This window comes from Streptomyces sp. NPDC089799 (assembly GCF_040684755.1).
GTDB lineage: Bacteria > Actinomycetota > Actinomycetes > Streptomycetales > Streptomycetaceae > Streptomyces.
The window spans coordinates 1-57671 of record NZ_JBFBGR010000037.1; the positions used below are offsets into that span (position 1 = coordinate 1).

The 57671-nt window shown below is 73.8% G+C and carries 46 protein-coding genes and 1 tRNA gene (1 of these 47 running past the window's edge); 28 read left to right on the forward strand and 19 right to left on the reverse strand.

Features of this window, described 5'->3' with window-relative positions:
• Positions 1-558: 558 nt before the first annotated feature.
• A complete protein-coding gene (locus AB0O36_RS30510) occupies positions 559-1212 on the reverse strand; it encodes an FMN-binding negative transcriptional regulator (protein ID WP_365115763.1) in 654 nt (217 codons plus the stop codon).
• Between the two features lie 247 nt (positions 1213-1459).
• On the opposite strand from AB0O36_RS30510, the gene AB0O36_RS30515 reads away from it, so the two are divergent.
• The 8 genes from AB0O36_RS30515 to AB0O36_RS30550 all read left to right on the forward strand — a co-directional run bounded on the left by AB0O36_RS30515 (position 1460) and on the right by AB0O36_RS30550 (position 10040).
• A complete protein-coding gene (locus AB0O36_RS30515; protein ID WP_365115765.1) occupies positions 1460-2698 on the forward strand; it encodes an arginine deiminase in 1239 nt (412 codons plus the stop codon).
• 295 nt (positions 2699-2993) lie between these two features.
• A complete protein-coding gene (gene ddaH / locus AB0O36_RS30520) occupies positions 2994-3836 on the forward strand; it encodes a dimethylargininase (protein ID WP_365115767.1) in 843 nt (280 codons plus the stop codon).
• A gap of 93 nt (positions 3837-3929) precedes the next feature.
• Complete coding sequence (locus AB0O36_RS30525; RefSeq protein WP_365115768.1) at positions 3930-5267, forward strand: SidA/IucD/PvdA family monooxygenase; 1338 nt, start codon at positions 3930-3932, stop codon at positions 5265-5267.
• 224 nt (positions 5268-5491) lie between these two features.
• Positions 5492-5713: a hypothetical protein gene (locus AB0O36_RS30530; protein ID WP_365115769.1), complete on the forward strand. Its 222-nt coding sequence runs from the start codon at positions 5492-5494 to the stop codon at positions 5711-5713.
• A gap of 264 nt (positions 5714-5977) precedes the next feature.
• Positions 5978-6280: a phosphopantetheine-binding protein gene (locus AB0O36_RS30535; RefSeq protein WP_365115770.1), complete on the forward strand. Its 303-nt coding sequence runs from the start codon at positions 5978-5980 to the stop codon at positions 6278-6280.
• Positions 6281-6326: 46 nt separating this feature from the next.
• Positions 6327-7817, forward strand: coding sequence for a class II 3-deoxy-7-phosphoheptulonate synthase (locus AB0O36_RS30540; protein WP_365115771.1), 1491 nt, complete (start codon positions 6327-6329; stop codon positions 7815-7817).
• A gap of 48 nt (positions 7818-7865) precedes the next feature.
• A complete protein-coding gene (locus tag AB0O36_RS30545; RefSeq protein ID WP_365115772.1) occupies positions 7866-8645 on the forward strand; it encodes a response regulator transcription factor in 780 nt (259 codons plus the stop codon).
• A 273-nt stretch (positions 8646-8918) separates the two neighbouring features.
• Entirely contained in the window at positions 8919-10040 is a 1122-nt protein-coding gene (locus tag AB0O36_RS30550) for an LmbU family transcriptional regulator (RefSeq protein WP_365115774.1), read from the forward strand.
• 114 nt (positions 10041-10154) lie between these two features.
• On the opposite strand, the gene AB0O36_RS30555 is transcribed toward AB0O36_RS30550, so the two are convergent.
• Positions 10155-10227: transfer RNA gene (locus AB0O36_RS30555), tRNA-Arg, on the reverse strand.
• A 293-nt stretch (positions 10228-10520) separates the two neighbouring features.
• Between AB0O36_RS30555 and AB0O36_RS30560 the strand changes: the two genes are divergently transcribed.
• The 4 genes from AB0O36_RS30560 (at position 10521) to AB0O36_RS30575 (ending at position 15787) form a co-directional block, all read left to right on the forward strand.
• A complete protein-coding gene (locus AB0O36_RS30560; protein ID WP_365115775.1) occupies positions 10521-12173 on the forward strand; it encodes a dynamin family protein in 1653 nt (550 codons plus the stop codon).
• Positions 12170-14014, forward strand: a complete 1845-nt coding sequence (locus AB0O36_RS30565; protein WP_365115776.1) for a GTPase — start codon at positions 12170-12172, stop codon at positions 14012-14014. Before AB0O36_RS30560 ends, AB0O36_RS30565 begins: the two co-directional genes overlap by 4 nt.
• A 103-nt stretch (positions 14015-14117) precedes the next feature.
• Positions 14118-14519 (forward strand): single-stranded DNA-binding protein, encoded by a 402-nt coding sequence (locus AB0O36_RS30570; RefSeq protein WP_365115778.1) that lies wholly within the window; start codon positions 14118-14120, stop codon positions 14517-14519.
• A 68-nt stretch (positions 14520-14587) separates the two neighbouring features.
• Positions 14588-15787: a thioester domain-containing protein gene (locus AB0O36_RS30575; protein WP_365115779.1), complete on the forward strand. Its 1200-nt coding sequence runs from the start codon at positions 14588-14590 to the stop codon at positions 15785-15787.
• Between the two features lie 58 nt (positions 15788-15845).
• On the opposite strand, the gene AB0O36_RS30580 is transcribed toward AB0O36_RS30575, so the two are convergent.
• The gene (locus AB0O36_RS30580) at positions 15846-17309 is read right to left on the reverse strand and encodes a protein kinase (protein WP_365115781.1); all 1464 of its coding nucleotides are present in this window, start codon (positions 17307-17309) and stop codon (positions 15846-15848) included.
• A 109-nt stretch (positions 17310-17418) separates the two neighbouring features.
• On the opposite strand from AB0O36_RS30580, the gene AB0O36_RS30585 reads away from it, so the two are divergent.
• The 8 genes from AB0O36_RS30585 to AB0O36_RS30620 all read left to right on the forward strand — a co-directional run bounded on the left by AB0O36_RS30585 (position 17419) and on the right by AB0O36_RS30620 (position 24895).
• Positions 17419-19122 (forward strand): phosphatase PAP2 family protein, encoded by a 1704-nt coding sequence (locus AB0O36_RS30585; RefSeq protein ID WP_365115783.1) that lies wholly within the window; start codon positions 17419-17421, stop codon positions 19120-19122.
• 135 nt (positions 19123-19257) lie between these two features.
• A complete protein-coding gene (locus AB0O36_RS30590; RefSeq protein WP_365115785.1) occupies positions 19258-19389 on the forward strand; it encodes a hypothetical protein in 132 nt (43 codons plus the stop codon).
• 81 nt (positions 19390-19470) lie between these two features.
• Positions 19471-21135 carry an energy-dependent translational throttle protein EttA gene (gene ettA / locus AB0O36_RS30595; protein WP_365115787.1) on the forward strand — a complete coding sequence of 555 codons (1665 nt, stop codon included), beginning with the start codon at positions 19471-19473 and terminating at the stop codon, positions 21133-21135.
• Between the two features lie 2 nt (positions 21136-21137).
• Positions 21138-21584: a thioesterase family protein gene (locus tag AB0O36_RS30600; RefSeq protein ID WP_365115789.1), complete on the forward strand. Its 447-nt coding sequence runs from the start codon at positions 21138-21140 to the stop codon at positions 21582-21584.
• A complete protein-coding gene (locus tag AB0O36_RS30605; protein ID WP_365115791.1) occupies positions 21581-22282 on the forward strand; it encodes a hypothetical protein in 702 nt (233 codons plus the stop codon). The genes AB0O36_RS30600 and AB0O36_RS30605 overlap by 4 nt, the downstream gene beginning before the upstream one ends.
• A 330-nt stretch (positions 22283-22612) precedes the next feature.
• Positions 22613-23062, forward strand: a complete 450-nt coding sequence (locus AB0O36_RS30610; RefSeq protein WP_365115793.1) for a helix-turn-helix domain-containing protein — start codon at positions 22613-22615, stop codon at positions 23060-23062.
• A 43-nt stretch (positions 23063-23105) separates the two neighbouring features.
• On the forward strand, positions 23106-23711 hold the full coding sequence (locus AB0O36_RS30615; protein WP_365115794.1) for a hypothetical protein: 606 nt from the start codon (positions 23106-23108) through the stop codon (positions 23709-23711).
• Entirely contained in the window at positions 23708-24895 is a 1188-nt protein-coding gene (locus tag AB0O36_RS30620) for an MAB_1171c family putative transporter (protein WP_365115796.1), read from the forward strand. Before AB0O36_RS30615 ends, AB0O36_RS30620 begins: the two co-directional genes overlap by 4 nt.
• On the opposite strand, the gene AB0O36_RS30625 is transcribed toward AB0O36_RS30620, so the two are convergent.
• A complete protein-coding gene (locus AB0O36_RS30625) occupies positions 24879-25283 on the reverse strand; it encodes a globin (protein ID WP_365115797.1) in 405 nt (134 codons plus the stop codon). The genes AB0O36_RS30620 and AB0O36_RS30625 overlap by 17 nt on opposite strands.
• A gap of 101 nt (positions 25284-25384) precedes the next feature.
• Here AB0O36_RS30625 and AB0O36_RS30630 point away from each other — a divergent pair, with 101 nt between their 5' ends.
• On the forward strand, positions 25385-26368 hold the full coding sequence (locus AB0O36_RS30630; protein ID WP_365115799.1) for a methyltransferase domain-containing protein: 984 nt from the start codon (positions 25385-25387) through the stop codon (positions 26366-26368).
• 18 nt (positions 26369-26386) lie between these two features.
• Here the strand turns inward: AB0O36_RS30630 and AB0O36_RS30635 are convergent, their stop codons facing one another.
• From AB0O36_RS30635 to AB0O36_RS30685, 11 genes are all read right to left on the reverse strand, one after another.
• Entirely contained in the window at positions 26387-27409 is a 1023-nt protein-coding gene (locus tag AB0O36_RS30635) for an FHA domain-containing protein (RefSeq protein WP_365115801.1), read from the reverse strand.
• Positions 27410-27440: 31 nt separating this feature from the next.
• Positions 27441-28763 (reverse strand): VWA domain-containing protein, encoded by a 1323-nt coding sequence (locus AB0O36_RS30640; protein ID WP_365115803.1) that lies wholly within the window; start codon positions 28761-28763, stop codon positions 27441-27443.
• Positions 28764-28781: 18 nt separating this feature from the next.
• Positions 28782-30428, reverse strand: a complete 1647-nt coding sequence (locus AB0O36_RS30645) for a protein phosphatase 2C domain-containing protein (protein WP_365115805.1) — start codon at positions 30426-30428, stop codon at positions 28782-28784.
• A 3-nt stretch (positions 30429-30431) separates the two neighbouring features.
• Entirely contained in the window at positions 30432-33254 is a 2823-nt protein-coding gene (locus tag AB0O36_RS30650; RefSeq protein ID WP_365115807.1) for a tetratricopeptide repeat protein, read from the reverse strand.
• Positions 33251-34495 (reverse strand): hypothetical protein, encoded by a 1245-nt coding sequence (locus AB0O36_RS30655; RefSeq protein WP_365115843.1) that lies wholly within the window; start codon positions 34493-34495, stop codon positions 33251-33253. The genes AB0O36_RS30650 and AB0O36_RS30655 overlap by 4 nt, the downstream gene beginning before the upstream one ends.
• A 26-nt stretch (positions 34496-34521) precedes the next feature.
• The gene (locus tag AB0O36_RS30660) at positions 34522-35469 is read right to left on the reverse strand and encodes a glutamate ABC transporter substrate-binding protein (RefSeq protein WP_365115845.1); all 948 of its coding nucleotides are present in this window, start codon (positions 35467-35469) and stop codon (positions 34522-34524) included.
• A gap of 115 nt (positions 35470-35584) precedes the next feature.
• Entirely contained in the window at positions 35585-36934 is a 1350-nt protein-coding gene (locus AB0O36_RS30665) for a hypothetical protein (protein ID WP_365115847.1), read from the reverse strand.
• A 229-nt stretch (positions 36935-37163) separates the two neighbouring features.
• Complete coding sequence (locus AB0O36_RS30670; RefSeq protein ID WP_365115808.1) at positions 37164-38384, reverse strand: BadF/BadG/BcrA/BcrD ATPase family protein; 1221 nt, start codon at positions 38382-38384, stop codon at positions 37164-37166.
• A complete protein-coding gene (locus tag AB0O36_RS30675; protein ID WP_365115810.1) occupies positions 38375-39640 on the reverse strand; it encodes a 6-phospho-beta-glucosidase in 1266 nt (421 codons plus the stop codon). Before AB0O36_RS30675 ends, AB0O36_RS30670 begins: the two co-directional genes overlap by 10 nt.
• A gap of 104 nt (positions 39641-39744) precedes the next feature.
• Entirely contained in the window at positions 39745-40998 is a 1254-nt protein-coding gene (locus tag AB0O36_RS30680; RefSeq protein WP_365115848.1) for an ROK family transcriptional regulator, read from the reverse strand.
• A gap of 256 nt (positions 40999-41254) precedes the next feature.
• A complete protein-coding gene (locus AB0O36_RS30685; RefSeq protein WP_365115850.1) occupies positions 41255-42331 on the reverse strand; it encodes a mechanosensitive ion channel family protein in 1077 nt (358 codons plus the stop codon).
• A gap of 283 nt (positions 42332-42614) precedes the next feature.
• On the opposite strand from AB0O36_RS30685, the gene AB0O36_RS30690 reads away from it, so the two are divergent.
• Positions 42615-43157, forward strand: coding sequence for an HNH endonuclease (locus AB0O36_RS30690; RefSeq protein ID WP_365115812.1), 543 nt, complete (start codon positions 42615-42617; stop codon positions 43155-43157).
• Positions 43158-43516: 359 nt separating this feature from the next.
• Here the strand turns inward: AB0O36_RS30690 and AB0O36_RS30695 are convergent, their stop codons facing one another.
• Positions 43517-46627 carry a beta-N-acetylglucosaminidase domain-containing protein gene (locus AB0O36_RS30695; protein ID WP_365115813.1) on the reverse strand — a complete coding sequence of 1037 codons (3111 nt, stop codon included), beginning with the start codon at positions 46625-46627 and terminating at the stop codon, positions 43517-43519.
• Positions 46628-47025: 398 nt separating this feature from the next.
• On the opposite strand from AB0O36_RS30695, the gene malQ reads away from it, so the two are divergent.
• Together malQ and AB0O36_RS30705 are read left to right on the forward strand one after the other, a co-directional pair.
• Positions 47026-49227, forward strand: a complete 2202-nt coding sequence (gene malQ / locus AB0O36_RS30700; protein ID WP_365115815.1) for a 4-alpha-glucanotransferase — start codon at positions 47026-47028, stop codon at positions 49225-49227.
• 20 nt (positions 49228-49247) lie between these two features.
• A complete protein-coding gene (locus AB0O36_RS30705; RefSeq protein WP_365115817.1) occupies positions 49248-49493 on the forward strand; it encodes a hypothetical protein in 246 nt (81 codons plus the stop codon).
• 103 nt (positions 49494-49596) lie between these two features.
• Here AB0O36_RS30705 and AB0O36_RS30710 read toward each other — a convergent pair whose 3' ends face one another.
• Positions 49597-50136 carry a MarR family transcriptional regulator gene (locus AB0O36_RS30710; protein WP_365115819.1) on the reverse strand — a complete coding sequence of 180 codons (540 nt, stop codon included), beginning with the start codon at positions 50134-50136 and terminating at the stop codon, positions 49597-49599.
• A gap of 96 nt (positions 50137-50232) precedes the next feature.
• On the opposite strand from AB0O36_RS30710, the gene AB0O36_RS30715 reads away from it, so the two are divergent.
• Genes AB0O36_RS30715 through AB0O36_RS30730 form a run of 4 tightly spaced genes read left to right on the forward strand, consistent with a single transcriptional unit; the run spans position 50233 to position 54546 of the window.
• Positions 50233-51591 carry an MFS transporter gene (locus AB0O36_RS30715; RefSeq protein WP_365115821.1) on the forward strand — a complete coding sequence of 453 codons (1359 nt, stop codon included), beginning with the start codon at positions 50233-50235 and terminating at the stop codon, positions 51589-51591.
• A 26-nt stretch (positions 51592-51617) separates the two neighbouring features.
• Entirely contained in the window at positions 51618-52619 is a 1002-nt protein-coding gene (locus AB0O36_RS30720) for an EamA family transporter (protein WP_365115822.1), read from the forward strand.
• Between the two features lie 50 nt (positions 52620-52669).
• Positions 52670-53605, forward strand: coding sequence for an EamA family transporter (locus AB0O36_RS30725; RefSeq protein ID WP_365115852.1), 936 nt, complete (start codon positions 52670-52672; stop codon positions 53603-53605).
• 41 nt (positions 53606-53646) lie between these two features.
• Positions 53647-54546 (forward strand): LysR family transcriptional regulator, encoded by a 900-nt coding sequence (locus tag AB0O36_RS30730; RefSeq protein WP_365115853.1) that lies wholly within the window; start codon positions 53647-53649, stop codon positions 54544-54546.
• A 208-nt stretch (positions 54547-54754) separates the two neighbouring features.
• Here AB0O36_RS30730 and pepN read toward each other — a convergent pair whose 3' ends face one another.
• Positions 54755-57337, reverse strand: coding sequence for an aminopeptidase N (gene pepN, locus AB0O36_RS30735; RefSeq protein ID WP_365115824.1), 2583 nt, complete (start codon positions 57335-57337; stop codon positions 54755-54757).
• Between the two features lie 106 nt (positions 57338-57443).
• On the reverse strand, positions 57444-57671 hold the 3' end of the coding sequence (locus AB0O36_RS30740; RefSeq protein ID WP_365115825.1) for an aspartate-semialdehyde dehydrogenase. The gene runs 804 nt beyond the window's last position; 228 of the gene's 1032 nt are visible here — the last part of the coding sequence; its start codon lies beyond the right edge, outside the window; it ends in the stop codon at positions 57444-57446.

The window sequence follows — 57671 nt, forward strand, 5'->3', positions numbered from 1 at the left end:
GCGGGATGTGCAGATCCACCCCGTCGAGCACCTTGTGCTCCCCGTACGCCTTGCGCAGACCGGTAGCCGAAATGGCCGTCATGACATTCCTCCTCTTGGTGAACTGAATGAAGCGAGTTGCGCAAGGGGCGCATCGCCGTCGGAGCGGGGAGCGGGAATGCTTCGCCCGCCCCGTGCGGACGTCGAGGGTTGATGCGATGAATAGGGGGATCCGCGCATTCGGTCGGTAAGACGGAAGGCGAGTTTGCGGTTCTTGCAGAAGACCGCATGGGCGGAGTGCGTGAAACTCTCGACGAAATTCCCAGGCTTCATTGTGTCCTACGGGGTCGGGGCGGTCAACGCGCTGACGGGCGGCTCGGCAGCGTCCCGGCGGTGTCCTGGCGGCGTCCTGTCGGCGGGACGAAGAAGGCCGGGCGCGAAGGTTTTACCGACGTATCCGACTCAACAATGCGGGCAGTTGGACCGCGAGCATCCTGGACAGTGCCATGGCGGCGCAACGGACGCCCAGGTCGAAATTCGGGAAGAACTGCCGCTCTTCGGCGCCGGCTTGTGCGGAACTCACGGCAACTGCGCCATCAGTGAGGCGGTTGCGCGGTGCCGGGCGCAGTCGCGGTCGCTGAACGACACCCGCACGCGCTCGCGGACCTCGGGCCGCTGCTCCTGGCTGAGCTTGAACATGCCGTCCGCCCCGCCGACGGTGAACCGGAAGGCACCGACCTCCGGCAGGATCTGGCGGAAGTAGTCGATCGACTCGGTCATGTCCCACCGGTCGCCGAAATCGGCCTCGAAGGCCCGCACCGTGGCCTTGACGACCTCCAGCGATTCCTCGGAGGACTTCGGGGAATCGATCTTCTCGATCGTGCCGCGCAGGTGCACCGAGGTGAAGTTCCAGGTCGGAGCGGCCGGCGTCTTCCCATAGACGGTGGGGGACACGTAGCCGTGCGGACCGGTGAAGGTCAGCAGGCCGGTTCCGCCCTTCTCCACGACGGCCCAGTGCGGGTTGTTGCGGTTCATGTGGCCGAGCAGTACGGCCCCGGACAGGTCCTCCGCCCAGTCGCCCGTCATCTCCGGATCCGGAATCACCGGGAGATGGGTGGCGAACGGCCCTGCGGCATCGGTGCCGTTGTGCACCAGCAGGGCCAGCGGATTGTTGCGGATCAGATCGACCATCCACGAGCCGGACGGCTCTTTGTAGAACGGCGGCACGAACATCGGGAATTCGCCCTCTCTCGGCAGGTGGCTTGCGAGGTGTCTGCCGAGAAAGTTACGGGGGCCGAATTTTGGATCGTTATCGGCTCGTTTACCGCTGGTGACGGACTGCCTCCGCAGGTCGTGACGGGTACCCCGGACAGTCACGCCGCCAGACTTTGGCCGAAAAGCATTCGATACCGAAAGTTAAACCCCCGGGCCTAGCTTCGGAAGCAGTCGACACCGCTCCGGATCGAAGTCAGGAGAGAACATGTTCCATGTGGATTCCGAGGTCGGCGTCCTGAAACAGGTCATTCTTCACGAGCCGGGCCTGGCCTTCGAGCGGCTGACCCCGGGCAACAAGGACGAATTGCTCTTCGACGACGTCGTATGGGTGTCCCGGGCCCAGGAGGAGCACCGGGAGTTCCAGCAGGTCATGCGCGACCGCGGGGTCACTGTCCATCTGCTGCACGATCTGCTCGCCGAAACGGTGAAGTACGAGCAGGCGGTCGGCTTCATCCTGGACCGCATCCTCGACGCCCGGCAACCCCACATGGGTCCGGCGCTCACCCGGGTCACGGCCGGCGTGCTGGCCGACATGGGTCCGGACGAGCTCGCCACGCACCTGCTGGGCGGCCTCAACAAGCGCGAACTCCTCGACTCGCTGGGCGAACACCGCACCCGCGGTGCCCGCTCCCTGGGTCTGGAGCTGATGGCGGACGACGACTTCGTCCTGGCCCCGCTGCCCAACGCCCTCTTCACCCGCGACACCAGCTGCTGGGTCTACGACGGGGTGTCGGTCAACCCGATGATGATGGCCGGCCGCAAGCGGGAGACCGTCAACTACGAGGCCATCTACACCTTCCACCCGATGTTCGCCGAGTCCGGCGCACAGCGCTGGATCGACGGCGAGGCCATGGCCCCGGCTGCGATCGAGGGCGGCGACGTGGAGGTCATCGGCAACGGCACCGTCCTCATCGGACTGGGAGAGCGCACCACTCCGGCCGGCGTGGAGATCCTGGCCCGCCGCCTCTTCCGCACCGGCTCCGCGCGGCGGGTCATCGCCGTCCAGCTGCCCAAGGCGCGTGCGTACATGCACCTCGACACCGTGCTGACCATGGTGGACCGGGACGCCTTCACCCTCTTCACCGGACTGGACCGGCACCACCTGCGGTCTTGGACGCTCGCCCCGGGCGCCCACCGGGCCCCCGAGATCACCGAGAACAAGGACTTCTTCGGAGCCATCGCCGAGGCCCTCGACCTGGACCGGGTGCGGGTGCTGCAGACCCGTCAGAGTTCCTACGCTGCCGAGCGCGAGCAGTGGAACGACGGCAGCAACCTGCTCGCGCTGTCCCCGGGCACGGTCGTCGCGTACGAGGTCAACGAGGCGAGCAACCGCATGCTCGAGGACAACGGCATCGAGGTGCTGCGGATCCGCGGCGACCAGCTCGGCCGCGGCCGCGGCGGCCCGCGCTGCATGAGCTGCCCCATCGAGCGGGAGGCCGCCTGAGGGCGGAACCCGGGGTGAGGGCCGGGCGCAAAGCCGAAGCCCCCACCGAAAAGCGATCAATAACGAAAGCGAAACCCGCCCCGATACCTTCGTTGCAGAGATCGCGTTCCGGCCACTTCAGGTCAGCAGAGCAGAAACAAGCGCAAGCGCGAGCAATCAGGCGCAAACGCGCTCAAAAGCGCTCAATCACGGTCCAATACGGCCCACCATGGCCCCACCCCGTACACCCGGCCGATCCGGCCCACAGGCCACCCGGCCGTCCGGGAATCCCCACCGACCGAGAGGAAGAGATCCCTTGTCCGAGCCCACGCCCGTCCGCGAGGCCACACCCCGCCACTACCTGATGTGCCGGCCGACCCACTTCGACGTCACCTACGCGATCAACCCCTGGATGGACCCGGGGAAGCCGGTCGACGCCGACCTGGCGGTCGAACAGTGGGAGGGCCTGCGCAGGCTGTACGTCGAACACGGCCACACCGTCGACCTGGTGGAGCCGGTCGAGGGCCTGCCGGACATGGTGTTCTCCGCCAACGGCGCCACCGTGGTCGACGACCGGGTGCTCGTCGCGAAGTTCCGCCACCCCGAGCGGACCGCCGAAGCCCCCTCGTACCACGAGTGGTTCACCTCCCGGGACTACCCCCAGGTCACCTCCGCCGAGTACGTCAACGAGGCCGAGGGCGACTACATCGTGGTCGGCCGGACCGTCCTGGCCGGCACGGGCTTCCGGACCGACCCGCGGGCCCACGCGGAGGCCCAGGAGGCGCTCGGCGTCCCCGTGGTCAGCCTCCAGCTGGTCGACCCGCGCTACTACCACCTCGACGTGGCCCTGGCCGCGCTCTCGGACACCGAGGTCATGTACCACCCGGGCGCCTTCTCCGAGGAGAGCCGGGCCGTGCTGCGCGAGCTCTACCCGGACGCGCTGCTCGTCGACGCGGCGGACGCCGAGGTCTTCGGCCTGAACGCGGTCTCCGACGGCAAGCACGTGTTCCTGCCGGAGACCGCGACGGGCCTGGCGGAACAGCTGCGTGCCCGCGGCTTCGAACCTATCGGTGTCGACCTCTCCGAACTGTTCAAGGCGGGCGGCAGCGTCAAGTGCTGCACGTTGGAGATCCGCCACCGGGTCCCGGCAGGCGCCTGACCCGATGCGCACCACCGTCGCGTGCCGCCTCCGGCACGCACCGCCGGCGGTACGTACCACCCATCACCCCTACCCAAGCGGGAGAGAATTTCCATGATTGCTCGCGAACACCAGATCTACGACGTGGTCGGCATCGGCTTCGGCCCGTCCAACCTGTCCCTCGCCATCTCCCTGGAAGAGCACCGTGCGAACGTCCTGACGAACCCGATCACCTCGGCGTTCTTCGAGAAGCAGCCCCGCTTCGGCTGGCACCGCAACATGCTGCTGCCGGACGCCACCATGCAGATCTCGTTCCTCAAGGACCTGGTCACCTTCCGCAACCCGGTGTCCCGCTACAGCTTCGTCTCCTTCCTGCACTCCAAGGGCCGGCTCGCCCGCTTCGTCAACCGCCAGGACTTCTTCCCGACCCGGGCCGAGTTCCACCAGTACCTGGAGTGGGCCGAGTCCAGCCTCAGCAACGTGGTCACCTACAGCTCGGCGGTCACCGCGGTCCGGCTCCCCCCGGAGGCCGTCCACGGAACGCCCGAGTACGTCGAGGTCGACGTACGCACCGCCAACGGGGAGACCCGCACGGTCAACGCGAGGAACGTGGTCGTCTCGACCGGGCTCGTCCCACGCATGCCCGACGGCATCAAACGGGACGACCGGGTCTGGCACAGCTCGGAGTTCCTGGCGCGGTTCGCGGAGGTGGACCCGGCCCGGCTCAAGAGGGTCGCGGTCGTCGGTGCCGGCCAGAGCGCCGCCGAGATCACCAAGTTCTTCCACGACCGCCTCCCCGACGCGCAGGTCACCGCGATCATGCCGTCGTACGGGTACTCCGTCGCCGACGACACCCCGTTCGCCAACCAGATCTTCGACGCGGCGGCCGTGGACGAGTACCACTTCGGCACCGACGGCGCCCGCGACGCCTTCTGGCGCTACCACAAGAACACCAACTACGGCGTGGCCGACGCCGCGATCATCCGCGAACTGTTCCAGACCCAGTACGACGAGGAGGTGCGCGGCGCCAAACGGCTGCACTACCGAAACCTGACCAAGGTCCGGGCCGTCGAGCAGGCCGGGGACGAGCGGATCGTGCACCTGGTCTCGCAGCTGGAGGGCGAGCCGCAGCAGCTCGACGTCGACGCCATCGTCTTCGCCACGGGATACGACTCCCTGGACCCGAGCACGCTGCTCGGCGACCTCGACCGCTACTGCCTGCGCGACGAGTCGGGCCGCCACCGGGTCGAGCGCGACTACCGGCTCGTCACCACGCCGGACCTGCCGGTCGGCATCTACCTCCAGGGCGGCACCGAGCACACCCACGGGCTGAGCTCGTCCCTGCTGTCGAACATCGCCGTCCGCAGCGGTGAGATCGCCGACTCCATCATCCAGCGGCGGGCCGAGCGCGAACTGGCGCCGGCCGCCGCCCTCCAGGCGGCCGACAGCTGATCGTCCCCGTCGCCGCCCGCCCCCCGCGACGACCCGTTTCCGCCACGGGTCGTCGCGGGGGGCATTCTGCTGGCCAGGGGAACCGGAAGACGGAGGAAACACGGAGGTTTTCCTCCATGGTGCTCGCGCGCGCGTGCGCGTAACTTCGGATATACCCCTCCCGCGTTCACCCGCATTGACCCGCACTCATTCGCATCCGCCCCGAAAGAGAAAGAGGTTCCGTCATGGATTCCACCGCAGGCGCCGTCATCGCCAGCTCGGCGATGCTGAGCAGCACGGCCGTGGTCGTCACCGGACTGGTCTGGCTGGCCACCGGCCGGGCGCGGGAGCGCCGGCACGCGGACCTGGCCGCAGCCGCCGTACAGCAGCGTGAACTGCGCGCCGAAGTCGCTGAGTTGACGCGAAGCGTGGGTGCCATGCAGCGGCTGCTGGAGGGCGCCGACTAGGCACCCGGCACACCCCTGGCTCCCGTACGAAAACCCTCTTCTCCCCTTTTCGAACGTTCTTCTTCCTCCCTCCCGATGTGCTGGTGAAGGTGTCACCGCCGGTTTCTTCCGGCGGGCCTTCCAGGGCCTTTTCGAGCCCCCCGCATCCGCCGTAAGCAGGCTGATATTGGCCTGATAACGCCCCTCCCTAATGTTGTCCCCATGAAGACGTGACGCCGACCCCGGCGCACGCGGAGGCGCAGATCCCCGGTGGAGGCGACGCACATGACTGACGACACGGACGAGTACGGCATCGCGGCGCGAGAGCGGCACAGCGGCCTCGGATCCCACAACGAGCGCAAGCTGGCCGGTCTCTGGGCCGACGTGCTCGGCGTGCCGGCCGAACGCATCCAGCGCACCGACAACTTCTTCGAGATCGGCGGCACCTCACGGGCCGCCGCACGTCTGGTGATCGCGCTGGACCAGGGCCTCTCCCTGGGCGAGTTCGCGCGCTGCTCCACCCTCGGCGATCTGGCGGCCCTGCTCGACGAGAGGCAAGGCGCCCGACCCGTACCGGCCCTCGGCTGACGCCTGCCCGGCATCCACTCGAATCGTTCATGGGAGACAGCGGAAGATGACGACCGTAATCGAAGCCACGACGACGGAGCAGGTCACGGAGCAGGTCGCGGAGCGGGTCACGGACGCGTCCCCGGAGGGGATGCCCGTGGAGGGGCCGTCCGCGGGAGGCGCGGTCGTGGGAGGGCCGTCCGTGACGGGTCCCGTCGCCGACCGGTTCGACCCCCGGCACTGGACCCCGGAGCTGCGCGCCGCAGCCCAGCAGCCCGACTGGCCGGTCCCCGCCGCCGTCGACGTGGTCCGGGCCCAGCTGGAGGCCGCGCTGCCGCTGGTCTCCGCCAACGAGTGCGCGACCCTGAAGCAGCGCATGGCCGCGGTCGCCCGCGGCGAGGCGTTCCTGCTGCAGGGCGGCGACTGCGCCGAGACCTTCGCCGACGCCTCGGCCCCCGCCGTACGGGCGAAGATGCGGACCCTGCTGCAGATGGCCCTGGTCCTCACGTACGCGGGCAGCGTCCCGGTCGTCAAGATCGGCCGGATCGCCGGGCAGTACGCCAAGCCGCGCTCCCAGCCGACCGAGACCCGCGACGGCATCACCCTGCCGGCCTACCGGGGCGACGCCGTCAACGGCTTCGACTTCACCCGGACCCAGCGCATCCCGGACCCGGGCCGCATGCTGCGCATGTACCAGGCGGCCGCGTCCACCCTGAACCTGGTGCGCGCCTTCACCACGGGCGGCGACGCCGATCTCCACCAGGCGCACAGCTGGAACCAGGACTTCGTGCAGAACTCCCCGATCGGTTCGCGCTACGCCCGGCTGGTCGACCAGATCGACCAGGCGCTCTCCTTCATGCGGGCCTGCGGCAGCGACGAGGCGGCGATGCGCGCCGTGGAGTTCTTCGTCAGCCACGAGGGCCTGCTGCTGGAGTACGAGCGCTCGCTGACCCGGATCGACGAGGCCACCGGCCGGCCCTACGCCGCCAGCGGGCACATGCTCTGGATCGGGGAGCGGACCAGGGACATCGACGGCCCGCACATCGACTGGTTCTCCCGGATCGCCAACCCGATCGCGGTGAAGCTGGGGCCCACCACCACCCCGGACGCGGCCATGCGGCTGATCGACCGGCTCGACCCGGAGCGGGAGGCCGGCCGGCTCACCTTCGTGGTGCGGATGGGTGCGGGCACGGTCCGCGACCGGCTGCCCGCGCTGGTGGAGCGGGTGACGATGGAGGGTGCCCGGGTCGCGTGGGTCTGCGACCCCATGCACGGAAATACCTTCCAGGCCCCTTCCGGTCACAAGACGCGGCATTTCGACGACATCATCGACGAAGTCACCGGATTCTTCGAGGTGCACCGGAGCCTTGGTACTCACCCCGGCGGAATCCACCTTGAGTTCACCGGAGACGACGTAACGGAGTGCGTCGGCGGTGGCGCCCGGGTGCGTTTCGGCGACCTGACGGATCGCTACGAATCTGCTTGCGATCCCCGGCTGAACCGAACTCAGTCCCTCGAACTCGCTTTTCTCACCGCCGAAATGTACCGGCGTCGTTGACCCCCGATCGACCACGATCCCGGCCGAGGCCGAAGGAAGTGATCCAGCATGCGTCTTGTCATTGCCGAAGGCTCCGCGATCCTGCGGGCGGGCCTGGCCCACGTGCTCGGCGACCAGGGCCATGAACTGGTCGCGGCGGTCCACGACGTCCGGGTGCTGCCCGCCCTCGTCGACACGCACCGCCCGGACGTCCTCATCTCCAACGTCCGGCTCGCACCGACCTGGAACGACGAGGGCGTGGGTGCGGCGCTCGCCGCGCGCGGCAGCCACCCGGGCACCGGTGTCCTGCTCTTCTCCGCGGCTCCCGAACCGCAGCACGTCGCCCGGCTGTTCGGGAGCGACGGCGCCGGACTGGGCTATCTGCTGCAGGACCGGATGACCGACGCCGACGAGGTGGTGGGCGCGTTGTCGCAGGTCGCGAGCGGTGGCACGGTGGTCGACCCGCGTATGGTCGGGGCCCTGGCGGCACGGGCCACGGGCCGCGGCGCGGCCGAGGAGGCCACTCCGGACGCCCTCGCCTCGCTCAGCGAGCGGGAGCTGGAGGTCCTGTCGCTGATGGCACAGGGCCGCACCAACAGCGCCATCGCGGAGCGCCTGATCGTCTCGGCCGGCACGGTGGAGAAGAGGGTCGCCGCGGTCTTCGACAAGCTGGCCATACCGGGCAGCCCGGCCGACAACCGCCGGGTGCTGGCGGTGCTCCGCTACCTGGCCGCGCACCAGGGCAGGATCGGTGGGAATCCCCTGGTCAAGCCGGTCACCGGACGTGCTCCCGCCACCGTGGACATCGCCCGGGAGCGGCGCCGCCGGATGCTGTCCCGCGCGGCCTAGTGGGGCCCTGTGCGGAATTCAAGATTCATTTGAGGGGACTTGACAAGGTCTCAATCCCGCCCTTCTCCAGGAGGCGTTGGCGGAAAATCATGGGCTCATAGCGCGCACTTAGTCGGCTGAAATGAGGTCGTGCACGTGAACCTGGCCAACAACACCGGTGTCGGAACGCACGCCGCCCCCCACCGTCCCGGTCCGCAGGTGTCGAGGCTGATTCCCCCGCAGCGGGCCACGCGCAAAGGGCAGCCCGGGGCGGAACAAGTACTGACGACGCGAGTGGGCCTGCAACTCCCCGTCGTCTTCACCTTCGAGGACTGGCAACGCGCCGGCCGCCAGCTGGCCGGGGTCGTGGACTCCTCCGCGTGGTGGATGGGCGACTGGCTGGCCTATGGCAAGGACCACTACGGGGACCGTTACCAACAGGGCATCCAGGCGGCGGGCCTCCGGTACCAGACCCTGCGCAACTACGCCTGGGTCGCCCGCCGGTTCGACCACTCCCGGCGGCACGGGAAGCTGACCTTCCAGCACCACGCCGAGGTGGCGTCCCTGCCGACGGAGGAGGCGGACCAGTGGCTCGGCCGTGCCGAGGAGCTGACGTGGACGACCAAGCAGCTCCGGGCCGCCCTGCGCGAGGCCCGCGAGGGCGACGGCGTCATCCGTGACCGTCCGGCGCCGCGACGCCAGCTCGCCGTACCGGCGGAGCGGTTCGAGCACTGGGTGAAGGCCGCCGAGCAGCTGGGCACCGACCTGGACGAGTGGGTTCTGGCGACCCTCGACCGGGCCGCCGAGAGCGTCTTCGAGGCCCTGGGCCCGGCCGGCCGGCGGGCCGCCCTGGAGCCGGCGGGACCGTCGGCAGCGGCGGAGCCGGTCCGGCCCGGGCCGGTGGCCCCGGCCCGCCCGGCGGCCATCGCACCGGCCGAGCCGGCCGACACGCTCGTACCGGCGCAGGAACCGGTGCCGCCGGCGCAGTCGGTCCCCTCGCTCCTCCCCTCCCCGCAGCCCTTCGAGCGTTACGCGGCCGAGGAGCCGTACGGGGAAGCGGAGGCATACGGGGAAGCCGAGGCGTACGGGGCCGCGGATCCGTACGGCGCGGCAGACCCGTACGGAGCCATCGAGGCGTACGAGGACCTGGACCCCTTCGAAGCCGAGGCGGACTCCTTCGAGGTCGAGGCGGACTCCTACGAGGCCGAGGCGGACTCCTTCGAGGTCGAGGCGGACTCCTACGAGGCCGGCGCGGAGCCGTACGAGGCCGCGACCCCGTACGAGGTCATCGAGCCCGCCGCGGTGATCGATCCGGCCGCGTCCGCCGGGGCGGACGACGCGGCGGCCCGGGCGGCGGCCCGGGAAGCCAGACTGGAGGCACTGCTCGCCGGATGGACGACCGAGACGGACGGCTGAGCCGCCACCACTGAACCACCACAACAGAACCGCCGCCGCACATCGAAAGAGCGCCGGCCCGTGGACACGAAACCACGGGTCGGCGCTCTTTCGGCATGTACGGACGGGCGCGAGTGCCCCCGGCAGGACTCGAACCTGCGGCCAAGTGCTTAGAAGGCACCTGCTCTATCCACTGAGCTACGGGGGCCGGAAGGTGACCGTGAGCCGGGTCAAGGATAGGGCTCCGGTCGGCTCGTCCCGGTTGCTTCACCCGCGTGCCACGATGTGGAGGTTCGGTGAAGCGGTCCCGATAATCGCAGGCAGGTGCGATTCGCGCATCGGTTTTGCGCCGCCGCGCGCGGGCCGTTGTGCAGTCGTTATGCCTGTGCCCCAGTCCTCCCTGTTGTCCCTGTGTGTCCGTCCGGGGTGGCGATCGGCGCGCAGAGGGTCTATAAGCTTCAAAAATGGTCCCAAATTGGGCATTCTTCGCATGTGGTGACCTTGGATGTTCGGCCTCAGCTGCTCGATGCCCTCTCCGCCCTGCGCGACCGGGTCGCCTCCGTGCGTCTGCCGCTGCCCCTGCCCGGCGCCCCGCGCGCCCGCCAGACCAGAGCCGAGCTGCTCGCGCAGCTCGACGACTACCTGGTGCCGCGGCTCAAGGCCCCCGAGGCGCCGCTCCTCGCCGTCGTCGGGGGCTCCACCGGCGCGGGCAAGTCCACGCTGGTCAACTCCCTGGTCGGGAGGCAGGTCAGCGAGGCCGGCGTGCTGCGCCCGACCACCCGAACGCCCGTGCTCGTCTGCCATCCGGATGACCACCACTGGTTCGCCGGGATGCGCGTACTGCCCGACCTGATGCGGGTCTGGGCGGACAAGGGCGAGGAGGGCGACCGCGACCGCGGTCCGGTGGGCCGCGACGGCGGGTCGCGCGGCTCGGGCGGGCGGGGCGGGGCCGCCGCCCGGCGGACCTCCGGCGGGCCCATCCGCGAACTGCGCGTCGAGACCGTCGGCAGCCTGCCCCGCGGCCTGGCCCTGCTCGACGCCCCCGACATCGACTCCCTGGTGGTCGAGAACCGGACACTGGCCGCCGAACTGATCTGCGCCGCCGACGTGTGGGTCATGGTCACCACCGCCTCCCGGTACGCCGACGCCGTGCCGTGGCACCTGCTGCGCACCGCCAAGGAGTACAAGGCCGCCCTGATCATCGTGCTGGACCGGGTCCCGCACCAGGTGCTGGCGGAGGTGTCGCGCCAGTACGGCGCCCTGCTCACCCGCGCCGGACTGGGCGACGTGGCCCGCTTCACCGTGCCCGAGCTGCCCGAGTCCGCGGGCGGCGGCGGACTGCTGCCCGCCTCGGCCGTCGCCCCGCTGGCGGCCTGGCTGATCCACCACGCGCAGGACCCGGCCGCCCGCCAGCACGCCGTGGGCAGGACCGCGCTCGGCGCCCTCGATTCACTGCGCCGCCGGCTGCCCGAGCTGGCCTCCGCCGTCGCGTCCCAGCACGCCGCCGCCGTACGGCTGACCGCCGCGGTGGAGGACGCGTACCGGAAGGAGGGTCGCCGGGTCCGCAACCGGCTCGACCAGGGCGCCGTGCTCGCCGGTGACGCCCTCACCCGCTGGCGCGGCTACCCGCTCGACACCACCGCCGACGAACTCCTCGACTCGCTGGCCGAAAGCCTCACCGCGCTCATCCAGTGCGCCGTTGCCGCCGCCGACGAGCGGATCGCCGCCGCCTGGCGCAGGGAACCCGCCTCCGGCGCCCTCCCGGCACCCGTCACCGACCGGGAGTCGGGCGAACGGATCGGGGTGGCCGTCCGCCGCTGGCGCCGCGTACTGGAGGAACTCGCCGAGGAGGAGGTCGCCGGGCTGGACCGGCAGCCCGCGCCGGACCCCGAGAGCGTGGCCGCGCTGCTGGTCTCCGCGCTGCTCGGCGGGAAGCGCGCCCGGGTGGCCGGGGAGAAACTCGCCGAACGGATCGGCGCCCAGGCCGCCCTGCGGCTGCGCGACCGCGGCGGCGAACTCGTCGGAGAACACCTGGACGAGGTGCTGCGGGCCGAACGCGACCGCCGCCTGGCCCCCCTCGACGCACTGGAAGTCACCCCGGAGCCGCAGGCCGAGCTGATCGCCGCGCTCTCCGTACTGCAGAAGGAGAGGTGACCGCGGTGACCGCCCTCACCGACCGTACCGACGACCGATGGGACGACGGGCTGATCGCCCGGCGCATCGCCGTCGGCGACGAAGACGAAGAGGACGACGGCACGGACGACGAACTGGTCCGGGCCGTGTCCGGCACCGTCTCGGGGGCCGGCAGCGACGGCGGCAAGACCCCCGCGCCGCCGCCCCTGAGCCCGGAGGCACGGGCCCTGCGCACCCGCCTGGACGCGCTCCGGCAGCTGATCGGCCTCTCCCGCACACGGCTGGACGGCGCGACCCTCGCCGAGGCCGGCCGGATCCTGGACGAAGCCGCTGCCCGCCGCGGCCTGTCCGCTCAGCACACGGTCGTCGCCATCGCCGGAGCCACCGGAAGCGGCAAGTCCACGCTCTTCAATTCACTCGCCGGGGTGCAGATCTCGGAGACCGGGCTGCGCCGTCCGACCACCGCGGCACCCATCGCGTGCACCTGGACGGACGGCGCGGCGGGGCTGCTGGACCGGCTGGAGATCCCCGGCCGGCTGCGCCGCCGCCCCCGCGAGGGATCGGTCGCGGCCGAATCCCTCCAGGGGGTCGTCCTGGTGGACCTGCCCGACCTCGACTCGGCGGTCCGCGAGCACCGCGCGCACGTGGACCGGGTCCTGGCCCTGGTCGACGCCGTGGTGTGGGTGGTGGACCCGGAGAAGTACGCCGACGCCGTGCTCCACGAGCGCTACCTGCGCCCGCTCGCCGGACACGCCGAGGTCACCTTCGTCGTGCTCAACCAGGTGGACCGGCTGCCCGGCGACGCCGCCGACCAGGTCCTCGACGACCTGCGGCGGCTGCTCGACGAGGACGGCATCGCACTCGGCGAACACGGCGAACCGGGTGCCACGGTGCTCGGCCTGTCCGCCCTCACGGGCGAGGGCGTCGGGGAACTGCGCGAGCTGCTGAGCCAGTTCGCCCAGGAGCGGGGCGCCGCCACCCGGCGGATCTCCGCTGACGTGGACCGGGCGGCGGGCCGGCTGCGCCCCCTGTACGTGGCGGACCGCCGCGCCGGGGCGGAGATCGGCGAGGCCGTGCGGGCCGAGTTCGAGGACCGGCTCGCCGAGGCCGTCGGCGCCTACGCCGCCGGACTCGCGGCCGAACGGGCCTGGCGGCGCAACGCCGGAAAGGCGTGCGGCACGCCCTGGCTGCGGCTGTGGCGCTGGTACGAGAACCGGCGGACCCCGCGCGGGCTCAGCGGGCTCGCGGCACTGGCCGCGATCGGCGGCCGCACCTTCGGAGGCGATCCGGAGCCGCCGCCGGAGGCGGAGGTCACGGCCAGGCAGCGGGTGGAGCAGGCGGTGCGGACGGTCGCCGAGGAGGCGTCCGCCGGGCTGCCCGACCCGTGGGCCCAGGCGGTCCGGGAGGCCGCGGTGCGCGGCGCGGACGAACTGCCCGAGGCGCTGGACGAGCTGGCCGTCACGGTCGGCGTGCCCACCGGCAAGCCGCCGCGGCCGGCCTGGTGGCCGGCGGCGGTGCTCACCCAGGCGTCCATGACCCTGCTGCAGATCTTCGGCGGCCTGTGGCTGGTGGGGCAGATCGCCGGGGTGCTGGAGCCGGGCCTGCTGCCACCCGTCCTGCTGATGGTGGCGGGGATCGTGGGCGGGCCGCTGGTGGAGTGGGCCTGCTCGATGGCGGCCCGCGGGCCCGCCCGGCGCTACGGGCAGGACGCCGAGCGGCGGCTGCGGCAGGCCGCGGCCGGCTGCGGCCGGGCCAGGGTGCTGGAGCCGGTGGCGGCCGAACTCCTGAGGTACCGGGAGGTGCGGGAGCAGTACGCCACCGTCGCGGCAGGGGGGAACCGGTTGTCCACAACCCGTCAGTAATCCACAGGCTCGGGCGGGGTGGGGGCCGCGGGGCGCAGCATGTTCGTACGTGACCGCGGACGGCGGTGCGTACGGGTGATGTGGAGCGGGAGGGGTGACGGGGATGAACGAGACCCTGGTGACGCTGGTGGGCCACGTGGCGACACAGGTCGACTACCGGGAGACTGTGAACGGGCCGTCGGCGAGATTCCGTTTCGCCGTGCGGCCGCGGTTCGTGGACCGGCAGAAGCAGGCCTGGACGGACGGGCCGACCAGCTTCTACACGGTGTGGGTGCGGCGCTCCCTCGCCGCCAACGTGGCCGGGTCGGTCGCGGTCGGCGAGCCGCTGGTGGTGCACGGCCGGCTGCGGGTCCGGGACGAGGAGCGGGACGGCCAGAGGTGGTTCTCGGCCGATGTGGACGCGGTGGCCGTCGGGCACGACCTGAGCCGGGGCACCGCGGCCTTCCGTCGGGTGGCCAGGGCGGAACCCATGCTGACGGAAGCTCAGAAGGGGGCGGTGGTCTAGGTGTTCGAGACCGCTAGGATTCCCCGGTACTCACGGACGCCTGGGGCTTCGGCCCGAAGGGGAAGACTGTGTCCATTGCCGTTCCCGCACGTTCCGTTTCTGTCGGCGTACGACGGCCGCTGGCCGTCGCGCTGCTCGCCGCCGCCCTCGCGGCGGCGCCGGGTCCCGCCCTGGCCGCCGAGGCCGAGGGGCCGCCCGTGTCCCGGCCGCCGGAAGGCGCGAGCGCCGTGCTCGACGGGCTGAAGACCTTCGGCCAGGCCGTGCTGCGCGGGCAGGACGGAATGGTTCGCCAGGTACCGGCCGGGCTGTACGAGATGCGCGTCGACGGCGGCGGAATGCTGCAGACCTACGGGGTGGGCCTGGCCGGCTTCGCCCAGCCGGAGGAGCGGTACACCGAGACGGCGTGGAGCGGCAGCCCGCTCGGCGGGAACGGCGAGGCCGGCCGGATCCGCTGGGTGCTGGAGCACTCCTACCCCCAGCTGAACGACCTGGCCGGGCTGGCGAAGGCGGCCGGGGCCGGTGCGCTCACCGCGGAGAGCGCGGCGGCCGGCACCCAGGTCGCGATCTGGCGGCTGACCGAGGGCGCCGACGTACAGGCGGCCGATCCGGCGGCGGAGAAGCTGGCCGGCTACCTCCAGCGTGCGGCACAGCGGCTGCCCGAGCCGCCCGCCTCGCTGAGCCTGGAGCCCGCCGACGTGTCGGGACCGGCCGGGACCAGAGTGGGGCCGGTCACCGTCCGGACGCGCGCGCAGGTGGTGACGGTCCTGCCCGACGCGGCCGCCCAGCGGATGGGGGTGCGGGTGGTGGACGCCGACGGACAGCCGGTGACCAGCGCGGCGAACGGCACCCGGCTGTACTTCGAGGTGCCGGCGGGCACCCCGGACGGCACCGCCTCGGTGACGATCCACGGCGCCACGAAGGTCCCGGTCGGCCGGGTCTTCACCAGCGGCGGGCACAGCCAGGCCCAGATCGTGGCGGGGTCCAGCGATTCCGCGGCCACGGCCACGGGCACGGCCGTCTGGCCCGCGGCCCGCACCCTGACGGTCCACGGCGCGCCGGGGGCGCCGGGCACGGCGGTCGGGGTGGCCGCGGCATCGGCCGCCTCGGACCTGTCCACGGAGGAGGAGGGCGACGACCGCCTGGCCACCAGCGGCAGCTCCGCCGCCACCCCGGTGATCGCCTCGCTGGCGGTCGGCCTGGTCGTCCTCGGCGGCCTGGTCGTCGTCCTGCTGCGCAAGCGCCCGCTGGACGAGGAGGAAGGGGCGTAGCGCCAGGACGAGGCGTAGCGCCGCCGCCCGCCAGGACCGGGCCGGCCCGGTTCCGGTCCTAGCGGACCGCGTCCTGGAAGCGCGCGCACGTGCTGCCGTAGTTCGGTACGCAGTCCTCCAGCTCGGCGCCGACCTTCACCGCCGTCACCAGGCCACCCACCACGCAGTACAGGTTGGCGAGGAGCAGGATCCAGGAGAGCACCCGGTACCGGGAGGTGTGCGGGGAGGCAGGTGTCCCCCTGCCGGGACGCCATACCGGCAGGGAGCCGATCGCACCGGTCATCCCTGCGGCCAGCCCGACGAGCGCGGCCCAGAGCAGGTTGTCCTGCTCTCCCCAGACTCCGAAGGACCAGGCCGTCACCGCCAGGACGGCGCACACGGCCAGCCGGCCGTCGTGGAGGAGGCGCGTCCGCCGCGGCAGCGGCAGGGCGGGCGCGAGCACCCCCGCCTGACCCCGCGGCGCCGGTCCGGTGGGCACGGGCCTGGTGGGCGCCGGTCCGGGCGGGGGCGGGAGGGGCGGGAACAGGGCGTGCGCCGCGGGTGCGGTGTAGCCCGCGGTCGGACTCCGGGGGGCGGCCCACGCACCGCCCGCCGCCCCCGTTGCCGCCCCTGCCGACGCTCCGGCCGACGCATCGGTCGCGCGCGGCGGGCGGGGACGGGACGGTTCGTCGGCGGTGACGGCTTCCCGCAGGGCGCCGCGCATCGCGGCCGCGTCCGGGTAGCGGTCCTCCGGCTGCTTGGCGAGCGCCCGGGCCACCACCGCCTCCAGCCGCGGGTGGCCGGGCAGCCCGGAGGCCGCCAGCGTCGGCGGCGGAGCGGTGAGGTGCTGCACGGCGAGGGCGATCGCGTCGTCCCCGTCGAAGGGCCTGCGGCCCGTCAGCATCTCGAAGAGCAGCAGTCCGACCGCGTACAGGTCGGACCGCCCGTCGAGGTCCGCCGCGCCCCGCACCTGTTCCGGCGACATGTAGTGGGGCGTGCCGATCCCCGCCCGGGTCCCCGTCCCCGCGGTCCGGGTGAGGGCCCGGGCGATCCCGAAGTCCGCCACCTTCGCGATGCCGCCCGGGGCCAGCAGGATGTTCCCCGGTTTGATGTCGCGGTGCACGAGCCCCTGCCCGTGGCCCTGACCGAGTGCGGAGAGGACCTGGTCCGCGAGGGGCACCGCGTCGGACACGGGGAGCGCGCCCCGCGTCTGCAGGCGCTCGGCCAGCGAGGGGCCGTTCACCAGCTCCATCACGAAGTACGGCACCGGCGGTCCGTCCGGCCGCGGCTCCTCGCCGGTGGCGTGCACGGTCACCACGTGCGGATGGTCGAGGGCGGCCATGGCGCGCGCCTCGTCGCGGAAGCGGGCCGCCGCCCCGTCGTCGAGGTCGAGTCCCGGCCGCATCGTCTTGACCGCGACCGGGCGCGCGAGCCCGAGGTCGTAGGCCCGGTACACCTGCGCCATCCCGCCGCTGCCGAGCAGTCCGTCGATGCGGTACTTGCTCCCGGCCAGAACCGTCCCCGGTGCGAACACGTCCCCCATGCGGCCGATCGTAGGAACAACCAGGCCGCGGTGGTCGGGAAGCGCGGGGCCTACACAAGCGGAGTGACCCCTTGTTAGTGGACCGGGTGGATCCGGGTAGTCGAACGGAATGAACGCCGGACTGGAGACGAGTACGACGGGGCCCGTGGCGGCCGCCCACGGCGGCCCGGTCACCTGGCGGGGAGCGGTCGCCCGATGGGACCGGGCGCTGTTCGACGTGGTTGCGCGGCGCCACTGGCCGGGCGGCGACCGGGTGCTGCCCCGGCTGAGCCGGGCCGCGAACCACGGCCTGCTGTGGGGTGGGGTGGCGGCGGGGCTCGCCCTCTTCGGGCAGGCTCCGGCACGCCGGGCGGCCCTGCACGGGGCGGCCTCGCTGGCGCTGGCCTCCGCCACCGTCAACACCGTGGGCAAGTGGACCGTACGGCGGGCCCGTCCGCTGACCGAGGGCGTTCCGGCGGCGCGCCTGCCCGCCCGGCAGCCGTGGACCACCTCCTTCCCGTCCGGGCACTCCGCGTCGGCCTTCGCCTTCCTCACGGGGGTCGCGACGGCGGCGCCCGGCTGGGGCGCGGTGGTCGCGCCGCTGGCGGCCTCGGTGGCCTTCTCCCGGGTCTACACCGGGGTGCACTACCCGACCGACGTGGTGGCGGGCGCGGCCCTCGGGGTCGGCGCGGGACTGGTCGTACGGCGGCTGTCCCGGAAGGCCGAGGAGGCGCGGAAGGCACCCGGCGAGGAGCAGCCCGCCGAGGCGCCGGCGCTGGCGGACGGGGCCGGGCTGACCGTCGTGGTCAACACCGCGTCGGGCGGCTCCGTGGACGCGGCGGCGCTGCGGGAGGCGCTGCCGGCGGCGGAGGTGGTCGAGTGCACGGGTGAGGAGCTGCCCGCCACGCTGGCCCGGGCCGCGGCCGGGTCGGCCGCGCTGGGGGTGTGCGGGGGCGACGGCACCGTGGTCGCGGCCGCCACCGCGGCGCTGCACGCGGGGATCCCGCTCGCGGTGTTCCCGGGCGGGACCCTGAACCACTTCGCCGCCGACCTGGGCCTGGGCGCGCCCGAGGACACCTGCCGGGCCGTGAACGCCGGGGAGGCCGTCCGGGTCAGCGTGGGCCGCATCACCCCGCACCCGCAGCCGGGACCCGCCCCGGCCGGGAGCGGCGACGGGAGCGGCGACGCCGCCCGCGGCGGAGAGGCTGCCCGGGGCGGCGACCCTGCCGGGGGAGGCGTTGCCGGGGGCGGCGGCCCCGCCGGGCACGCCGGCGCCGGGGCCGCGCACGGCGCCGGGGCCGCGCACGGCGACGGGCCCGGAGCGGACGTCGTCACCGGACCGCGCTACTTCCTCAACACGTTCAGCATCGGCGTGTACCCGGACCTGCTGCGGTACCGGCTGCACTGGGCGCCCCGGATCGGGCCCGGCCCGGCGGCGTTGCTGGCCGCCCGGCGGGTCCTCAAGGACCGGCGCCCGGTCCGGCTGCGGGTGGCCGGCCGTACGGTGCCGGTCTGGCTGCTGTTCGCCGGCAACGGGACGTACCACGGCACCGGGCCCGCCCCGCGGCGCCGCCTGGGCCTGGACGAACCGCAGCTCGACCTCCGCCTCGTGCTGGGCGGCGGCCACCCCGGGGCCAGGCTGCTCGCCGCCGCCCTCACCGGCCCGCTCACCCGCTCCCCGGTGCACTTCGCGACCCACGCGCGCTCGCTGCGGGTCACCGACATCCCGCCGGGCACCGCCCTCGCCTGCGACGGCGAGTACGCCCTGGCCCCCGGGGGCCTGGTCCTGGACAAGCTCCCGGGCGCCCTCACGGTCTACCGCCCCAGGACCTGAGCCGGGACCCGGCACCCCGTCCGCACTCGGCACCCGGTCCGCACCCGGCATCCGGCCCTGCACCCGGCACCCGGCCCGAGTCCCGGGGCGCGGCCCGGGTGCCGTACCGGGCGGCCCGGCCTATGCTGACCGGCCATGCGAGACGCTCCGCTCCACGACACCGCATGGCACCAGGGGCGCAATCCCCACCGGCGCAGGATCGGGGTGCTCGGCTGGTCACTGCTCGGTCTGCTGCTGTTGGCGCTGCTCACCCTGTGGCCGCGCTGACCATACGGGTTTCCGCCCCGGGGGCGACGGCTGGCAAGATGGGTGTATCTGCCCATCCCTCGATCTGCCGGACGGTTTCTCTTGGCTGAGTTCATCTACACCATGCGCAAGGCGCGCAAGGCGCACGGCGACAAGGTGATCCTCGACGACGTCTTCCTGAACTTCCTGCCCGGAGCGAAGATCGGCGTCGTCGGCCCGAACGGCGCCGGCAAGTCCACCGTCCTGAAGATCATGGCGGGCATCGAGCAGCCGTCCAACGGTGACGCCTTCCTGTCGCCCGGCTACTCCGTCGGCATCCTCATGCAGGAGCCCAAGCTCGACGAGTCCAAGACCGTCCTGGAGAACGTCCAGAACGGCGTCGCGGAGATCAAGGGCAAGCTCGACCGGTTCAACGCGATCGCCGAGGAAATGGCGACGAACTACACCGACGAGCTGATGGAGGAGATGGGCAAGCTCCAGGAGGACCTGGACCACGCCAACGCCTGGGACCTCGACGCCCAGCTGGAGCAGGCCATGGACGCGCTGGGCTGCCCGCCCGGAGACTGGCCGGTCACCACCCTCTCCGGTGGCGAGAAGCGCCGCGTCGCGCTCTGCAAGCTGCTGCTGGAGGCCCCCGACCTGCTGCTCCTCGACGAGCCCACCAACCACCTCGACGCCGAGTCGGTGAACTGGCTGGAGCAGCACCTCGCCCAGTACAAGGGCTGTGTCGTGGCCGTCACCCACGACCGGTACTTCCTCGACAATGTCGCCGAGTGGATCCTGGAGCTCGACCGCGGCCGCGCCCACCCCTACGAGGGCAACTACTCCACCTACCTGGAGAAGAAGGCCGAGCGCCTCAAGGTCGAGGGCAAGAAGGACGAGAAGCGCGCCAAGCGCCTCAAGGAAGAGCTGGAGTGGGTCCGCTCCAACGCCAAGGGCCGCCAGGCCAAGTCCAAGGCGCGTCTGGCCCGCTACGAGGAGATGGCCGCCGAGGCCGAGAAGATGCGGAAGCTGGACTTCGAGGAGATCCAGATCCCGCCGGGCCCGCGCCTGGGCTCGATCGTCGTCGAGGTCAACAACCTCTCCAAGGCCTTCGGCGAGAAGGTCCTGATCGACGACCTGTCCTTCACCCTGCCGCGCAACGGCATCGTCGGCATCATCGGCCCGAACGGCGCCGGCAAGACCACGCTGTTCAAGATGATCCAGGGCCTGGAGGCCCCGGACTCCGGCGAGATCAAGGTCGGCGAGACCGTCAAGATCTCGTACGTCGACCAGGGCCGCGCCAACATCGACCCCAAGAAGACCCTCTGGGCGGTCGTCTCGGACGAGCTGGACTACATCAACGTCGGCCAGGTCGAGATGCCGTCCCGCGCCTACGTCTCCGCGTTCGGCTTCAAGGGCCCGGACCAGCAGAAGCCGGCCGGCGTGCTCTCCGGCGGTGAGCGCAACCGCCTGAACCTGGCGCTCACCCTCAAGCAGGGCGGCAACCTGCTGCTCCTCGACGAGCCGACCAACGACCTCGACGTCGAGACCCTGGGCTCCCTGGAGAACGCGCTGCTGGACTTCCCCGGCTGCGCCGTGGTCGTCTCCCACGACCGCTGGTTCCTGGACCGGGTCGCCACGCACATCCTGGCGTACGAGGGCGAATCCAAGTGGTTCTGGTTCGAGGGCAACTTCGAGTCGTACGAGAAGAACAAGGTCGAGCGCCTCGGCCCGGACGCCACCCGTCCGCACCGGGCGACCTACAAGAAGCTGACCCGGGGCTGAGCATGGCCCGTCACATCTACCGCTGCCCGCTGCGCTGGTCGGACATGGACGCCTTCGGGCACGTCAACAACGTGGTCTTCCTCCGCTACCTGGAGGAAGCCCGGATCGACTTCATGTTCCGGCTGGCGCCGGGCAACGGGTCCGCCTCCTTCCAGGGCGGATCCGTCGTGGCCCGGCACGAGATCGACTACAAGCGGCCGCTCGTGCACCGGCACGAGCCGGTCGTCATCGAGTCGTGGGTGACGAAGATAGGCGCGGCGTCGCTGACCATCGCCTACGAGGTCAAGGACGCCGAGGACTCGGACCTGGTGTACGTCGCCGCGTCCACCGTCGTCGTGCCCTTCGACCTGGAGAGCCAGCGCCCGCGCCGGATCACCGAGGAGGAGCGCCACTTCCTCCAGGAGTACGTCGACGACTCCGCCCGGCAGCGCGGCGGCGCGGCGGCATGACGGGGCACCTGCTGCTGGCCGACTCCGGGGAGGCGGCGGACCTCGCCGCCTTCCTGGGCCGGCTCGTGCACTACGACCGTGCCGCCGCGGTCCGCCTCCAGGCGGGCGGCGGCGCGCTCGCCGTGTTCGGCCGCCCGCCGTCCTTCGACGTGCTGGCCATCCGGGCGGTACGGCTGGCCGAGCCGGCCGCGCTGGACCTCACGGTCTCCGCGGGCGAACTGCTGGAGTCCGTCGACGAGGCCGCCGCCACCGCCGTGGTGCCCGCGCCCGTCACCGGGCCGCCGTGGGCCGGGGTGCTCCCGCCGCGCGGCGGCTGGCAGCAGGTCCCCGGGCTGCCCGGACCCGAGGCGATGCGGGCGGCCGTGGCCGCCGCCGTCGCCGAGTTCCGGGCCCGGGACGAGGCCCTGCCGGCGGACCGCCGGACCCGAGCGGAACGCGACCGCATCGGCCGCGAGATCTGGTCCCGGACGCTCGGCGGGACGGAGCTCCCGCTGCGCGCCGTGCACGCCGCACAGTCCCTGGGCTTCCTGCGGCCGATACGCACGACCGTCCCGGCCCCGGCCCGCCCGGCCGGCGCCCCGGCGCCGGTGGCCCTGCTCAGCTCGGGGAGCTGGCTGCGCCTGCGGACCCCGTACGGCTCCATCGCCACCCGCCGCCCCGGCGGCGGCCTGGGCACCCTCCAGGTCCGCCCGGTCTGACGTCAAGAACCACCGGAAGCACCCGGAGCACCGGAACCACCGGAAGCTCCACAGGGGCCGGGTCACGCAAGGCGTGACCCGGCCCCTGTGCGTTCCGCCGCCCCACTCCTCTTCACTTTAAGTTCTCGATCGGCCCGCCAGGTGGTGTGACGTACCTGGTGGTGAGCGTCCATGGGTCCGTGTGGTTCACTTTAGGAGAAGGTCACCGGTTGCCGTGTGCCGGGAAGGGCGGGACGGGGGTCTGCCCTGCCCGGTACCGGTGGCCGCCGTACGTGCAGGACAATCACCTGTGACACGGCGGACCGACAGGAGCCCAGGGGTGTGCGAGCGGTGAGCGGGACCGAGGGACAGGCGCTGGCCGACCGGCTGGAGTACCTCTTCGCGCACGTCCAGCCGCTCGGCCGGCGGCACACCCTCCAGGAGGTCGTCGACGGGATCAAGGCCGTCGAGGAGCCGGGCGGTGGCGGTTCCCTGTCCGCGGGCCGGCTCTCCATGCTGATGAACGGCAAGGCGCCCAATCCGACCCTGGGGACCCTGCGGTCACTGGCCGCCTTCTTCGGAGTCCCCGTCGGCTACTTCGTCGACGACGCCGTCGCCGAGCAGACCATGGCCCAGCTCGCCCTCATCAAGGCCATGCGGGCCAACGACGTACGCGCCGTCGCCCTGCGCGCCGCCGCCGTCGCCTCCCTCTCCGCCCAGGGCCTGGACGTCGTACGCGACCTCGTCGAGCGGGCCGCACGCCACCCCCGGAGTCCGGGCCCGGACGCGCCACGCGGCTAGAATTCGCCCGTACGGGGCGTGCGGGGGGAGGGGGAGCGAGCGGATGCGCAGCACCTCCTGGTCCGAGTTCAGCGCCCGGTGCGCCGGCCTCCTGGACGCCCTGCCGCTGCCGGCCGGGACGCCGGTCACCGTCGACGCGCTCCGCACGGCCATCGAGGAACAGCGGGGCCGGCCCCTGGTGCTGTCCGCGCTTCCCGAGCGGGCGGGGGAGACGGCGGGGCTGTGCGGGCTGTGGATCGCCCTCGGCGACGCCGACCACATCTTCTACGAGACCTCGACCAGCCCCCTGCACCAGCAGCACATCATCCTGCACGAGATCGCCCACCTGCTGCTCGACCACGGCAACACCGGCGGGGGAGACGGTGAAGGCGACGGAACAGGCGACCAGGGAACGGACGGCCAGGAAGCCGCCGACGCACAGTGGGCCGGGATCACCGGGCTCTTCCCCGGCCTCGACCCGGCGATGGTGAGCAGGCTGCTCGCCCGGGGCCGCACCGACTACACCGAGATCCAGGAGCGACAGGCCGAACTCATGGCCACCCTCATCCACCACCGCACCACCACCCGGCCCGCCGGCCCCCCGGCCGACGCCGCCGCCGCACACGTCCTGGACCGCCTCGCCCGGTTCTTCGGGGGTGGCGCCCGGTGACCGGGATACGCCCCTTCGAGATCGTCCTGCTGCCCCCGCTCTGGGCCCTGACCGTGCACACCGCCCGCAAGGCCCGCTCGGCGCGCGCCACCCCCGACGCGGCCCCCGCCCGGCTGCTCGCCGGCGTGGTCGGCCTGATCACCCTGTCCGTGACGGTCGGGGTGCCCGCCGTCCGCCGGGTCATCGACGCAACGACCGGGGTCCAGAGCATCACCAACGTCTTCGGCCACCTGCTCGGCATGGCCGCGGTCACCTGCCTGACCGGCTTCGTCCGGCACCTCTCCGGCGCCCCCGAACCCCGTCGGCCCTGGCTGCACCGGCTCCCCCTGCCGCTCGCCGGAACGGCCCTGGCCGCCGCCTTCGCGGCGGGCACCCGGCCCAACGGCGAACAGCACCTGCTCACCGACGGCAGCTCGGCCGCCCACGACGCCTACTGGGCGGTCTACCTGGCGTACGTCATGTGGGGGGTGACCTCGGTCGGCCTGATGTGCCTGCGCCACCGCCGGCACGCCCCGCCGGGCCCGCTGCGCACCTCCCTGAACCTGCTCGGCTGCGGCACCGCGGCCGCCGTCGCCTACGCCGTCCACCGCTGCGCCTACCTCGCCGCCCAGGACAGCGGCTGGTGGATCTTCCGTGACGCCGTGGTCGTGCCCACCACCCAGGCGCTGCTCGCCGCGGCCCTGCTGCTCCACCTGGCCGGCATCGCCTGGCCCGCCCTCGCCGAGCGGCGCGCCGACCGCGCCTCCCGGCGGCGGCTGCGCACGCTGGAACCGCTGTGGCGGGCCGTGTGCGGGGTCGTCCCCGAAGTGGTGCTGCCGCTGCCGGAGCAGCTGCGCGCCGCCCCGGACGTCCTCCTCTACCGGTACGTCATCGAGATCAGCGACGGCCTGCTCGCCCTCGGCCCGTACCTCGGCGACACCGACACCGACGCCGACGACGCGCGCGAGCGGCTCGCCGCCGCCGGCCTGACGGGACACCGGCTGGATGCGGCCGCCGAGGCGGTGGCCGTACGCCGGGCCGTCGAGGCCCTCGCCGCCGGCCGGCCACCGCTGGGGGAACCCGGACCCGCACCGCGGGGCGTACCGGGCGAGGACCCCGCCGAGGCCCTGGAACTCCTCGCCGAGTACTACGGACACCCCCTGGTGCGCGCCGTGGCGCGGACCCCGCTCAGCCCGCGGTGTTGATCATCGAGGCGGCCGCGTAGGTCAGGTACTTCCACAGCTGCGCCTCGTGCTCCGGCGCCAGCCCCAGCTCGTCCAACGCCACCCGCATGTGGGCCAGCCACGCGTCGTGCGCGGCGGAGTCCACCCGGAAGGGCGCGTGGCGCATGCGCAGCCGGGGGTGCCCGCGGTGGTCGCTGTAGGTGGTCGGGCCGCCCCAGTACTGCATCAGGAACAGCGCGAACCGCTCCTCGGCCGGACCGAGGTCCTCCTCCGGGTACATCGGGCGCAGCAGCGGGTCTTCCGCGACCCCCTGGTAGAAGCGTCGTACCAGGCGGCGGAAGGTCTCCTCGCCGCCCACCTGCTCGTAGAACGTCTGCTCCTGAAGCGTGCCCCGCGGAATCTCATTCACCCGACCATCGTCGCAGACACCCGGACGGCGGACGCCGGTACCGGGATCTCCGGCCCGCTTTCCCGTTCGCCCGCGCCCCGCCTCCGCAGGACAGTGGAGCCATGGGCGCACACATGGCGCGGGAGCACGAGCACGGCGTGGACCCGGAGGCCGCGCACGCCGCGCAGGTGCGGGAGCTGGCCGCGGCCGGGGTGCTGCGCGACCCGGTCTGGCGGGCGGCCTTCGCCGCCGTGCCGCGCCACCTCTTCGTCCCCTGGTTCTTCACCGGGCGCGGGGCCGGGCACGAGCGGCTGTGGGGCGAGGACCCCGACCCGGCCCGGCGGGCCCGCTGGCTGCGCGGCGTGTACTCCGACGAGCCGCTGGCCACCCGGCTGCGCGACGGCGAGCTGGTCTCCTCCAGCAGCCAGCCCTCGCTGATGGCGAGGATGCTGTCCGCGCTCGACGTCAGGGACGGCCACAACGTGCTGGAGATCGGCGCCGGGAGCGGCTACAACGCGGCCCTGCTCTGCCACCGGCTCGGCGAGGGGCTGGTCACCACCGTCGACCTCGACCCGGACATCACCGAATCGGCGCGGACCCACCTCGCGGAGCTCGGCTACCACCCCACGGTGATCACGGGCGACGGGGCGCGCGGCGCACCGGCCCGGGCCCCCTTCGACCGGATCATCGTGACCTGTTCGCTGTCCCGGATCCCGCACGCCTGGCTGGGCCAGTGCCGCCCCGGAGCGCGGATCCTGGCACCGCTGTCGACCGGGCTGATCGCCCTGCGGGTGAACGACGCCGACCTGGCCGAGGGCGGGTTCCTGCACACGCCGGCGTACTTCGTGCCGCTGCGCGGCGCGGGCGCGGCACCGGGCGGTCTCGCAGGCGGGATCCCCTACGAACTCCTGGACAGCGAGCGGTTCCAGTTCATGCTGCTGCTCACGGCGGGCGCGCTGCACCCGCGCGAGGCACTGGACCTGTGGCGGCGCGAGGGCCGGCCGGCCCGGGAGCGCTTCGGGGTGACGGTCACCGGCGGCGGGCAGTGGTCCTGGCTGGACGATCCCCAGGGGCCCTACGTGTGGCCCCTGGGGGAGTCCGGGTGACCGGCGGGGCGGCGCCGGTCAGCCGCGGCGGACGGTGATGGTGGTCCAGGCCCCGACGTGCACCCGGTCCCCGTCGGCGAGCGGCACCGGCACGTACGGCTGGATCGGCTCCTCGCCGCCGTTGATGGTGGTGCCGTTGGTCGAGTTCTGGTCGACCACGGCCCAGCTGCCGTCGGGCTGCTGCACCAGGACGGCGTGCTGGTGCGAGACGCCCGGGTCCTCCGGCGGGACCGACAGGTCGATGTCGGGGGACTCGCCGGTGGAGGCGCGGCGCCGGCCGATGGTGATCTGCTCGCCCGACAGCGGCAGGTGCTGCTCGGGGGAGTAGGCGGGCAGGTTGAGCCCCACCGCCTCCGGGCCGCTGCGCTGCATCATCGCCATGAAGTACGAGCGGTCGGGGGCGATGGTCGCGGACCAGCGGGCCGGTCCCGCCTGGGCCGGGAACGGCTGCTGCTGCTGCGGGTGCTGTGGCTGATGCTGCTGGTGGTGCTGCGGCTGCTGGTGCTGAGGCTGCCCGTACCCCTGGTGCGGCGCCTGGTGCTGCGGCTGCCCGACCTGGTGCCGAGGCTGGTGGACCTGCTGCTGCCCGGGCGGCGGGAGCAGCCAGTCGTCCCCGCCACCGCCCAGCGCCTCGGCCGGCCGGTTCACCTGGGAGGGGCGCGAGCCCTGGTAGTCGTACGGGTCCTGCCCGTACGACGGCTGCGCGGGCGGGCCAGGCGGCGGAGCGACCGGCGAGCCCGGCGAGATCGGGGACACGGGCGTCACCGGGGGCACCGGCGGCGGGCCGCCCTGGAACGGACTCGCCGCCCCGGTGAGGAAGTTGTAGCGGCACTCCTCGCAGAACGGCGCCATGGCCTCGCGCGGGGTGCGGCACTGGGGGCACAGCTCGGCCTGCGCGGTCGCGTCACCGCCGGCCGGGGGGAATCCGTAACCGTAGGAGGGCGCCGCCGGTGCGCCCGAGGGGGCGGCGGCCATGCGGTGACCGCAGACCTCGCACCAGTCCTCGGAGACCGATTGGTGCCCGTTCGGGCAGGTCGGCATGGAGCCCTTCCCCCTTCTGCTGTGGGGCCCTTCAGCCCCTCTTCACGCGGACGGTCCGGATTGACCGGGTTTCCAGGGTCATTTCGTCCGCGTCCGCAACTGTTGCCTTCAGCCGCACAGTACCCGCCGCCGCGTCGACTACGTCGACCACCTTCGCCAGCAGTTTGGCAGTGTCCTCGTTCCCCGACGCACTGGCCAGCTGCACGGCACGGCCCAGCTTGGCCGTGGCACTCCCGATATCCCCCTGTTTGCGGGCGTGCAGTCCCTGCTGGATCACAAGTGCCAGCTCCGCCTGCCCCGTGTAATGGGCCACCTGCGGATTGATCGCGGTCGACGACGCCAGGTCGTTCGTCCACACCGCCCGCACCAGGCCCTGGGCGAGCACGGACGGCACCCCGCCCGCCGGATCGGGCAGCACCAGCGAGACCCGGGCGGCCAGCATCTCCTGCCCGACGGCGGCGGCCGGGACGCTCACGCACACGTGGTACTCGCGGCACTCGTCCCCCCACGAGCCGGTCGGATAGTCGCCCGCGCGCGGGCCGGCCCCGGTCCGGCGGCCCGTCAGGTCCAGGACGCTGGGTGCGACCTGCTTGACGTACCGGATCTCCGCACCGACCGGGGTCCACAGCCGCAGACTGACGTCCGCGACCTCCTTCCCCATCACGGCGCCCATCATGCGCGTGAAGTCCTCGGTGAGACGGGCCGGGTCGGCGACGATGTCGGCGGTGCCGAGCAGCGCGGCCGCGATCCCTGTCACCTCCTCGACCTCCCAGTCGGTCCCCACCCCGCGCGCATCGCAGGTGAACCGCCCGGCGCAGGCGTCCAGGGTGGCGCGCAGCCGCTCCGGCTCCTCGTGCTCGTTGCGGCCGTCGGTCAGCAGGATGCCGTGCCGGACGGCGGCGGAGCTGCCGCGCAGCAGCCCGTCGGCCAGCCGCAGCCAGGTGCCGATGGCGGTGCCGCCGCCCGGACGCAGTCCCGCCAGGGCCTCCTTGGCCTGCGCCCGGGTCGTTCCGTCGGCGACCGCGAGGCGGCCCTGCCCGGGGTAGACCTCCTTGGCCACGTGGGTGCCGGCGATCACCGCGAACGCGGTGCCGTCGCGCAGGGTGTCGACGGCCGCCGCGGTGGCCTGCCGGGCCCCCTCCATCTTGGCCGGCGGGTACTGCATCGAACCGGAGCAGTCCACCATGATCACGACTGCGGCCGAGCCGGGCTGCGCGGCGTGCGTGGCGGTCGCGCCGCCGGTGGAGGTGACGGTGACGATGGCGTTCACGTCCCGCCCGCCCGCCGGGAGGAACTCGTTCTGGTAGACCTCGGCGGTGAAGCGGGGCGCACGCGGCTTGGCGAAGTTCGCCACGGACGGACTCCTAGAGGATCAGGCCTGCGGGGCGGCGGCCGGAGCGGACTCCGGGGAGCGGGGCAGCGCGAACGGCACCACGGCCACGGTCACGTTGTCGTGCCCGCCGCCGTCCAGCGCGTGCCCGACGAGCACCTGGGCACTGCGCAGCGGGTGCACGGCCGCGTCGGCCGGCACGGCGGCGGCCATCTCACCCGCGGACTCCGCGTAGTTCCACAGCCCGTCCGTGCAGACGACGACCACGCCCGGGTGGTCCGGCCGGAACGTCTTGGTGTGCGGCTCCAGTTCGTACGCGTCGGCGCCCAGCCAGCCGGTGATGGCGTGCGCGCGGACGTCGGCGTACGCCTCCGCCTCGCCCATCAGCCCGGCCGCGACCATCTGGGCGGCCCAGGAGTCGTCCTCGGTGAGCCGGTGCGGGAGCGCGGCACGGTCGTCCGGCACCCAGTAGGCGCGGCTGTCGCCGACCCAGCCGACGGTGAGCAGCCCGCTGCTGATCACGGCACCGACCAGGGTGCAGGCCGGCGCGTTCTGCGCGCCCGCCACCTGCGGGGCGAGGGAGGTGACCGCCTGGGCCGCCGCGAGGATCGCCGTGTGCATGGCCTCCTGCGGGTGCACGCCGCGCGGCAGGGCGTCGAGCAGGGTCTCGGCCGCGGCCGCGGCCGCGGCTGCGGAGGCGTCGTCGGGACGGCTGGCGGAGGAGACCCCGTCGCAGACGATGGCCACGGTGGCGGCGGAGCCGTCCGGGAGGGCGGTCGCGGACACCGCGAAGGAGTCCTCGTTGCGGTGGTGGCGCAGGCCGCGGTCGCTGACGGCGGCGACGCTGCCGAGCTCCTCCTCCACGTGGTCCCGCTCGCGGGGCTGGGCGTGGCCGCAGTTCTCGCAGTAGCCGTCGGGGTCCACGTGCCCGGCCCGGCAGGCGATGCAGGTCCTGCCCTGACCGTCGGCCGCGCCTCCGGTGCCGCCCGGGTCGGCGGCGGGAGCGGCGGGAGCGGGCTCGGCGGCGGAGGCCCCGGCCGTCCCGCCGTGCGGCGCGCCCCCGTAGGGGTCCTGGGTTCCGGTGGAGCCGCCGTACGGGCGCGGGTCGCCGGCACCGCCGGAGACCGGGGCGTACGGCTCCGCGGGACCCTCCGGGCCGCCGGGGTGCCCCGCGGCCACGCCGTACGGGTCCTGCGGTCCGTCGTAGCGGGTCGGCCGGTGCTGCCCGTCGGCGGGTCCGGCCGGGCCGCCGTAGGGGCCGTCGTACGGGCTCCCGTGCGCGCCCGAGCCGGTGCCGTGCGCGGTGGCGCCGTACGGGCCCTGCTGCGGCACGCCTTCATGCCGGACGGGCCCGTAACCGGCGTCCGGCGCACCCGGCGGCGGCTCGGACGCAGGTGTCCAGCCGGCCGTCTCGTCGACGAGGGTCGGCGCGGCGCTCGCCACGCTGCCCCAGCCGGGCGCGGGCGACGGCCCGTCCGCGCCGTGCGTCCCGCCGGGGCCGGAGCCGGGGCCGGCCGTGCCGCGGCCCGCGGCGGCCGCCGGCGGCGGGGCCACGGCCATCGTCGGACGGTCGGCAGGGTCCGGCGGCGGGGCGGACAGGTCGTATCCGCAGACACCGCAGAAACGGTCACCCTCCTCCAGCGGCTCCGTGCAGCTGGGGCAACCCGACGGCTGATGCATCCGCTCCATCACTCACACCCACGTCCGGGGACGGAAACGGTTTGCCCGTTCCACCAGTTCGATCCGCTCCTCACCCCGCTGGGCCAGCCTGGCCAGCACGCGGTACGAGCGTTCCAGGCCGAAGCGCAGCCCCCGCTCGTCGAGTTGACTGCCGAGCAGCGAGGTCCGGCCGGGGTCGGCACCCCGGCTACCCGACAGTACCCAGTCCAGGGCCGAGCCCAGAACTTCGGCCGCGAGCTGCTCGTGCAGTTCCGGGCCGAGCCCGAACCGGCGCAGCGCCTCCACCTGCCCCGCAGCGGCCCTGAGGTCGGCCAGCAGGGGCTCCTGCGGGGACCGTTCGCGCAGACGTGCCCGTACGGCGGCGACCCGGGCGGCGGTGTAGTGGATGGACGACTCCGGTACGGATTCCAGCGTCTCCACCGCTCCGGGCCGGTCGCCGGTGGCCAGCCGGACCCGGGCCAGCCCGAACGCGGCGCTGACGAAACCGGGGTCGGTGATCCACACCAGGCGGTAGTACTCGGCGGCGTTGTCCAACTGGCCCAGGATCTCCGCGCACAGGCCCAGCGCCAGCTTGGGCGCGGGCTCGCCCGGGAAGGCGTCGTAGACCGCGTCGAAGGACAGCGCGGCGGCCTCGTCGTCGCCGACGGCGAGCGAGACCACGCCGCGGGCCCAGACCACCCGCCAGTCGTCGGGGTGGCGGGCCTCCAGGTCGTCCAGGGCCCGGCCCGCGACGTGCGGTTCGCCGAGCTCCAGATGGGCGCGGAGCTCGCGGAGCCGGAGCTCGGCGGAATCGGCGGGCGCGGCGGCGAGCGCGCCGAGCAGGTCGGCGGGGGCGGAGGCGAGGAGGCCGGCGAGGAAGCCGGCGTTGGGGTCCGTGGTGTCGACGAGGGGGAGGGGCAGGGCCAGGGCGGTGCACTGGGGGTCGGGCGGGGCGAGTGAGGCGGGGCCGTGGTGTCCGGCCCGGCCGGGGTGTGCGGTCAGGGCGAACTCGCCCTGGGTACCCGGCTGTACGGCCGACGCCTCGGCCTGGCGGGGGGCGGGCACGGGGCCGGCGGTCGCCGTTGCGGCGGGGGAGCCCGACACGTGCGTGGCGGTGCTGCCGAGGGGCTGCGCTCCGCTTGGCGGGGTGGTAGGACCAGGGGGTCCGGGCTGGGCGGGGTACGGCTGCTGGGCGGCGTTGTCCCGGTGTGCCCACCCGTCCCGCCCTGCGGGACGCCTGCCCACACCGGCGGTGCTGCCCACACCGCGGCGCGGGCGGCGGAAGGGTGGGCGGGTGCCCGCGGAAGCCGGGTGGCGGAGCCCCAGACGGGAGACCTCGTAGGACGGGTCGTCGGTGAAGAGGCGGGTGTCGGGGACGCGGGGTTCCGGGCCGAAGAGGGAGGAGAGGTGCGGGCGGGGGCGGCCGGACTGGAGGGCGACGACCTCCCGCAGGACGCCCGTCAGCTGGTCGGCCATCTCCTGCGCCGAGGCGAACCGGCGGTCCGGGTCGGGGTCGGTCGCCCGGACCAGCAGCCGGTAGAAGGACTCGTACCGGCGGAACACCTCGATGTGCTCGGGATCCGGCAGCGAGTCCACGAACACGTTCGTGTAGCCCTGGAAGTCGAAGGTCAGCACGGCCAGCGTGCGTGCCACCGTGTACAGGTCGGAGGCCACCGACGGGCCGGCCTCCGCCACCTCCGGCGCCTGGTACCCGACCGTGCCGTATATCGCCGACTCGGTGTCGTCCATCCGCCGGACCGCGCCCATGTCGATCAGCTTCAGCTGGTCCCGCTGCTGGATGGCGTTGTCCACCTTGAAGTCGCAGTACAGCAGGTTGCGGCTGTGCAGGTGGCCGAGGGCCTCCAGGGCCTCGATGCCGTACGCGCACGCCTGTTCCACCGGCAGCGGGTCGCGCCGGCCGTCGGGCCGCCGCCGCTCGTTGGCGATCTCCTTCAGGGACTTGCCCCCGACGTACTCCATCACGATGTAGCCGTCGAGCGAGCCGGTCCGCTGGTCCAGGTGCTCCACGAAGTTGTAGATGCGGACGATGTTGGAGTGCTCGATCTCGGCGAGGAACCGGCGTTCCGATATGGCCGCCGCCATCGCGTCCTGGTCACCGGTGTCCAGCAGGCCCTTCAGCACCACCCAGCGGTCCGACACGGCCCGGTCCACCGCCAGGTAGACCCAGCCCAGACCGCCGTGCGCCAGACAGCCGGCCACCTCGTACTGGCCGTGGACCACGTCGCCCGCCCGCAGCTTGGGCACGAAGGAGTACGGGTGGCCGCACTTGGTGCAGTAGCCCTCGGTCCGGCCGGGCCGGTCACCGCGGGCCCGGCCCACCGGCGCCCCACAGTCCGAACGCGAGCAGAACCGCTTGCGCTCGGGCACCTCCGGGTTCGCCAGCACCGCCGTCGAGGGGTCCGGGCGGGGCACCTCCGGCACCGTCACCAGCCCCGCGCCCAGCCGGTTCCGGCCGGACGAGGCCGACCGGGAGCCCGAACTCCGCACCGACACCGACACCGAAGTCGAGCGGGCCGAGGCGGCCCCGCTCAGCGAGCGCGACAGCCGCCCCGAGACCGACCGCCGGGAGGAGGCCGAACGCGAGGAGCGCGAAGAGGACCGGGAGGAGTGCGAGGCGCGGGACGAGGGGTCCGACGCGCGCGCCGACGGGGACGACGGCACCGAGGACGAGCCGCGCGCCGCGCTCGTCATCCCGGTCGGCGCCGACACCAGCTCCGACGCCGCCGCCTCCGGCGCGATGCCGCAGGTGTCGCAGTACAGCTCCCCGCCGCCCATGTCCTCGTACGCCCCGGTGCAGTCGGGGCGCCGGCACGGGGTCCCTGCCAGGCCGCTCATGCGTCACCGTCCTCTCTGCGGGCGGGCGAGAGTGCCTCGGCCGCCGCCTGCTGGTAGCGGAGCACCGCCTGCTCGGCGGCCCGCAGGTCGCAGGGCGCGCTCCACAGCATCCGCCGCGCCGTGTCGTAGCGCTCCGTCAGTACGGCATCCTCCGCCATCCCGTGCCGGGCCGTCTTCGCCCGGTACGCGTCCAGCCGCCCGCGCAGCTCCGCCCGCACCGCCAGCGGCGCGGTCACCGCCGTCAACGACTCGCGGGCCCGGTGGAGTTCGTCCTCGGCCCGGTCCTCCAGGGAGTCCAGCAGAGGGGACAGCCGGTGCCACTGGGCGTTCCGCCGGTACTCGGCCGCCGCCGCCAGCTGCTCCTGCAGCGCCGTCGGCGGGCCGCTCACCGCGGGCACCTCCGAGGCCGCGATCTTCGCCAGCACCTCGCCGCGCGCCGTACGCGCCTCGGCCAGCGTCCGGTCCGCCCGCGACAGCACGTCCCGCAGGCCGATCAGCCGCTGCTCGGCGTCCTGCCGTACGTCCAGCACGGCCTCCACCTCCCGCCGTACGTCCTCCAGGGCGAGCGCCGCCCGGTCGTACCGCCCGGTGTCCGGGCGGCCGCTGCCCGGCGCCGAACTGCCCGCCGCGGACGCCCAGAACGCCAGCGGGTCCGCGATGACCTCCGCGCGCAGCGCGGCCAGCTCCGCGGTGATCTCCTCCAGGTCGTCGCCCGACGGGTGCGCACCGGGCCGCACGCCCACCGAGTGCGCCAGCGAGCGGGTGCGGCGCAGCTCGGCGGCGAGCAGGTCGATCCGGGCGGGCAGCGCCGACCACACCGCGTCGGCCGCGACCACCACGTCCAGGGAGCCCGCGTACAGCTCGTTCATCCGGGCCACCAGCTCGGCCAGCGACAGCCGCTCGGTGAGCCGCTCGCCGTCCGCGGCGGCGCCCGCGATCAGCACGCCGGGTCCGCGCAGCCGCTCGGTGAGCTCGGCCAGTTCCTCCCGGCCGGGCCGGCGCCGCCGTTCCCGCAGGTCCCGGGCGGCCTCCAGGGCGCCGCTGTAGGCGTCGAAGTACTTCCACAGCCGGGTGATCGCCGTGTCCGCCGCCGCCCAGCGCTCCTTGGTCACCCCGGTCAGCTCGGCGCCCTCCAGCAGCCGCCGCCCGGCGTGGTCCTGGAGCGCCAGCAGCGAGGTCTCCACGGCCTCGTGCTCGGCGGCCAGCCTGCTCAGCGCACGGTCGACCTCGTCCCGGTCCATCACTGCCTCCCTTGCGGTCATGCGGCTCAGTCGCGGTACTTGGGAGCGGGGGGTACGCCGGTGCCGCGCAGGTCGGCCCGCAGATGACGCTCGTAGGACGCGGCCCAGGCGCTCCCGCCGCCGCCCGCACGGTAGTTCTCCAGCACCTTGTTGACGCGGCGCACCAGGTCGGTGGACTGCTTGTTCATCGCCACCCCGTAGAACTCCCGGGTGAACGGGGTGCCGACCAGCTCCACCGACGGGTCCTGCGCGGCCTGCCCGGCGGCGAGGGCGTTGTCCGTGACGATGCCGTCGACCTGGCCGAGCTGGAGCCGCACCAGGCAGTCCAGCTGGTTGGGCACGGTCATCGTCTCGGACCCGAAGGACTCGTTCCGCAGCGCCGCCTCCCCGGTGGACCCGGCGGCGGTGCAGATCCGCTTGCCCTTGAGGGAGGCGTCGTAGCCGGTGATGCCCGACTTCTTCGGCGCCAGCACCTGCTGCCCGGCCTCGAAGTAGGCGGTGGAGAAGGCGACGTCCTCCAGCCGCTTGCAGTTGATGGTCATGGTCCGTACGACGATGTCGACGCGGCCCTCCTTCAGTGCGGGGATGCGCTCGCTGGTCGGGATGGCCCGGTAGATCACCGCGTCCGGGTCGCCGAGGACATCGGCGGCGATGGCCCGGACCAGGTCGATGTCGAAGCCGGTCAGCTCCCCGGTCGCCGGATCCCGGTAGCCCCAGTTGAAGCTGTTCTGGTCCACGCCCGCGACGAGCTTCCCCGCCGCCTTGATCCGTGCGATCGCCGGACCGTCCGTACCGTTCGGGCGCAGGCTGGCCTCGGGGTCCTTGCAGGTGTCCGCGCCCGGCAGGGCCGGGGCCGCGGCCGCGGCGCCCCCGGGGTGCCCGCCGGCCAGGTCCGCGGAGGCCGTCCGCCCGGTGGTGCCGGAGGCCAGCGGAAGCAGTACCGCCAGGGCCGTCACCGCGCAGGCCCCCGCCATCGCGGTCACCCCGCCCCAGCCGCGCAGCCGGCTCCGGCGGCCGGCGGCCGAAGCCGGGCCCGGGCCGGGGTACCCGGCTTCCTCGCTCCCGTACCGCCTCATGCGCATCCGCATCTCACCTGTACTCCGAAAGCCTGCGCCCGATGCCCAGCAGGGCCGCCGCCGCGGCCACCGCGGCCAGTGCCGCCGCGCCGGTCACCAGCCCGCCCAGCGCGGCCCGGCCGCCCCGGGCCGCCTCGGTGAACTCCTGCTGCTCGTGCGCCACCGCCTCGGCGAGCGAGGAATCCACGGTGTCGAAGGAGGACCCGCTGCTCGTCCGGTCCCAGCTGGTGCCGTTCTTGTCCGTGCCGCCGATGACCTGGGCCAGCGCCAGCTCGTAGTCGCCCTTCACGTCCGAGTCGCGGGCCGCGGAGTGCCGCTGCGTCCACAGCACCGCGCCCTGCGCCGCCCGCTCCACCGGAGCGCGGCCCTCCGGGTCGTCGGCCAGCCGCAGGGCCTCCGTCAGCCGTTCGTCCAGGACCTTCATGTTCCGCGCGTGGTCCACGTCGTACTTGTCGGACTTCTTGTCCTCGGCGAGCACCGCGCCGCGGGAGATCAGGGTCAGGTTCTCGTTCGCCCGTGCCTGCAGCGAGGCGATCCGGGCGTCGTTCAGCACCTTCAGCGACGCCTGGCCGTGCGTCCGCGCCTCGTCCAGCCCGGACCGGGCCAGGGTGTGCCCCACCGCCAGCCACAGCAGCACCGCCGCCGACGCGGCGGTCGCGGCCAGCAGACCGTGGTTGAAGACCCGGTTGGTGCGCCGGTAGTTGCGGCGCTGCACCCACACCAGGACCCCCAGCGCCAGCACTCCGGCACCCAGCGAGGCCAGCGGCCAGGAGCGGGCCGCGTCGTCGTCCGCGTACAGCCGGCGGGTCTCCGCCTCGTACAGCCGCTGCGCCGCGGGCAGCAGCTGGGTGCTCATCTGCTCGTTGGCGTACCGCAGGTAGGCCCCGCCGAGCGGCAGCCCCTGCCGGTTGGTGGCCCGGGCCTGCTCGATCAGCCCGGTGTAGCGCGGCAGCTGCTCGCCGAGCAGGGCGATCTCGCGCCGGGACGCGTCACTGCCGCCGGTGGTGGCGGCTGCCTGCACCAGCAGCCGGGAGGCGTTCGCGATGTCCTTCTCGTACCGCTCGCGCACGGAACGGGGTTCCTGGGCGCCCGAGAGGAACCCGCCGGCCGAGGTGGTGTCCGCGTCCGCCAGCGACCGGTAGATGCTCGCCGCGTCCGCGCTCAGCGGCTGGCTGCGGTGCACCACGTCGTCCGCGGCGGCCGACCGGCCGGCGATCTGCCAGGAGGTCACCGCGCCGAACACCACCACGAGCAGGGCCAGGGCGGCCCCGATGATGCGCAGCCGGCCGGGCTCGGTGGTCGCGGCGGCCCGCAGCCGGGCCGCGTCCTCCGCCCACGCGGCACCCCGCCGGGGCGGGGGCACGGCGGGGCCGCCGGCCGGCGCGGGCGCGCTGCTGATGGTGGCCACCTGACCTCCCCGTGGTCCCGGGACTGCTGTCGGACTGCTGTCGTCGCAGAAGTATGGCCGTCCGGACGGCCTTCCACAGCATCCGTTGCCGGATCTTGGAGGATCCGTCCCGCCGCCCCTTCCCCGTCAATACGCCCCTACGGGCGGGGTGGTTCCCGTACCGGCCGGTTGGGGCGGCTTCGGCCTACTTGCCCGGAAGGCGAGTGCGTTCGCCCGGAAGGCGAGTGCGTTCGGCCGTGGGGCGAGTGCGGTCGGCCGTGAGGTGAGCGCGTTCGCCCGTGAGGTGAGCGCGTTCGCCCGGGAAGTGCCCGCGGAGCCTGTCGTACGCCGCGGCCGGGGCGCCGGCCGCGTCCAGCCCCAGCAGGGCCGCGCCCAGCACCGGCGGGGCCGTCACCACCGAGAGCCGGGCGCGCGGGGCCCGCTCGGCGAGGCGCTCGGCGATCCGGTCGTTCAGCTCCGGGTGCCGGGCGGCCACCACGCTGCCGCCCAGCACCACCGGGACCTCCTCGTCCAGCAGACCCAGCCGGCCCAGCGCGACCGCCGCCATCGCCACGATCTCGTCCGCCTGCCGGTGCACCAGCGCCAGCGCCACCCGGTCCCCGGCCGCCGCCGCCGCGAACAGCACCGGCACCAGCTCGTGCTTTCGCGCCACCGGCACCGCGCCCAGGTGCAGCGCCTCGATCAGCTCGGCCATCGAGGTACGCCCGAAGTGCGCGGGCAGCACCTCGGCGAGCGCCGTCGGTTCGCCCCGGCCGTCCTCGGCACGGGCGGCGAACCACAGCGCCTCGCCCGCCAGTCCGGCTCCGCCGCCCCAGTCGCCGGAGACCGCGCCGAGCGCCGCGAACCGCGCGGTCCGCCCGTCCGGCAGCATCCCCGCGCAGTTGATGCCGGCACCGCACACCACCGCCACCCCGCGCGGCCCGTCCCCCGGCCCGAGGCCGGCCCGCAGCACCGCGAAGGTGTCGTTGCGGACGGCGGTGACACCGCCCCAGCCGCGCCGGTGCAGCGCGTCCTCCAGGGCGGCCTCCTCCACCGGGAGGTCCGCGTTCGCCAGACAGGCCGACACGTGCGCGGCGTACGGCGGGGCACCGGTGCGGCCCGGGGCGGCCGGATGGTCCGGGGCGTCCGGGGCGTCCGGGTTTCCCCGGCCCGCCGGGTACGAGAGCCCGGCTGAACCACCGGCCGCCGCCCCCGGGTGGTCGGCGGCCCGCGCCCCCGCCATGCCGACCGCCATCGAGACCGCCACGCCCAGCACGTCCACGGCCGCCTCGATCCCGTCCCGCTGCGGGCGGAACCCACCCGCCCGGCCGGTGCCCAGCACCGTGCCGTCCCGGCCGATCAGGGCCGCGTCGGTCTTGGTGTTGCCCGCGTCGACGGCGAGGACGGCGGGCTGGTTCAGGCCCATGCCAGGTGCTCCTTGTTGTGCGCGAGCAGCCGGTCGGTGAGCTGCTCGGCCAGGTCGAACTGCCCCACCAGCGGGTGCGCCAGCAGCGCCCGGAACACCCGCTCCCGCCCGCCCCGCAGCGCCGCGTCCAGCGCCAGGTCCTCGTACGCGCTCACGCCCGCCACCAGTCCGGCGTACAGCGGGTCCAGGCGCGGCACCGGCAGCGGCACCGGCCCGGACCGCCCGACGCGCGCCTGCACCTCGACGACCGCGTCGTCCGGGAGGAACGGCAGGGTGCCGTTGTTGAGGGTGTTGACCACCTGCACGGGTGAGCCGCCGTCGCCCAGCAGGGCCGCCGCCAGGTCCACCGCCGCCTCCGAGTAGAACGCCCCGCCGCGCCTGGCGAGCAGTTCCGGCTTCCGGTCCAGGGCCGGGTCCCCGTACATCCCCAGGAGCTCACGCTCCATCGCTGCCACCTCGGCCGCCCGCGAGGGCTTCGCGCCCAGCTCGCGGACCACCTCGTCGTGCGCGTAGAAGTAGCGCAGGTAGTACGAGGGCACCACGCCGAGCCGGTCCAGCACCGCGCGGGGCAGCCGCAGGTCGGCGGCGACCGCGTCCCCGTGCCGGCCGAGCAGGTCCGGCAGCAGGTCCGGGCCGTCCGGGCCGCCCTCCCGTACGCCGAACTCCCAGGTGAGGTGGTTGAGCCCGACGTGGTCGAGGTGGATCCGGCCGGGCGGCAGACCGAGCAGGGCCGCGAACTTCCGCTGCAGGCCGATCGCCACGTTGCACAGGCCGACCGCCTTGTGGCCGGCCTTCAGCAGCGCCCGCGTCACGATGCCGACCGGATTGGTGAAGTCGATGATCCAGGCGCCGGGGTTGGTCCGGCGGACCCGTTCGGCGATGTCCAGCACCACCGGCACCGTGCGCAGCGCCTTGGCCAGCCCGCCCGCGCCGGTGGTCTCCTGCCCCACGCAGCCGCACTCCAGCGGCCAGGTCTCGTCCTGCTGCCGGGCCGCCTGCCCGCCCACCCGGAGCTGGAGCAGCACGGCGTCGGCGTCCGCGACCCCCGCGTCGAGGTCGGAGGTGGTGGTGACCGTCGCGGGATGGCCCTGCCGGGCGAGGATCCGCCGGGCCAGCCCGCCGACGAGCTCCAGGCGCCCCGCGTCCGGGTCGACGAGCACCAGCTCGCCGACCGGCAGGGTGTCCCGCAGCCTGGCGAAGCCGTCGATCAGCTCGGGGGTGTAGGTGGAACCGCCGCCCACCACTGCGAGTTTCATCTCTGTCCGGCCTTTCTCGGGAAGAACGGCGAAACGGGTAGGGGGAATCCGGGCACCCGGGCACTCAAGCCCCCGGCCACGCAAGGCGACCCGGACTCAGAGGCTCATGGACTTGGACCTGGACCTGGACTTGGACCTGGACTCGGACTTCGGGAGGTGTCGAACACCTCGTCCCTCGTCACGGCGAGGGCGGTCTCCAGCGCGCCCCGCAGCACCGGCTGCCCGGGGACCCCGCTCAGGATCAGACGGGGTGAGGACGGGGCGAGTTCGGCGAGTTCGGCGGCCGTGAGCGCGCGGAGCACCTCCCCGCCCGCGGCGTTCACCGCCCCGGACAGCACCACGATCTCCGGGTCCAGTACGCACACCAGCGAGGCGAGTCCGGTGGCGAGCGCGGTGGCGTGGCGCCGGAGCAGCTCCAGGTGCGGCCCCTCGGGCCGCGCCGCGGCCCGCGAGAGCAGCGAGACGGCGACGGCCACCGGGTCGTCGGCCCCGGGCCCGCCGCCCGGCGTCGGCGCGATCCCGAGCCCGGCCGCCAGCACGGACACCGCCTCCACGCCCGCCAGCTCCTGGTACCCGCCGGCGTTCAGCGCCCGTACGCCCCGGACCGGCGGCCGGCCGGGCACCGGGAGGAAGCCCACCTCGCCCGCGCCGCCGGTCCAGCCGCGGTGCAGCCGCCCGCCGAGCACCAGGGCGGCGCCGAGGCCCGTCTCGTTCCAGAGCAGGACGAAGTCCCGGTGCCCCCGCGCGGCGCCCAGCCGCTGCTCGGCGACGGCGGCGAGGTTGACGTCGTTCTCGTACGCGACGGGCATCGGCAGCGCCGCGGCGAGCTCCTCGGGCAGTGCGGGGGAGTGCCAGCCGGGCAGATGGTCGGCGTAGCGGAGCCGGCCGGTGCGCGGGTCGAAGGCGCCGGGGGTGCCGACGACCAGCCGGCGTACGGCGGAACGGTCCAGGCCCGCCGCGGCGGCCGCCCGGTCCAGGGCTTCGGTGACCTGCCCGACGACGGCGGCCGTACGGGAAGCGGGGGCCGTACCGGAAGCGGGGGCCGTGGCCGCGACCGGAACGGACAGCTCACCCCTGCCGACGATCCGGCCGGTCAGATCGGCGACCGCGGCCGTGATCCGGCCCGGGGTCACGTCCAGCCCGGCCACGTACGCGGCGCCCGCGTGGAGCGCGTACAACTGCGCACGGGGTCCGGAACGCCCGCCGGCCGTGCCCGTGGCGACCACCAGTCCGGCCGCCTCCAGCCGGGCGAGCAGCTGCGACGCGGTGGGCTTGGACAGCCCGGTCAGGCTGCCGATCCGGGTCCGGGACAGGGGCCCGTGCTCCAGCAGCAGCTCCAGCGCGGCCCGGTCGTTCATGGCACGCAACACACCGGGAGTGCCGGGAGTGCCGGGAGTGCCGGGAGCTCCGGGGGTACCGGGGGTGGCGGTGCCGGTCACGGTCGTCCCCCTCCTCCCGAACGGTAAGGAAAGTTTCCTATCGCTCCGGGAGCCCTGTCAACGAGACACGGCGGCGAGCACAAAGACACCGCCCCGCGGACCGGAAGGACCCACGGGGCGGTGTCGAGACGCCACGACGAGACGTTATGAACGGACGGAACGGAACGGAGCGGCGCTACTTGGTCATCCGCACGCTCGGCGGCGGGGACTGCGGGAGCGGTATCGGAGCCGTGGCCAGCGACTGCGGCGAGGTCGGATTGGCCAGGGCCGACGGCGGGGCCACGTTGGCGGCCGGGTCCGGGGCCGGGGCGGCGTCCTCCTCCTCGGGGGCCGGCAGCCCGCCGACGATCCGGATGCCCGCCTCGTCGAAGGCGTCCTTGATCCGCCAGCGCAGCTCGCGCTGCACGGCGAACTGCTTGCCCGGCATGGTCTTCGCGGAGACGTTCACGGTCATCGAGGCGAGCATGACCTCGCCCAGGCCGAGGATCTCGATGGGGCCCCACAGGTGCTCGTCCCACGGGTCCTCCTTCGCCATGGCGTCGGCGACCCCCTGGATGATCTGCTTGATCCGCTTCAGGTCCTCGGTCGGCTTGACCTGGACGTCGACCATCGCAGTGGCCCAGCCCTGGCTCAGGTTGCCGATGCGCTTGATCTCGCCGTTGCGGACGTACCAGATCTCGCCGTTGTCGCCGCGCAGCTTGGTGACCCGGAGGCCGACCTCGATCACCTCGCCGGAGGCCACACCCGCGTCGATCTTGTCCCCGACGCCGTACTGGTCCTCCATGATCATGAACACACCGGACAGGAAGTCCGTCACCAGGTTCCGCGCACCGAAACCGATCGCCACACCGGCTACACCGGCACTGGCCAGCAGCGGCGCCAGGTCGATCTTCAGCGCGGCCAGCACCATCAGCGCGGCCGTGCCGAGGATGAGGAAGGACGCCACCGACCGCAGCACCGAGCCGATCGCCTCGGAGCGCTGCCGCCGCCGCTCGGCGTTGACCAGCAGCCCGCCCAGGGCGGTGCCCTCGACCGCCTCGGCCCCGGAGTTCATGCGGTTTATGAGCTTGGTGAGCGCCTTGCGGACCACCGACCGGATCACCGCGGCTATCACCACGATCAGCAGGATCCGCAGGCCGATGCTCAGCCAGGTGGCCCAGTTCTGCTCGATGAAACTCGCGGCGTTGTTGACGCTCTCCTGCGCCTCCTGGACCGAGGAGGGCGTTTCCGGGATCTCGGTGGCGAGCGGCAGCTGGGTGGGCGGCCAGGGCACGGCGGGTACCTCCAGGTGTAACGACTGCCCGTGGAACAGGGGTGTACGGGCAGGCCTTCCACACTAACGGGGCCGGAGATCGACACCGCCGCATCTGTTCGAGGGAGAGACCAGACTCACCTGGGGAGGAATCCGGTGTGGTTGAAAACACCCCCGACCCGTTACGGGAGCGTGGTGGCGCTTCGACCAGCAGTAAGGAGAGACTGAGAACAGATCGTCCCGGCGCGAGCCACGCGCCGCCGGCGTACAAGGAGGCATCCGCGTGCCACACGTCCTGGTCCTCAACGCGTCGTACGAGCCCCTCGGCGTCGTACCGCTCCGCCGCGCGCTCGTCCTCGTCCTGGAGAACAAGGCCGTCTCCCTGGAGGAATCCGGCGCCTTCATGCACAGCGCGTCACGGGTCGTCCCCGCTCCCAGCGTGGTCAGGCTCAAGCGTTTCGTACGGGTCCCCTACCGGGGGCCCGTTCCACTCACCCGGCGCGCACTGTTCGCCCGCGACGGCGGACGCTGCATGTACTGCGGTGGCGTCGCCACCAGCGTCGACCACGTCATCCCGCGCAGCCGCGGCGGGCAGCACGTGTGGGACAACGTGGTCGCCGCCTGCCGCCGCTGCAACCACGTCAAGGCCGACCGCCACCTGGTCGACCTCGGCTGGCGCCTGCGCCACCAGCCGGCCCCGCCGTCGGGGCTGGCCTGGCGGATCATCGGCACGGGCCACCGCGACCCGCGCTGGATGCCGTACCTCCAGCCGTACGGCGCCCAGGACGCACTGGAACGCATCGGAGTGACAGCCCCGGCATCGTGAGGCGGGGCGGGGCGGGGTCCGGAGGCCGGGCGGGGTCGGGGTCCGGAGGCCGGGCGGGGTCGGGGCGTGGAGGCCGGGCGGGACGGGGTGCGGCGGCCGGCACGGAAGGACAGTGAGGACTGACGGGCAGCCCCCGGGCACCTCCCCGATTCCGTCCGGGCGAAGCACCGGCGCACTCCCGACCCGCTCGCCGACCCGGTCCCGACCGAAGGGAGTCCGGTTGCTGCCCCCGGTCCCGCCCCACCACGTCATCCGGCTCGACAGTGTGGTGCCGGGAGGCGGGTGGGCAACCCCCGCCCGCGCCCGGCGGGGCTCAGGGGGTGAAGCGGGCCACAGCGGCACCGACGTACCCCCCCGCCCTACCCCCCCACCGCATAAGCCTCCGCCGACCACAGGGAGCAGCCGTACCGGGTCGCGCGGGCGTCGCAGACCACTCGGACGAAGCGGGTGTCCGGGGCGTCCATGCGGATGGACTCGCGGCCGCCCGGGGACCCCGTGACCGTGGCCGACGTACGCCAGGTCACCCCGTCCGCGGAGGTGAGCACCCGGTACGCCGTCGGGTACGCGTCCTGCCAGTGCAGGACGACCCGGCCCAGCCGCACCGGGCCGCCGGCCAGTTCGGCCTGCCACCACGCACCGTCCTCGGCCCGTGACGACCAGCGGGTCGCCGGGTCGCCGTCCACGGCCGCGGAGGCGGGGAAGTCCCGGGTCTCGTCGCCGGAGGAGCTCGCCCTGGCGGTGCGGGCCAGGTCCGGGCCGCCGGTCTTGGGGAAGGCCCGTACGGTCAGCGTCCGCGACTGGCCGCCGAAGCCGACCGGGACCTCGTACACGCCCGCCGGGGTGCCCGCCGGCACGCTGACCTCCAGGGGGACGGTCACGGCCGTGCCCCGCGGCACCGTCGCCTGCGCCGGGAGGGCCACCCTGATGCCCTGCGGCGGTTTCGCCGAGAGTTCGCCGCGCACCTCGCCCGGCCGCAGCGGTGCCAGTTCCACGGATATCCGCTGTGCGGCGCCGCCGATCTCCGCGTCCGTACGCCCGCCCCCGGCCAGCTCGAACCGCACCTCCGGCTCGTCCGCGAACCACGGCACCACCCCGCGCACCGCGGGTGCCTCCCCGGCCCACACCAGCCGGAACGCGTCGGCCCGCAGGCCGGCCGTCTCCGTCTGGGTCCAGCCCGAGCGCGCCGCGTCGCCGAGCTTGCGCCAGCCCTGGCCCGGCACGTGGGCCTCCACCGAGGCGCCGCGCACCGCCGGCGCCAGCGGGTCCGTCATCACGGTCACCGCGGACACCGGCCGCTCCCGGTCCAGCTGCACCGTCCAGGTGCCGTCCGCCGAGGTGACCCGGCCCGCGGCCGGGTGGCTCGCGCCGGTCCAGGCGTCCGCCTCCGCCACGGCCTTCGCCAGGAACGGGTCCAGCACGCCCTTGCCGACCGTGGCGTCCGCCCCGCCGGCCGTCGCCGCCGTACGGGCCGCGCCCAGGTCCCGGTACGCCTGCCAGGCCGCCGCGCCGTCGCCGCGCGCCTGCGCGCGCAGTACGTCCACCGCCAGTTCGCCGGCCGCCCCGTATCGGGCCAGCCGGTCCAGCCAGGGGCCGCCCTCCGCCGGGATCGAGCCGTCCGCCGGCCCGGCCAGCCGCTCCCGGGCCGTCCGCATCACGGTGAAGGCCGCGCGCAGCCGGTCCGCGGCGCGTTCCAGGGCCGGTCGGTCGCCGGTCGCCCGGGCCCGCCAGAACTCGTCCGTCAGCGGCTTCAGGTACGCCGACTCCTCCTGGCCGAGCGGCGAGGAGGAGGTGTTCCCGGCCAGTGCGGTCAGTGCGTCCCGGGCTCCCGCGTCGCCCCCCGCCAGCTCGGCGACGGCCGCCCGCCAGGACTCGTCGGGCCGGTACCCGCGCGGGTTCCACGCGAAGTCGGCTGCGGTGAAGAGCGGGATCCGGGACAGCGCGCCCTGCTGGGCGGCGTGTGCGAGCAGTCCCGAGCCGTGGGCCACGGCAGGCTCCCGGCCGGCGTAGGGGCCGAGGAAGATCCGGCCGGGCTCCCAGTCGTTGACCGGGTAGTTGTCCATGGTGATCAGGGGGTGCGCGAAGGCGGCCCGGGCGCCGGATATCTCCCTGCCGGTGATGGTGCGCGGCAGTACGCCCACGCCGGTCCAGGCCACCTCCACGCGCGGGTCCAGCGCGGACGCGAGCGCCGTGCGGTAGTCGGTGGAGCCCTCCTGGTAGTACTCGGTCGGCATCAGCGACAGCGGGGCCGAGCCCGGGTGGCGGCGGGCCAGCGCGTCGGCGAGTTCGCCGGCGACCTCGGCGTGCGCCCGTGCCGCCGCCGCGGGTCCCCTGCCGTACCGTGCGCGGTCGGCCGAGCAGCCCCATTCCGTGTAGCTCACGTCCTGGAACTGCAGCTGGAAGGCGCGGAACCCGAGGTCCCACATTGCGTCGACCTTGCGCAGCAGGGCCTTGCGGTCGGAGGCCGAGGACAGGCACATGGACTGTCCGGGGGCCACCGCCCAGCCCAGCAGCACCCGGTTCGCGGCGGCGCGTTCGGCCAGTGCCCGGAAGTCCTCGCGCTGGGCGGTCGGGTAGTCCTCGCGCCAGCGGGCCTGCCGGAAGGCGTCGTCGCCGGGCGCGAGGAGGTACCGGTTCTGCTTGGTGCGGCCCATGAAGTCCAGCTGGGCCAGCCGCTGTTCCCGGGTCCAGGGTGCGCCGTAGAAGCCTTCGGTGATTCCGCGTACGGGGGCGGCCGGCCAGTCCCGGACGAGCACTCCGGGGACCTTGCCCGGGGCGGCGGCGAGGAGCTGGCGCAGGGTCTGCGCGGCGTGGAACAGTCCGTCCTCGCCGGTGCCGGAGAGGGCGACGGTGTCCCGGCCGAAGTCGCGGCCGACCGCCAGCCGGTAGCCGCCGGAGGGCAGTTCGGCGGTGCCGCCCGCGCCGAGTGCGCGCAGTGCCGCCTCGGCGTCGGGGCCCTGGACCCGGACCACGGTCCCGTGCGGCGGCAGGGGCGCGGCCGAGTCCTGTTCGTGCAGGCTGCGCACCCCGGCGGCGCGCAGCGCGGTGCGGATCACGTCGAGGGCGTCCCGGTCGGCGCCGCCGGGCGGCAGCACCAGTACGGCCTCGGCGCCGAGCGGGAGGTCGCGGGAGGCGTCGGCGGTCAGCGACTGCGGGCGCGGCCAGACCGCGGGTCCCCGGTCGGCGGACGCCCTGGCCGCGTCACCCGGTGCCGCGGTTCCGGCCGCGGCGCTCCCGCGGGCCGCGGCGCGCTCGGCGGCGGAACGGTCGGCCAGGGCGGCCTGGCCTCCGGCTGCGTACGCGCCGCCGCCCGGGTCCGTTTCGGGGTTCGTGGGGGAGGGCGGGGCCGAGGGGGTGGTGAAGGCGGTCGGCGAGGCCGCGGTGGCTCCGCCGAGCAGGCTGCCGATGACGGCGACCGTGACGGCCGTGGCCCGTTTCCTGCTCTTCGGGCCCTGCCCGGGACCTCGCTGCACGCTGTCTCTCCGCTCCGAGTCGGCCCCCCCGCTCGTACGAATGAACTCGAGCCCACCATTCGTGCGGCTCAAGTGTCAATGGCGCCGGTCGGTTTGACCGATATGCCTGGGTAGGCGGGGCGGTGGGGTGGGTAGACCTGCGATGTTCCGAAACCCATCGCACACATGGGAGTTGTCCACATGGACGTACGCGCGCGATCCAAACGTGCCGTCACCGCATTACCGCTCCCGCGTCCGCCCCGGCAGGCCGACGCCCCGCTCATCAGCGAACCCCCGCCGGGATACGCCGGATTCGCGCCCCTGACCAGCGAGCCCTGGTTCGCCGCCGAACTCCCGCTGACGAGCGAGCCGGTCCTGCCCGCGGACCACGCCGCCTGAGACCGCAGAAGGACGACAGCATGGACTCCACGGACGACACGGACGACACGGGCGCGCCGGACGGCCCGCACGCGCCGGACGGCCTGCACGCCCCGGACGGGCTCCACGCCCTGGACGGCCCGCACGCACCGGCCGGCCCGGCCGGCCCGGACGACGCGGAGGCGCTGGCCCGGCTCGCCGCCCTGCACGGCGTCGCGACCTCCTACCGGCCGGCCGAGGACGTCACCGCCGCCGTGCCCGAGCGGACGGTCAGGGAGGTGCTCGGACGGCTCGGCGTCCCCGCCGGCACCACCGATGCCGTACGGGAGGCCCTCGCCGCCGCCGAGGAGGCCGCCGCCCGGCTGCTGCCGCCGACCCTGGTCCAGTGGGCGGGGGACCCCGCCCCGGCCCCGCTGGACGCACTGCCCGCGGGCAGCACGGTCCTGGTCCGCCTGGAGGACACCGGCGCGGAGCGCCCGTGGGAGCCGGACCTGCCGTACGGGGTGCACCGGATCAGCGCACGGACCCCGGACGGCCGGCACGGCGAGGCCGTGCTGATCGTGGCCCCGGACCGGGCCCCGGCCGCGCCCGGGCGCTCGTACGGGCTGCTGGTCCAGCTGTACTCGCTGCTCTCCGCGCGGTCCTGGGGCATGGGCGACCTCGGCGACCTCGCCGACCTCGCCCGCTGGGCCGGCACCACCCACGGCGCCGGGTTCATCCAGGTCAACCCGCTGCACGTGGCCGTGCCGGGCACCCCGACCGACCCGTCCCCGTACCGGCCCTCGTCCCGACGCTTCCCCGACCCGGTGCACCTGCGGGTCACCGACGTCCCCGAGTACGCCGGCTGCCCGGACCGCGCGGCGCTGGACCGGCTGGCCGGGCGCGGTGCGGAACTCCGCCGCCGGGTCGTGGAGAAGGGGGAGCTGATCGACCGCGACGCCGTCTGGGCGGTCAAGCGCGCCGCCCTGGAGCGGCTGTACGCGGTCCCGCGCAGCGAGGAGCGCGAGGCGGAGTACGCCCGCTTCCGGGCGGCCGCCGGCCCCTCGCTGGACGCCCACGCCCGCTGGCTGGCCCTGGCCGAGCGGTACGGCGCGGACCCGGCCGGCTGGCCCGCCCCCGCGCCGGACGCGGAGGGGGCGACGGCCGCCGGGATCCCCACGGCCGGCCCCGGCAGCACCGACTTCCACCGCTGGCTGGCCTGGCTGACCGACACCCAGCTGGTCGCCGCCCAGCGGGCGGCCAGGGAGGCGGGCATGACGGTCGGCCTGGTGCACGACCTCGCGGTCGGGGTGCACCCGCAGGGCGCCGACGTGTGGGCCGCGCCCGGGACCCACGCCACCGCCATGACCGTCGGCGCCCCGCCGGACGCCTTCAACGCCCGCGGCCAGGACTGGAGCCTGCCGCCGTGGCGCCCCGACCAGCTGGCCGACGCCGCCTACGCCCCCTACCGGGACCTGCTGCGCTCGGTGTTCCGGTACGCCGGGGCGCTCCGCATCGACCATGTGATGGGCCTGTTCCGGCTCTGGTGGATCCCCGAGGGCGCCCCGCCCGCGGAGGGCACGTACGTCGCCTACGACGGCGAGGCGATGCTCGCCGTGCTGGTCCTGGAGGCGCACCGGGCCGGCGCCCTGGTCATCGGCGAGGACCTCGGCACGGTCGAGCCGCGGGTACGGGCGGCCCTGGCCCGGCGCGGGGTGCTCGGCACCTCGGTGCTCTGGTTCGAGCGGGACTGGTGCGGTGACGGCCGTCCGCTGGCGCCGCCCGCCTGGCGGCCGGACTGCCTGGCCACCGCGACCACCCACGACCTGCCGCCGAGCGCGGCCAAGCTGGCCGGGGAGCACGTGGAACTCCGGGACCGGCTGGGCCTGCTGACCCGCCCGGTGGAGGAGGAGCGGGCGGCGGACGAGGTCGACACCGCCGAGTGGCTGGCCGTACTGGCCGGACTGGGGTTGGAGGTCAAGACCGAGGAGGAGGCCGTGCTCGCCCTCTACAGGTATCTGCTCTCCACTCCGGCCCACCTGGTCGGGGTGTGGCTGCCGGACGCGGTGGGGGACCGGCGGCCGCAGAACCTGCCGGGGACCTGGGACCAGTACCCCAACTGGCGGCTGCCGGTCGCGGACGGCTCCGGGCGGCCGGTCACCCTGGAGGCCCTGGCCGCCTCGCCGCGCGCGCAGGCCCTGTTCAGGGCGGTGCGGGAGCAGGCGGGTCCCCGTACGGCACCCCCGGGCGCGCGACTCGTTTAGGTGTTCGCTACGTTTGCACCGTGGACAAGAAGAACGCTCTGCGCGCCGGCGCCGTCTCGGCCGGTACGACGCTGATGATGCTGCTGATGACGTCTCCCGCGCTCGCGCTGACGCGTGACGACGGCGACGACCCGGGTACCGGCATCAGTGTTGCCGAGACCATCGGCCTGTACGTGCTCCTGCCGATCGTGCTGTTCCTGGTCATCGCGGGTCTCGTGATGGTCCTCGACAAGTCGGACCGGCCGCGCAAGCAGACCGCCGAGTAGTTTCCGCCGAAGTTTTCCCACCGGTTCGTCCGGTGAGCGGGCCGGTCCCGTGCGGTACGTCCGCGCGGACCGGCCCTCTGGCGTACCCCCGGCCGGACAGGTCCTACGCTCCGGCGGGCATCAGTTTGCGCAGCAGGCCGGTGAGCACCTCGGCCTCCTCCGGGCTCAGTGCGGCCAGAGCGGCCCGCTGCGTCTCCAGCCCGGCCACGACCGCCTCGTCGATGAGCGCGAGTCCCTTGTCGGTGATCGTCACCTGGATGCCCCGCCGGTCGTGCGGGTCGGGGCTGCGGGTGAGCAGCCCCGCCTTCTCCAGCTTGTCCAGCCGGCCCGTCATGCCACCCGTGGTGAGCATCAGCGTCGCCGACAGCTGACGCGGTGACAGGGTGTGGGGGGCGCCCGAGCGGCGCAGCGTGGCCACCACGTCGAACTCGCCGCGGGTGATCCCGAACCGCGCGTAGGTGCGTTCCATGTCTTCCCCCACGGCCCGGCTGATCCGGTAGATACGGCCGAAGACGGCCATGGCCGTGACGTCCAGCTCCGGTCGCACCGCGTTCCACTGTGCGGCGATCGCGTCGACCGCGTCCGCGTCCGCACCCGTGTTCACCACCGGGTTCATGACCATCCCGGCCACCTCCATCGGCATCTCGCTCGTTACTCGCAGTATCGCAAAAGAATCGCTTGACGAAAAGTAGCTTGGCGCTAAGCTACTTACTAGCAACCTACTTAGGGGGAGGCGGTCATGCGGAAGACCGGGGCGGCCGGGAAGGCCGGAAAAGTCGGGAACACCCGGACGGAACGGGTGGCGGGGGAGCGGTCCCTGCTCGTCGGGATCGGGATCAGCGCCGTGGGGATCGGCATGTACGTCCCCTTCACCCTGGTCTTCTTCCACCACGTCACCGGACTCTCCTTCGCCGTGGTCGGCATGGTCCTCACGGTCACCGGACTGGCCGGCCTGGCCTTCATGCCGCTGGCCGGCGCGGCCGTCGACCGGTTCGGCGCCAAGCGGGCCAACCTCGCCCTGTACGCGATCCGCGCCGTCGGCTTCGCGCTCTACCCGCTCGCCGGCTCGCTGCCCGCCTTCGCCGCCGTCGCCCTGGTCACCGCACTGGCCGACCGGTCCTTCCCGATCGTCCAGCAGTCCCTGATCGGCGAAGTCGCCCGGGGCTCGGCCCGGGACCGGCTGCAGGCGTCCGTACGCGCCCTGCAGAACGCCGGCATGGGCGCCGGAGCCCTGCTGGTCTCCGGCGTGCTCGCCCTCTGGGGCAACGCCGCCTTCGACCACACCGCCCTCGGCAACGCCGCGGCCTTCGCCCTCGCCGGACTGCTCGTCGGCCGGGTCCGCCCGGCCCGGGACGCCGCGACCGCCCCCGCCGAGCGCTCGTCCGCCGGCTCCGGCTACCGGATGGTCCTGCGCGACCGGCCCTTCCTCGGCCTGACGGCGGCCAACTTCCTCGCCGCGCTCGGCTACTCCGCCCTCTCCGTGCTCTTCCCCCTGTACATCGCGACCTGGCTGCACGGCCCCGAGTCGCTCACCGGCGCCGCCTTCACCCTCAACACCGTGCTGTGCGCCGGGATCGGGGTGCTGGTCGCCGGCCGGGTGCGCCGCTCCGGCGCCCGCCGCACCCGCTCCGCAGCCCTCGGCTCCTTCCTCTTCGCCGCCGCCTTCGCCGGCCAGATCGTGCTCGGCACCATCCGCCCCGGCCAGACCGGACTGCTGGTCGCCCTGCTCGCCATCGTGGTCGTCTACACCCTCGGCGAACTGATCCACAGCCCCTCCGGCGGCGCCCTGTCCGTCTCCGCCGCCCCGGAGCCGGTGCGCGGCCGCTACCTGGCCACCTACCAGCTGTCCTACTCGCTGGCCGCCGCCCTCGCGCCGTCCCTGTTCACCGCTCTGCTGGCGGTCGACGGCCGGCTGCCGTGGGCCCTGCTCACCCTCACCGCCCTGGGATCCGCGCTCGCGCTGCTCCGGCTGGAGCGGCACCTGCCCGCCGACGCCGTGTACGCCGAGCCGCCGGCCCCGGTGACCGGCTCCGCACCGCGGCCCGACCGCGCCCCCGCTCCTGCCTCCGGCCCCGCCGCCGTCTCCGTCGAGGCCTGAAACACCCCCATTCGGAGGAACCCGCCATGAAGCGCATCGCCACCGTGGTCCTGACCGCCCTCGCTCCCGTCTCCTGGGGCTCGACCTACTTCGTCGCCACCGAGCTGCTGCCCCCCGACCGGCCGCTGTTCACCGGAGTGATGCGGGCCCTGCCCGCAGGACTGCTCCTCACCGCCGTCTCCCGCACCCTCCCCAAGGGCGAGTGGTGGTGGAAGTCCGCCGTGCTGGGCGCGCTGAACATCGGGGCCTTCTTCCCGCTGCTGTTCCTCGCCGCCTACCGGCTGCCCGGCGGACTGGCCGCCGTACTCGGCTCCTTCGGCCCGCTGGTCGTCATCGGAATGGCAGCCCTGATCCTGGGCGAGCGGGCGAGCACCCGGTCCCTGCTCGCCGGCATCGCCGCCGCCTTCGGCGTCAGCATGGTGGTGCTCAAGGCCGGAGCGGCGCTCGACCTGGTCGGTGTACTGGCCGGCGTCGCCTCCTCGGCCTCGATGGCCGCGGGCACCGTGATGACCAAGAAGTGGGGGCGCCCCGAGGGCGTCGGCCCGCTGGCCCTGACGGGCTGGCAGCTCACCGCGGGCGGGCTGCTGATCCTGCCGGTCGCCGCCATCGCGGAGGGCGCGCCGCCGGCCCTCGACGGCAAGGCGTTCCTCGGCTTCGGCTACATGATGCTGCTCAACACGGGTGCCGCGTACTGGCTGTGGTTCCGCGGCATCGGCCGGCTGAGCGCGACCTCGGTGACCCTGCTCGGCCCGCTCTCCCCGCTGACCGCCGCCGTGATCGGCTGGGCCGCGCTCGGCCAGGACCTCTCGCCGGTGCAGCTGCTGGGCATGGCGATCGCCTTCGGCGCCACCGTCGCCGGGCAGCTCCCGCCCCGGAACCGGGCCGCCGGGGCCGCGAAGGCAGGGGCCGCGGGGACCGCTCCGGTCGCCGGATCCGCCCCCCGGTCCTCCGGTGGATCTTTCAGTGGAACTGAAAAGACCGATCAAAAGGATTCGATGGACCTGAGCAATGCCCGGGTGCGAGGGTAGGGGGCACGAAGCCATCCGATCACCCTGAGGGGGACACCACCGTGGCCGTCCTGGACCGCGACCGCACCGAAGCTCCGCACCCGCAGAACCCGCAGAGCACCGCCACCGCGCAGGAGCGCAAGGGCGCCCTCGGTCTCGGTGTCCTCCTCGCCCTGGTGGCGACGGTCGTCTGGTCCGGCAGCTTCGTCGCCACCCGGGACCTGGCCGACACCGTGGCACCGGTGCAGGCCGTCTTCTGGCGGTGGGTCATCGCCACCGCCGCCGTCGCCCCCCTCGCCGCCCGCGAGGCGTGGCGGCAGCGGCATCTGATCCGCCGCCACCTCGGCTACATATCCCTGGCCTCGCTGTTCGGCATCGCGCTCTACAACACCCTGGTCCACCAGGCCGGACTGACCACCTCCGCCTCCAACATGGGCATGATCATGGCCGCTTCGCCGGTCATCATGGCCGTCTTCGCCCGCCTCGGCGGCGAACGCCTGGGCGCCGTCCGGACCTTCGGGATGCTGCTGGCGGCCTTCGGCGTGCTCCTGCTGGTCGGCAAGGGCTCGCTGACCGTCGACTTCGCCGCCGGCGACCTGTGGATGTTCGCCGCGGCCCTGTCCTTCGCCTCGTACAGCGCCCTGCTGAAGCGGAAGCCGGCCGAGATCTCCGGCCTGACCTTCCTGCTCACCACCTTCGTGCTCGGCGCGCTGATGCTGGCCCCCGCCTACGCCGTCTCCGTCGCCGTCCAGGGCGGGTTCGAGGTCACCACGCGCTCCGTCGGGCCGCTGCTCTACGTCGGGATCCTCTCCTCGGCCGTCGCCTTCTTCGCCTGGAACAAGGCCGTCTCGATGATCGGCGCGGCCCGGGCCGGCGTCGTCTACTACCTGCAGCCCGTCTGCGTCGCGCTGCTCTCCTTCCTGCTGCTCGGCGAACAGACCGGCCCGGTCCAGCTGCTCTGCATGGCGCTGATCCTCGGCGGTGTCGCCCTGGGCGCCCGCAAGTAGGCCGGACCCGGACCGATAGGTTCTCCGCCATGACCGGGTCGATGACCGAATGGGACATCAAGAAGCTCCGCATCCTGCGCACGCTCGGTGAGCGGGGCACGGTGACCGCGACGGCCGAGGCTCTGCACATGACGCCCTCGGCCGTCTCGCAGCAGCTGACGAACCTGGCCAAGCAGCTCGGCGTGCCGCTGCTGGAGGCACAGGGCCGCAGGGTCCGGCTCACCGACGCGGCCCACCTGGTCCTCCGGCACGCCGAAGCGGTCTTCGCCCAACTGGAGCGGGCCGACGCGGAACTGGCCGGGTACCTGGCGGGGGAGGCCGGTGAGGTCCGCGTCGGCGCCTTCTCCACCGCCGTGCCGGCCCTGGTCGTCCCGGCCGTGGCGGCGCTCCGGCTGACCCACCCCGGCGTGGAGGTCCGCGTACGGGAGACCGAGGCGGCGGAGTCCTACGAGCTGCTCTCCGCGGGGGCGGTGGACCTGGCGCTGTCCCTGGCGGCCCACGCACCGACCGCCCGGGACCCCCGCTTCACCCGGATCCCGCTGCTGGCCGACCCGCTGGACGTGGCCCTCCCGCCGGACCACCCGCTGGCGTCGGCCCCCGACCTGCGCCTGTCCGACCTGTCCTCGGAGCCCTGGATCTACGGGGGGTCCGGCCCCTGGTCGGAGATCACCCGCACCGCGTGCGAAGCCGCCGGCTTCGTGCCGGAGCAGGCGCACTCGGCGGCCGGCTGGACCACGATCCTCGCCATGGTCGAGGCGGGCATGGGCGTGGCGCTGATCCCGCGGATGGCGGCGGCGGCCCGCGTCACCGGGATCACCGTACGGCCGCTGCCGCACGACCGGCCGACGCGGCACGTGGTGGCGGCGACCCGGCGCGGGGCGGAGGCGGCTCCGGCGATCTCGCGGGTGCTGGCGGCGATTCGCGAGGTCGCGGGCAGCTGAGCCGGCGGGGCCGGGGCCGAGGGAGCCGCGCGAGCCTCGCGGGACCGGGACCGGGACCGGGACCGGGACCGGGGTGCACGCTGCGCGGCCGGCGCGGGCCGGTGTGCCGTGTGCCCACCCGTGCCGCCCTGCGGCACGCCTGCCCACACGGCGGCGGGTGTGGCGGAGCCCCGCCACCCATGGGTGGCGGGGCTCCGGCCTGGCGGGGTTACGACGCGGACGCGTCGGCCGCCTGGGCCTTCAGGGCGCGCTCGACGCCCGCGCGGGACTCCGAGACCAGACGGCGCAGGGCCGCGTTCGGCTCGGCCGAGGCCAGCCACGCGTCGGTCGCGTCCAGGGTGTCCTGCGAGACCTGCAGCGACGGGTACAGGCCGACCGCGATCTGCTGGGCGATCTCGTGGCTGCGGGACTCCCAGATCCCCTTGAGCACGGAGAAGTACTTCTCCGTGTAGGGGGCGAGCAGCTCGCGCTGGTCGGTCTGGACGAAGCCGCCGATCACGGCCTCCTGCACCGCGTTCGGCAGGTCCGCGGAGTCGATGACCGAGGACCAGGCCGCAGCCTTCGCCTCCGCCGTCGGCCGGGCGGCCCGGGCGGTCGCGGCGTGCCGCTCGCCCGCCGCAGTCTTGTCCCGCTCCAGCTCCGCCGCGATCTCCGGCTCGTCCGCCCGGCCGGTCGCGGCCAGCCGCTCCAGGAACGCCCAGCGGAGCTCGGTGTCGACGACCAGGCCGTCGATGCCCTGCGAGCCGTCCAGCAGCGCCGCGAGCAGGTCCAGCTGCTCCGGCGTACGGGCGGTGGCGGCGAAGGCACGTGCCCACGCCAGCTGGTGGTCGCTGCCCGGCTCGGCCGCGCGCAGGTGCTCCAGGGTGGCCCCGGTCCAGGCCGCCAGGCCCGTCTCGCGCCACGCCGGGTCCCCGTACAGGTCGACGGCCAGCTTCACCTGGCGGTGCAGGGACTGCACCACGCCGATGTCGGACTCCTTGCCGATGCCGGACAGCACCAGCGACAGGTAGTCGCGGGTGGCCAGTTCGCCGTCCCGGGTCATGTCCCAGGCCGAGGCCCAGCACAGCGCCCGCGGCAGCGAGGCCTCGAAGTCACCCAGGTGCGCGGTGACCTTGGCGAGCGAGTGCTCGTCCAGGCGGACCTTGGCGTAGGACAGGTCGTCGTCGTTGAGCAGGACGACGTCCGGCCGGTGGTGCCCGACCAGCTCCGGCACCTCGGTCAGCTCGGCGGCCGCGATGTCCAGCTCCACGCGGCGCTCGCGCAGCAGCTTCCCGCCGCCCGACGGGTCCATCGAGTAGAAGCCGATGGCGATCCGGTGCGGCCGCAGCACGGGCTCGCCCTTGGCGCCGGCCGGCAGCGCCGGGGCCTCCTGGCGCACCCGGAAGGAGGTGATCCTGCCGTGCTCGTCGGTCTCGATCTCCGGGCGGAGGACGTTGATGCCCGCCGTCTCCAGCCACGCCTTCGACCAGGCGGTCAGGTCACGGCCGGAGGTCTCCTCCAGGGCGCCCAGCAGGTCGGAGAGCCGCGTGTTCCCGAAGGCGTGCGCCTTGAAGTACGCCTGCACGCCCTTGAAGAACTCGTCCATGCCGACGTAGGCGACGAGCTGCTTGAGCACCGAGGCGCCCTTGGCGTAGGTGATGCCGTCGAAGTTGACCAGGACGTCGTCCAGGTCGCGGATCTCCGCCATGATCGGGTGGGTGGACGGCAGCTGGTCCTGCCGGTACGCCCAGGTCTTCATGGAGTTGGCGAAGGTGGTCCAGGAGTGCGGCCACTTCGAGTCGGGGGCGTACGCCTGGCAGGCGATGGAGGTGTAGGTCGCGAACGACTCGTTCAGCCAGAGGTCGTTCCACCACTCCATGGTGACCAGGTCGCCGAACCACATGTGGGCCAGCTCGTGGAGGATCGTCTCGGCCCGGACCTCGTACGCCGCGTCCGTGACCTTCGACCGGAACACGTACTGGTCGCGGATGGTCACCGCGCCCGCGTTCTCCATCGCGCCCGCGTTGAACTCCGGCACGAACAGCTGGTCGTACTTGGCGAACGGGTAGGCGTAGTCGAACTTCTCCTGGAACCAGTCGAAGCCCTGCCGGGTGACCTCGAAGATCGCGTCCGCGTCGAGGAACTCGGCCAGCGAGGGACGGCAGTAGACGGCCAGCGGGACGACCTGGCCGTCCGGGCCCTCGTAGCTGCTGTGCACCGCGTGGTACGGGCCCACGATCAGCGCCGTCACGTACGTGGACATGCGCGGGGTGGGATCGAAGGACCAGACGTCGTCCTTCGGCTCCGGCGTCGGGCTGTTGGAGATCACGGTCCAGCCCGCGGGGGCCTTCACGGTGAAGGTGAAGGACGCCTTCAGGTCGGGCTGCTCGAAGGAGGCGAACACCCGGCGGGCGTCCGGCACCTCGAACTGGGTGTAGAGGTACGCCTGCTCGTCGACCGGGTCGACGAAGCGGTGCAGGCCCTCACCGGTGTTGGTGTAGGCGCAGTCCGCGACCACCTTGAGCTCGTTCGCTCCGGCCTTGAGGCCCTTCAGCGCGATCCGCGAGTCCTTGAAGACCTCGGCGGCGTCGAGCGCGGTCCCGTTGAGGACGACCTCGTGCACGGTCGGCGCGACCAGGTCGATGAAGGTCTCGGCGTTCTCCTCGGCCGAGTCGAAGCGCACGGTGGTCACGGAGGGGTAGGTGCCCCCTTCCTGCGCCCCGGTGAGATCGAGTGAGATCTCGTAGGAGTCCACGGTGAGCAGCTTCGCCCGCTGCTGGGCCTCTTCACGGGTCAGGTTCGTGCCAGGCACGCGTTCATCTCCTTCGATGGTGACGTTCCGGGCCATCCTTCCACGCAAAGTGAAGGGGCGGACACCCAAATAGGGTGCCCGCCCCTCCGGCGGCGTTGCAGGGGGATCAGCCCTGGCGGAGCTCCTCCGCGACGAGCTCGGCGATCTGGACCGCGTTCAGCGCGGCGCCCTTGCGCAGGTTGTCGTTCGACAGGAAGAGCGCGAGGCCGTGCTCGACGGTCTCGTCGACGCGGATGCGGCCGACGTACGAGGCGTCCTTGCCCGCGGCCTGGAGCGGGGTCGGGATCTCGGAGAGCTCGACGCCCGGGGCGTCCTTCAGCAGCTCGTAGGCGCG

Excerpts from the sequence above, each read along its gene's own strand:
- AB0O36_RS30510 (WP_365115763.1), bottom strand. The coding sequence starts at position 1,212 with ATGTTCGTGCCGCCGTTCTACAAAGAGCCGTCCGGCTCGTGGATGGTC.
- AB0O36_RS30515 (WP_365115765.1), top strand. The coding sequence starts at position 1,460 with ATGTTCCATGTGGATTCCGAGGTCGGCGTCCTGAAACAGGTCATTCTT.
- AB0O36_RS30525 (WP_365115768.1), top strand. The coding sequence starts at position 3,930 with ATGATTGCTCGCGAACACCAGATCTACGACGTGGTCGGCATCGGCTTC.
- AB0O36_RS30530 (WP_365115769.1), top strand. The coding sequence starts at position 5,492 with ATGGATTCCACCGCAGGCGCCGTCATCGCCAGCTCGGCGATGCTGAGC.
- AB0O36_RS30535 (WP_365115770.1), top strand. The coding sequence starts at position 5,978 with ATGACTGACGACACGGACGAGTACGGCATCGCGGCGCGAGAGCGGCAC.
- AB0O36_RS30540 (WP_365115771.1), top strand. The coding sequence starts at position 6,327 with ATGACGACCGTAATCGAAGCCACGACGACGGAGCAGGTCACGGAGCAG.
- AB0O36_RS30545 (WP_365115772.1), top strand. The coding sequence starts at position 7,866 with ATGCGTCTTGTCATTGCCGAAGGCTCCGCGATCCTGCGGGCGGGCCTG.
- AB0O36_RS30570 (WP_365115778.1), top strand. The coding sequence starts at position 14,118 with ATGAACGAGACCCTGGTGACGCTGGTGGGCCACGTGGCGACACAGGTC.
- AB0O36_RS30580 (WP_365115781.1), bottom strand. The coding sequence starts at position 17,309 with ATGGGGGACGTGTTCGCACCGGGGACGGTTCTGGCCGGGAGCAAGTAC.
- AB0O36_RS30585 (WP_365115783.1), top strand. The coding sequence starts at position 17,419 with ATGAACGCCGGACTGGAGACGAGTACGACGGGGCCCGTGGCGGCCGCC.
- AB0O36_RS30590 (WP_365115785.1), top strand. The coding sequence starts at position 19,258 with ATGCGAGACGCTCCGCTCCACGACACCGCATGGCACCAGGGGCGCAAT.
- AB0O36_RS30600 (WP_365115789.1), top strand. The coding sequence starts at position 21,138 with ATGGCCCGTCACATCTACCGCTGCCCGCTGCGCTGGTCGGACATGGAC.
- AB0O36_RS30605 (WP_365115791.1), top strand. The coding sequence starts at position 21,581 with ATGACGGGGCACCTGCTGCTGGCCGACTCCGGGGAGGCGGCGGACCTC.
- AB0O36_RS30615 (WP_365115794.1), top strand. The coding sequence starts at position 23,106 with ATGCGCAGCACCTCCTGGTCCGAGTTCAGCGCCCGGTGCGCCGGCCTC.
- AB0O36_RS30630 (WP_365115799.1), top strand. The coding sequence starts at position 25,385 with ATGGGCGCACACATGGCGCGGGAGCACGAGCACGGCGTGGACCCGGAG.
- AB0O36_RS30635 (WP_365115801.1), bottom strand. The coding sequence starts at position 27,409 with ATGCCGACCTGCCCGAACGGGCACCAATCGGTCTCCGAGGACTGGTGC.
- AB0O36_RS30645 (WP_365115805.1), bottom strand. The coding sequence starts at position 30,428 with ATGGAGCGGATGCATCAGCCGTCGGGTTGCCCCAGCTGCACGGAGCCG.
- AB0O36_RS30650 (WP_365115807.1), bottom strand. The coding sequence starts at position 33,254 with ATGAGCGGCCTGGCAGGGACCCCGTGCCGGCGCCCCGACTGCACCGGG.
- AB0O36_RS30655 (WP_365115843.1), bottom strand. The coding sequence starts at position 34,495 with ATGGACCGGGACGAGGTCGACCGTGCGCTGAGCAGGCTGGCCGCCGAG.
- AB0O36_RS30660 (WP_365115845.1), bottom strand. The coding sequence starts at position 35,469 with ATGGCGGGGGCCTGCGCGGTGACGGCCCTGGCGGTACTGCTTCCGCTG.
- AB0O36_RS30670 (WP_365115808.1), bottom strand. The coding sequence starts at position 38,384 with ATGGGCCTGAACCAGCCCGCCGTCCTCGCCGTCGACGCGGGCAACACC.
- AB0O36_RS30675 (WP_365115810.1), bottom strand. The coding sequence starts at position 39,640 with ATGAAACTCGCAGTGGTGGGCGGCGGTTCCACCTACACCCCCGAGCTG.
- AB0O36_RS30680 (WP_365115848.1), bottom strand. The coding sequence starts at position 40,998 with ATGAACGACCGGGCCGCGCTGGAGCTGCTGCTGGAGCACGGGCCCCTG.
- malQ (WP_365115815.1), top strand. The coding sequence starts at position 47,026 with ATGGACTCCACGGACGACACGGACGACACGGGCGCGCCGGACGGCCCG.
- AB0O36_RS30710 (WP_365115819.1), bottom strand. The coding sequence starts at position 50,136 with ATGCCGATGGAGGTGGCCGGGATGGTCATGAACCCGGTGGTGAACACG.
- AB0O36_RS30715 (WP_365115821.1), top strand. The coding sequence starts at position 50,233 with ATGCGGAAGACCGGGGCGGCCGGGAAGGCCGGAAAAGTCGGGAACACC.
- AB0O36_RS30720 (WP_365115822.1), top strand. The coding sequence starts at position 51,618 with ATGAAGCGCATCGCCACCGTGGTCCTGACCGCCCTCGCTCCCGTCTCC.
- AB0O36_RS30730 (WP_365115853.1), top strand. The coding sequence starts at position 53,647 with ATGACCGAATGGGACATCAAGAAGCTCCGCATCCTGCGCACGCTCGGT.